This is a genomic window from Paenibacillus sp. USHLN196 (assembly GCF_037144955.1).
In the GTDB taxonomy this organism is placed as follows: domain Bacteria; phylum Bacillota; class Bacilli; order Paenibacillales; family Paenibacillaceae; genus Paenibacillus; species Paenibacillus xylanexedens_C.
In genome coordinates, this window is record NZ_JBBCYH010000004.1 from 403,701 (window position 1) to 461,371 (window position 57,671).

Consider the following 57,671-nt stretch of genomic DNA (forward strand, 5'->3'; position numbering starts at 1 on the left):
CCCGGAATCACTACGGACATGTTGACGTTATTATTAATAATGCTGGTGTTATGCCTCTATCCCCTCTCGGAGCACTAAAGATTGACGAATGGAATCGCATGATTGATGTCAATATTCGTGGTGTGCTTCACGGTATTGCAGCTGGCCTTCCCATCATGAAACAGCAGGGTTTCGGCCAATTTATCAATATCGCCTCTATCGGTGCCTATGTTGTATCACCAACAGCCGCGGTGTACTGTGCAACGAAATATGCTGTCCGTGCAATTTCGGAGGGTCTTCGTCAGGAAGTGGGTGGAGATATTCGGGTAACACTCGTTTCTCCTGGTGTGACCGAATCGGAACTAGCGGACACGATCTCCGATGAAGAAGCGAGGGATTTGATGAAAGAGTATCGCAACATCTCCATTCCTGCCTCGGCAATTGCGCAAAGTATCCTATACGCCATCAACCAGCCTGCAGAGGTCGACGTGAATGAGATTGTAGTGAGACCTACAGCGAGTATAGCTTAAGTTCAGAGTCTCTTTTGGTATATAATAGGTACAATGATATCGAAAAGAGGAATTCAACCTTGACCTTACAGCAATTAAAATATGTGATTGAAGTTGCCACACGTGGCTCGATGAATGAAGCGGCCAAACGGCTGTTTATCTCGCAACCCAGCCTTTCGAATGCCATTCGGGATCTGGAGCAGGAGCTGCGCATTACCATTTTTGAACGTACCAATAAGGGCATATCGCTGTCCAAAGAAGGCGTGGAGTTCCTGAGTTATGCACGGCAGGTGGTGGAGCAGGCCGAACTGCTGGAGAATCGTTATCTGAACGCCAAGCCATCCCCGCAGCATTTCTCCGTATCGACGCAGCATTATGCGTTTGCGGTGAATGCCTTTGTTCGTCTGGTACAGCAGTATGGTCAGGATGAATATGAGTTGGCGCTTCGAGAGACAAAGACCTATGAGATAATTCAGGATGTGAAAAGCCTGCGAAGTGAAATTGGCATCCTGTATTTGAATGAATTCAATGCCAAAGTAATTAACAAATTGTTAAAAGATGCGGGTCTGGTCTTTACAAGCCTGTTTACGGCCAAGCCCCATATATTTATCAGTGTGAACAACCCGCTGGCGAAGCAGGAGTCGGTTGCAATCGAGCAACTGCAAGATTATCCGTACCTGTCTTTTGACCAGGGAGAGTACAATTCCTTTCATTTTTCTGAAGAGATCCTGAGTACGTTATCTCACCCCAAAAGCATACAGGTCAATGACCGCGCAACATTGTTTAATCTGTTGATTGGTCTGAATGGTTATACCATCTCTACGGGAGTGCTTAGCGCCGATCTGAATGGAAACGAGATTATTCCTGTTCCGCTGGAATGTGAGGAAACCATTAATGTAGGCTGGATAAGTCACAAGAGTACTTCTCTCTCCAATCTGGGCGTGGAATATGTCCAGGCTCTGCATGAGGCGATAGGCTCTTAATAATGTTGAAAGCTTCATAAAAAGGCTGTTTCCGTATGATCGGAAACAGTCTTTTTTTGTTCTACTACAATCATTCAAGTATAGGGTGGAATGTTGTCATCCCGTGTAATAGAATGAAGATATATGTCGAATAAGTATAAGAGTACGAAGGGAGAACGGTTCGTGAGAGTTCTGTATCGAAATAAAAGTGAACAGCATGAGCTGACGGTATATGATACAAAAAGGCTTTATGGAGAAAAGGGACGGTTTCGTGTATTGGAATTCTCCAACGCAGCTGTGCAGGGAGCCATGGATCTGGATGAGCCTGCACGGATGGTGCTGGAGTATCCCCGAGCGATCGTGCATCTAATGGAACGAAATGACCCTGCATTTGATAAAGTGTTTGTGGTAGGACATGGTATTGGCACGTTGCCAACCTACTTGTCCGATCGCGAGGTAAAGGTGGCTGAGCTGGACGCAGAGGTCGCTGAGTTGAGCCGAACCTTTTTTGGATATCAAGGAAATTCTGTGCTCATTGGGGATGGTCGTGAATTATTAGGGCATGAACCCGCTGAGACATATGATTATATTATTATTGATGCTTTTACGGCAACGGGTACACCTAAGCAGTTTATATCCAGTGATTTTTTTGCCATGGTCAAGGACAAGCTGGACTCGGATGGAGCTGTGATCCTTAATGTGTTCGGACGTGCGGGCAATGATCGGCTTGTCAATGCGATCTATACCACACTTCAGGGACGGTTTGCCTATACACGTGCATTCGCATTACCTGCAGAAACTGCAGATGAGGTCCAAAATCGTATTTTGATGGGCAGTCATCATCCGATTGATTTTCAGCTTCGTCACATGGCGGGGTTTGTTGAACAGGAGCCAGAAGAAGGATATATCATTGTCGATTCAGGTTGATCCTGAACATTAATTCTGCCAGGAAAAGTAAAATGTCATTAAATCGTCAATCTTACGATGTAATTGTTAAGACTTCACAAACTCTTCATTCGATCTTAACAACTTTCGTATAAGATAGAAGGAATATGCTTTTTCATGAAAATCCGGGGGAAGTAATAAAATGATTGCACCAAACAGGATATCCAGATTACGAAAAAAACTAAAAAATATCAAGAAGATTAGCCTTACGGCCTTGCTTGGCGGGTTGGTCACCATTTCAGTGTTAATGACATTGACCATCATGGTTATCTCATCTTATACATCTCAGAAACAATCACTCATTGATAACACCCTGTCGCTAAATTATGCAAGCGCTGTGCAAATGAGCCAAACGCTGGATTCACTTTTTTATTCCATGCAGGAGAGTTTGAAATATGCAACCAAATATTTCCCGGATATGGATCAATCCAATACAAAAGAATTGAATTCCAGATTGGATTTGGTTCGCAATAGCAGTAATTTTTTCAATTCCGTTTCTTTGGTAGATAAAGCGGGAGTAGTCAGGTCTACCTCACCTTACTCACAGGCTAGCGTAGGTCACCATGTTAGTTCCAATGCAGCAAAAGAAGCGGTTAAATTGAGGGCTTCGTATATCTCCGAAGCGTACCAGACACCCAGAACCAAACGCAGAATTGTATTTGTAAGTGAACCGATCTTTGATTCGGCAGGGGAGTACCAAGGAACAATCGGTGGAAATATCTTTTTACAGGAAAATAATATATTGAGTCTGTCTTTTGGCAGTCAGCTCAAGACAAGTAATGGTTCCTACTTTTTTATTGTGGATAAGAAGGGCACTTTGTTATTTCACCCAAACACCAACCGAATTGGTGAAAATGTCAGTAAAAATGAAGTGGTGCAAAAGCTGTTAGCAAACGAGCACGGTAAAGAACAATACAAAAACCTGGCAGGTGTGGATTCGCTTGCAGGTTATTACAAAGTGCCATCAACAGACTGGGGCGTCGTAATCGTGTCTCCAACGCAAACGGTGTACGATCAGTTGAATCATCATATCCGTATGTTGTTACTGTACACTTCAGTGCCTTTCCTGATCCTGACCCTTATTGTGGTTCGGGTTGCACGCAAGCTGGCCAGTCCTTTTGCTATGCTGGCTGATTTGGTGAATCAGGTCGATAAGGGACAAGTGGATCTACCGGTGATGAAGCCTCACTGGAATAGAGAGGCAGACCTACTCACACGAACGGTTGTCGGTGCATTGGCGAACTTTAGGAAACAGACGAACCAGCTTGTCTATGATGCCAGAACAGATGTTTTAACAGGCATGAACAATCGCAGAACCTTCGAAGAAGTCATCCAGGAATGGATTCAGGATGAGGTGCCGTTCTCCATTATTGTTCTGGATATTGACCGCTTCAAATCCATTAATGATACATTCGGGCATCATGCTGGGGATGAAGTATTGAAACACATTGCCAATATCATTCAATTGTCTGTTCGACCAGAAGATGTCTGCGCCCGGTTTGGTGGAGAGGAATTTGTAGTCTTGTTAAGAAATTCCGAGTCTAACGAGGCTTTTGAGATTGCTGAACGTATCCGAATAACGGTCGAAGAAAGCATATTGCCTATAGATCGTTCCGTCACCATCTCGGCTGGAATTGCTGAATATCCGAAGCACTCCACAACATCCACAGAACTGTTTCACTTGGCGGATAATGCATTGTATCAAGCGAAGGAAGAGGGGCGTAACCGTACGGTTACGATCCAGACGGTTATCAAATAAGTAAAGAAGCTGACCCCTAAGAACAAGGGACAGCTTCTTTTGTGTTTTATACCTCTTGTGAGGATCTGGCCAGAACCTCATTTGTATACGTTTCTCCCCAATCTCGCATGCTGAAGATAATTGGCCGTAACGTTTCACCAAATGGTGTGAGGGAATACTCCACTTTAGGTGGGATCTGGGGGTATATTTCACGATGAACAATTCCGCTGCCTTCCAACTCTCGAAGTTGCAGGGTGAGCATACGCTGGGTGATGTCAGGAAACAATTTTCGGATCTCGTTAAATCTCAAAGGACCGGAGAATAAATGATACAAAATGGCACCTTTCCATTTGCCTCCGATCACACTGAGGGTAACTTCCACGGAACAGCCGTATGGCGCGGGACATAGCTTGGTTGCGTCCTTTTTCATTATAAGACACCTCCACTTTCCGGTGATTTTCTCTATAGTATCTATTTGGGTGGTTATATTACATAAAGTACGTATAGTTCATGGAAGAGCATATCACTTATTATGCAGATTATAAACCATTATAAACCCTAATTCTAGGCGAAGGCAGATGTGTTGATGTATATAAGATAAAAAAAGAGCCCCGGTTTCAGGCTCTTCTCTGGATGTATAAAATGTGATCGTAAGCGTATATACGCTACTTCAGTGACGATAGAATGGAGTCACATAGAGCCATTGTTCCAATATTATCCTTGGCGCTGGAATGTGGGACGGTCTGATTCTGGCAACACTCGATAAAGTGCGCCATTTCACCAACAAACCCGCGTAGATAAAGGTCCCGATAAGCTCCTGACATGGGAGATCCGGAAGGCGTATATACAGTATCTTGCTCCTCGAGAGATTTCCAGGGAAGGCTGGTCGAGCTTCGGGATTGATGAACAGTAAGTGTGTTGATCTCTTCAGCTGACGCAAATCCGTTGTCAAAGGTGACGAGTACACTTTCACTCTCTCGTGACCATGCACTCATGCCGGTGAAATAGGCACTACCCACGACGTTATTCTCAAATACAAGGGAGATGCTCTGGTTGATATGTTCCCCATCTTTCACAGTTGTGCCTGTAACCCGTACGGCTTCTCCGAACAGGAAACGCATCAGATCAACCATATGAATGGCAGCGAGCTTCATGAATTGTTCCTCATCCTTGCAAAATGGTGTACTGTCTACCGCGAACTTCATCTGGAACGAACGCACCTTACCTAGCGAACCGCCATCAATGAGTTCCTTGAGTTTCACATATATGGGAGCATAACGTTTCATGAAACCGACCATGACGACGACCCCAGCCTGTTCGGCAGCTTCTGCTACAGTGGCGGCTTCGGCTGCGTTCCATCCAAGTGGTTTATCCACGTATACATTCTTGCCAGCCCGAATACATTCAAGGACAAGAGTGGTCTGATCTACAGGCTGGGCGACGACAACGACTCCGTCACAGGTTTCCCGCTGTAACATAAGCTGAGCGTTGTCATACGCGTTTCCTTTGCTGCCAAATCGCAGCAGAGCTGCTTCAGAGCGTTCGATATTGCGAGTGGCAATGGCCTGGATCTGCCCTCCAGCCTCAACAACAGAAGGATATATATTCGTGGATGCATGAAACCCGGCACCGATAAAACAAAGATTGCTTGTTTTCAAAGTGAATCTCTCCTTCATTTTTCAGTTGCATGGTTGGTATATTTGCTTAATGTTACGATAGGATGTTTGAATTTGATATAAAAGGACATATGTCCTTTTCCTGAATGAAATAAAAAAGAAGTTGCATTTTAATTTTGAACCATGTATACTCTGAATTACGGTAAAACAAGGAATTGCTTCACCGGACGCTTTTCATCGATGGATGAGGAGATACATATTATGCGGTCGTGGCGGAATTGGCAGACGCGCACGGTTCAGGTCCGTGTGGGCTAACCCCCCGTGGAGGTTCGAGTCCTCTCGACCGCATCAAACAAAAGAAAGGTTCATGAGTTGCTCCAGAGCAATTCATGAACCTTTCTTTATTTTTTGTAGAATTAGTGTGAATATGCCATTTTGGGCCGACATTCTAATGCTGCCGCTGCCGCAAAATGATTGCCATGATGATTCCCGCAATGGCTCCTGCGATACCGAACAGCGTAACACTGGCAATAACTTCAACGGACTGGAGACGAAACAAAAAAGCGATACCGCTACCAAAGGTGGTTCCGGCGAGAAATCCGAGCGAAACCCCTAATTCTTTCGTTAATTTCATCGATTCACCTACTTGGAAATATGAGATATGGATTTGCAAATGTTGGGTACAGGAAGTAAAGTGTGATCAGGAAAATCATCACATTTTATTTCCTTATTTCATTTTGTGGTTTTAACCTGTTAATTATGCATGATATCTCATATGGGAGGGTAAGAGCGAATGAATATGAACGAACGAATTGCAGCATGGAATGAGGAAGCGCAGCAGTGTGCTTGTGGACATGAACATCGATTGGTGGATATGTTGATTCATCTGGAAGCTGGGGCCATTCAGAGGTTGCCGGGTTATTTGTCTGAGCGAGGGTACAATCATGTGACGGTTGTTTATGATCGTCATACGTTTCTGGCCGCTGGGTCTGATGTACTGAGCAGTATTCGGGAAGCGGAAATTCATGTGGATGAGATCGCTCTACCGGAGAATCACACGGGTGATATCGTTGCCGACGAAGCCGCTATTGTACAAGTCATGTTGGGTGTGAACCTGGCTAGTGAGGCAGTCATCGCCGTGGGTTCAGGTACCATCCATGATCTGGTGCGATTTGTCTGTTCCAAAATGAACAAGCCATTTCTGTCCATACCGACAGCGGCTTCAGTAGATGGGTTTACCTCTGCAGGTGCACCCTTAATTGTAAGCGGAGTCAAACAGACATTTCAGGCTGTGCCGCCTGAGGCTATCTTTGCCGATCTGGATATTCTGGAGCAAGCCCCCCAAGTGATGACTGCTGCCGGATTCGGAGATATGCTTGGGAAGTATACTTCGCTTGCAGACTGGATTGTTTCTCGTGAGCTGGGCGGAGAACCGTTCTGTCCGGTCGCTTATCGGATGACAGAAGAAGCGCTGAACACCTGTATAGATCATGTACAAGCTATTGCGGAGGGACGAGCTGAAGGGGTGGCTGTATTAATGGATGCGTTAATTGTATCCGGCATCTCCATGCTGATTATTGATCATTCCCGTCCGGCGTCCGGAGGAGAACACCACCTGTCTCATATCTGGGAGATGGACCTGATGCAAGCGGGAGAGAGACCGGTTCTGCATGGTGCCAAAGTTGGCGTAGCTTGTGCATTGCTTACTGTAAAATATAAAGAACTCGCACAGATATCGGGTGAACCCGTGTTTGGCATATACGACCATTTGCCGGAGGCTGCTCAGCTCACCGCTTGGTTGGAGCAAGTAGGCGGACCTGTAACTATTGAACAACTGGGTGTAACCCCGGAAATGGTAGAGCATGCATTCACCACAGCACACACGCTTCGTCCTCGATATACCGGTTTGAAATATATTAATGAAGTGTTGAACACGAGGTGAGGATGGTCTTTTAGAGAGATCAGTCATGCTGAAATGCATAAACTAGCTTGTGGAGGGCTGTGATGGCTCTCCTTGGAAGCAAAAGGCGAAGAAGGGTAGATTATCTGACATTTCCGATGAAATAGCCAGAAGACTGCTTCAAGTCCGGGAGAGAAGGCATACGTTTTATGTTAAAAAAGGCTCTGACCTCCCTAGGGGAGAGCAGAGCCTTTTGGCTGTTCGCTTATTTAGTTGTTGCGACGATCTTTCAAGATGACATCTGCGAACAAAATAGTTTTCGGGATGCGGAAAAATTGCTCCGCTTGTTCCTGAAACGCAGCAGAAGGCAGCGTTCCCTGATGCAGCCATTTGCGGAAAGTGCCGGGATGAACCCCGATCCAGTGGCTGACATCTGTCACCGACAAATCATGGACCATACACAAGCCTGTCAGAATACGGTTACTAACCGGAGAACGGGTCACCGTACGTTTCATGAAGCGAGATGCCTCGGGTTGACATATCACAGGGCTATTACGCACAACTTCTTCATTAAAGAGAATGTGGCGCGGGTAACCGAGTAATTGGCATGTCTTGTCCAAATTGGTACTGCCGGGTATCCGTCCTTCATACACCCACGCACTGACACTGCGTGATGAGATGGAGAGGTCCTCTGCGAGCTGGGACAGCTTGATATCATTGGCCATCAGCACGGCAAGAAGAACACGATTGCGGATTTGACAGCGTGTCGGTTTTCGGAATCGTTTAACACGGACGCCTTTTCCCAAGTATTTACGGTTGATCAGAGACCACGCCTGGATGGAATGTTGTTCTGGTTGATTAGGCATATTTCCTCCGATTTTTTTTAACCAAATACTACAATAAACAACGGGGTACTTTCAAGTGCCGGGTTTACCGGTTACAAATGCATCAATGCGTCAATTCACGATAAAGAGGGAACTACGAACTAGACCATGCGCAATTGACATCCTAGTATATTCCTAGATTACAATGTTTCACTAAAAATGACGGGTCAAATTGAACGGGAATAAAAATAATATAGTTCCAATTAACTACTAATAGGTCTAAAGAACTTTTATCTAATTTTTGTTGATATGATGCGGTTTATTTCCCTGATTTCCCCAAAAACCTCCTCTTTTCTTCATCCGCTTGAAAAAAGGATGTGCACAAATCTGAAATGATAATTCCGCAAGTTCAGCATGACATGTGACCTGTCAAATCTCTCACTTTTACATATATTGTAGGGTACTCAAGTGTAAGGGAGAGGTGAGGAACGTGAGTCTATCTGTGAATACCTTTGCTGCTGTCTCGGGAGCGATTGTTACGTTTGCTTTTGGCGGATGGGATCAACTGCTGAGCCTGCTCGCGGTCGCGATGGCTGTGGATTATATAACAGGTTTGGCGGCGGCTGTGAGGACGGGAACCGGATTGAATAGTAACATTGGATTCTGGGGGCTAGCTCGCAAAGGGCTGATGCTGACCGTTGTCTTGCTTGCCCACCGAATTGACCTGCTCATGGGAACCGATATTATCAAAGGTGGTGCTATTTATTTCTACCTGGTCAATGAACTGATCTCAATTACGGAAAATTATGCAAAAATCGGACTTCCCTTGCCTGGGAAGCTCAGACAGGCTATAGCCGTGTTGAAGAAACAGGAAGGTCAGGAGTATCTTATGGATCGGGAATGGCCCCAACCGCAGCAAAGCCCGGTCAGTATGAAGCAGCAGACCGAAACAGGACAAACTTCGCAGAATGAATCCGCAAAACAGACGGATGATGGATCTCAAGAGAAATCCGAACCGAAAGGAAACGGTTCGGATTAGTTTTTCTTCTCAAGAGAACGTTTCCACGTATCCTTTCGTAATAGAGAACGTTATGATATATTTTGAATACACGAAAATTCATTCATTTCTACTATTATACCAAACGAGGTGCTTGCTCAGATGATTAAACATATTGTCCTGTTCAAAATGAAAGATCGTTCAGCAGAAAGTATTGAAGCCGCTGCCCAGGTGCTTCGCAACCTGGAGGGCAAAATTGATGTTCTGATTTCACTTGAAGTAGGCATTGATGTGCTTCGCTCGGACAGATCATTCGACATTTCACTCACAGCAGAATTTGCTTCACTGGAGGACCTTCAGGCGTATCAGGTTCACCCGCTTCATCAGGAAGTAATCAAGTACATGAACGAAGTCAGAGAACAGTCGATCGCCGTGGACTATGAAATCTGATCTGTCATTCACACGACTTTGAAATAAAGGGGACTCTGCATGAGCGATTTAAGAGACGTTATGGAATTTCTATATATTTTTGTTGTGTTTCTAATCGCTTGTCCTGTGATGATATTCTGGCTTAAGCGAAGAGGGAAACGGAACCGATAACTCACTGAACGGGAAGTGAACGAATGTATTATGTGAACAGAGAACAGATTGCCCGCCGGCTAGCTGCTGTACCGGAGGTAGCCGAAGGGCTTCGCCGGGCAGCCCAGGCCTGGGATGGCAGTCTCATGCTGGGGATGGTACAGGAACGTTGTCTTCACCTGGCGATCGAAATTGTTACTGATGTGGGAAGTTATCTGATAGATGGCTTCATCATGAGAGATGCGAGCAGCTATGATGATATTATTCAGATTAATTATGAAGAAAAGGTTTTTGACAACGATACCTATGAGATATTGCGTCAGCTTGTTACGTTACGTAAGCCGTTGGTGCAGGATTATTATAGTTGGGAGCGGTCTGAGCTTCATCCGCTTAGCGTAGAGTTGCCAGGCGTACTTGAACATTTTGCCATCCGGGTTAGCGACTACGTGGAAAAAGAACTTGGTCCTTTCAATACGGCACAAGCCGAGGGACAGCGTAAGGAATGAGGGAAATCGCATGACGAATGAATCAAAAGAATTCAATGAAGTAAATACTGAAAGCAAAGATACAAATGAAATACCTTCTGGATTCCATCCGGTATATATGGTTGAACTTTTGTTCCGGGAACGTCCGGAGGTAGATCGCCTGCGATTGCAGGAAGCTCTGATTCGTCACACAGGACAAGTCCGGCTGGATGTGAAACAAGGGGATGGAGAGCAAGCGCATGAGATGCTGGTCTTCTATCATCTGGACCACAAGGTATCCTTTCAGGAAGGGGATATCCCTGCCCAGACCTGCATGCTTCCTGTCAATGAGATAGTGGATCGTGCACGTTTTGGCGGGGCTTTGCAGCAAGCATGGCACTGGCCTGAAGCAGGACAAGTTGTAGAAGCTGCACGGTACTCCATCCGATTACATGACATGTTCACCGCAGCCATGCCTCGCAAACAGCGTCTGGAGTTGTTCCAGAAGACTGTACTGGCAATCATGGAAAGCCTGACCTGTGATGCGCTGTATTGGTACGGCAGTGATAAGCTGGTTGAACCGGAAGCATATACGCAAGCTCAGGAACGTGAGGAACATCTGTATGCAGCCATGAACGTTCGGATGTATCAGGCGGGAGGTACGGAAGAACAACGCGAGTTGGTTATGGATACGGTAGGGTTGTCGGCACTGGGTGTACCTGATGTACAGTGTCACTTCGTCGGTCTTGATCCGGATACGGTTGCCCAGACCTTACTGGGTGCGGCGTATTACATATTTGATCAGGGAGATGTTCTGCAGGATGGACAGACGTTGGGTTCTTCCGGCGGACGTCGCTGGCGTTGTGAGCATCAGGCGGCACTGATCGCACCAGGGCGATATGTCATTGATTTGGACCCGGGAGATGAGCATGCGGCGGCTGATCTGGAGCCTGCTCGTCAGACCTGATTAAGCGTTGATAAAAGCTGAAAAGAGAACTGTTCAGATTTTTTTTGTTATCTGGAGTGTCAAGTCAAGCCTGTGCTGCTTATAATGCATCAACAGAGTAGGCATTCGCCCGGATGGGTGAGCGACAGGCCGTTGCTTCTGATCCGGTACTTAAACGAAAGTAAAGGGAGAGATGTGACGTGAAGGATTCTAACAAAAGTTTGTTGTGGGGAGCTCTTATCGGCTCCGTAGTGGGTTCGGTAACAGCGTTACTGCTGGCACCAAAATCAGGACGCGAACTTCGTCAGGATATTACGGAAGGTGCTCGTCAGGTATCGGAGAAAGGTCAGGAACTCGCAGGCAAGGTTGGAGAACAAAGTTCACAGATCGTATCCAAGGTCAAAGAGACCGCAGATGTTGTGATTCAGGATATTCAATCCTGGCGTAACTGCGCTGAAGGCAAGGAGATTCGCATATCGGCAGTCATCACAGAACCCGATACGGACAACAAAGCAGCAGATGAGTCCGGAATCGACATTGTAGCGAAGCTTCCTGCGGATGAGTCCAAGGACGACAACTAAGCAAAGTTTGGGATAAAGCAGGCTTTCCTCGGGTTTAGAGGAGAGCCTGCTTTGTTGTGTGTCCACACGGTGTGGACACAGCACGCGGGATTTTATTTGAACCCTGTTATAAAATCGGGTAAGATGTAGGTACCTTTTTGCCGGAATGTTCATACGGTAGGAAGAAAGCTTTGTGGAACAATCATTATGAGAACCAATTCAATGAAGAAGGAAGCGGTGTGTTCGTGCAGCAAGCAATCGCTATATTAGACTCCGGTGTGGGAGGATTGACCGTCGCCAAGGAAGTGATGCGTCAGCTTCCGCGGGAAAAGATCATTTATTTTGGGGATACTGCCCGAACACCGTACGGACCCCGTTCGTCCGAACAAGTGAAACAATTTACGGAACAAATCGTTGATTTCTTGATCCAGTTCGATCCGAAGGTTATCGTTATCGCCTGTAACACAGCGACAGCAGCTGCGCTGGAGTATATCCGTGCCAAGGTGAATGTGCCTGTCATTGGTGTTATACATCCGGGAGCGCGGGCAGCAATCACAGCGACACGTACAGGACGCATTGGTGTGATCGGTACTGTGGGTACCATTGGCAGTGGGGCGTATACATTGGCGCTCAAGCAGTTGTCCCCCTATATCGATGTGGTCAGTCAGGCTTGTCCGGCGCTCGTGCCGTTGGTGGAACAAGGTGAATTTCGTTCCGAGCACACGACACATACGGTGGAGCAATCATTGGGTGAGATCAAACAACAGCCGATCGATTGTCTTATTCTGGGTTGTACACACTATCCTTTCCTTATGGACACCATTCAGGAGGTTATGGGACAGGAAGTGAAGTTAATCAGTTCGGCAGATGAAACGGCGCGGGAAATCAGTACGATTTTATATGATAAACGGAAACTGGCCAGCGGGGATGAGACCCCGGTGCATCAATTTTTCTGCACTGGTGACCCGCGCATGTTCCAGAATATCACCCGTCGATGGTTGGGAGAGCAGATCTCCAAGACCCCTGTGGTCTGGCAGGTTACGCAATTACCATAGTTATATGCAAAAGTATGTATGAATAGGACTTATAATTAAAGTATATTGCCTGTGACAATATCCCGGAACTGTGATGTTCCGGGTTTTTTTGTCATGTTTCTGCATCGACAGGTGATGGAACATGATTGATGTCACATGACGGACAACCGGGGATGCATATATATGTTATAGTCACGAAATTGGGAGAACCCGACAGGAGGCCTGCCTTTTCCTGTGGAAAGGAGAACAACATGGAACTGCAGTGGATCATTGTTCAGCGGGGAGATACAATGCCGCGAATTGCGTCAGCACACCATATGACCAAAGAGTTACTTGCTGCTCTGAATCCGGAAGCTGCCTCCCAGCCTTACCTGCTTGCAGGTCAGATGCTGCGTATTGTCCCTGGGACAGGTCGCAGGTATGCTGTCCCACCTGGAGAGAGCGTAGGGGGGATTGCAGGGCGCTTTGGTTTGGATGAAGAGGACTTGCGCCTGGCCAATCCTGAAATTGCCAATATAGCTGACTGGGTTGGTCGCTGTATTCATATTCCGGCTTCCAATGGAAAAACTATTGTCAAGATTCAGGGAGAGTATGGTTATCGAGAATTAATCAGGGATATAGACCGGCTGGAGAAGCTTTACCCGTTTGTTGAGACGGGCTCGATTGGAACAAGTGTCATGGGGAAGTCACTGCCTTATTTGCGTATCGGGCAAGGGCAGAGACATATTCATGTTAACGCTTCCGTTCATGCCAATGAGTGGCTGACAACAGTAGTTCTAATGAAATTTATCGAAGAATATGCCCAGGCGTATAGCACGCATAAGACATGGCATCAATTCCAGACAGAACGCTGGATGCAAGAGACGACACTCTGGGCAGTGCCGATGGTTAATCCGGACGGGGTTGAGCTGGTTCAGGAAGGTGTGGTCAATCAGCACCCGCATGCACAGCAATTGTTAGCCTGGAATGCCGGCAGATCGAATTTTACCCACTGGAAGGCCAACATTAGGGGGGTGGATCTGAATGATCAATTTCCCGCCCATTGGGATGAAGAAGCAGCGAGAAGGGGTGTGTCCTCGCCTGGTCCCCGGGATTACGCAGGCACAGCGCCTTTGACAGAACCGGAGGCGCAGGCGCTAGCACAATGGACCCAGCAGCACGCATTCGCTGCGGTCGTATCCCTGCATAGTCAGGGTCAGGAGATCTATTGGAACTATCGTGATCTGGAACCGAGAGAAAGTGCGCCGCTGTCGCGCAGGCTTGCCAAAGCTTCCGGCTACAAAGCAGTGAAGCTCGGCGGAAGTGATGCCGGATACAAAGACTGGTTTATTCAAGATTTCGGTAGACCGGGCTTCACGGTGGAAGTTGGATTGGGTGTTAATCCGCTTCCGGTAGAACAGTTTGATGATATCTGTATAGAAGTGGGAATGTTGCTGGCTGAACTGTTATCCAATGGACAATGAGGCAAGGTCCCTGATTATGAAGGTGTGAAACTTAACGGTGGATTATTCGTATAACAGGAACGGACGCTGTGAGCGACGTTCCGTTTTTTATTTTTTAATTCACATCTTACATCATTCGTTCTGAATGGTTCTTGAAGGGGTAATGATGTGCGTGTCGTTATGGCGACCTATATAATGTTACGGAGGGATTCAAATGAAGTGGAGAAGACTGCTGTCGTTCAAACGATGGACACAAGTTTTCAAAAGGCTCCCCCGGTTGCTCCGGGCTCCGCAGATTCCTTTGGGAGAAAAGCTGTTGTTTATTATTCCAGCCCTGTTGTACTGGGTACTTCCGGACGTAATTCCGTTTATGCCCATAGATGATATCGGGGTCACTTTGATTCTGATGAACTGGTTTGTAAGCCGTGCAGAACGCAAATATCCCGTGCTTCAGGAGGGCGCACCTTCTTGATTGTGATCAAATGGATAGGTTTAACATTGAATTCGCGTCAATGTTATTGCGAAGAGCGGTAACTTTCTTTACAATAGATGCTGTAGTTTAAGAATGCTGAAATTGTTGAAACCAGCAATTACAATATAGGAGATGAAGAGAATGAACTGCAAAATTACGCGTAATGCGGCTAAAGTATTGAAGCTTGAATTGGACAAGCCGGAGAACGAAGGAAAAAAACTGCGCGTTGTCATCACACATGCACATGGTGACCATGCTCACTACGGTCTTGATATCGACACACCAAAAGAAAATGATACGGTTGTATCTACCGATAAAGAGATTGATGTCATTCTCGCGAATGATCAGCCTCTGTTGAACGGTGTTAAAATTGACTATCTCTACTTCCCGGAAGAGGGATTCGTCATTACGAATCCGTCCCAAGGCAATCACGGCGACCACTAAGGGCGCGAAGAAGGGGAACTCATGGCTAACGATATCCGCGTATGCGAAAAGTGTAATCATGTCCGACTAAAATCGATTGTGCCCAAGCTGCAAAAAATGGCTCCAGATACGGAGATCAAGATTGGGTGCAAATCCTATTGCGGTCCTTGCGCGAAACGTGCGTTTGTCTTTATCAACGGTCGGTACATTAGTGCTCCGACAGAAGAAGAAGTGCTCGCCAAAGTCGCAAAGTTCGTCAAGTAACAGGATATAACAAGGTAAGTGGGGAAAACTGTCCACAGACCGGAAAGGAGGGGCTGCGAGCCTCTCCTTTTTTGCGTTTGGGTAGCGTGAAAGAATGTGTTACTCCATAGCACCTTTGACCATTTCAGTAATTTGGAAGGAATCTTCTTGAATTTCAATGGCAATGACGGTAGTATCCTTTTTCAGGAAATGTACATTTCCAAGTCGTTCTTCCTCCAATTCTACCCAACCTGTATCCGCTAACTTCTGAAAATAATCCATTGGCGGGTATAGTCCTTGCTCACCGCCAATATGTTTCAGCTCATACTTAACACCTTCTTTAAGAGTGGGATGATCGGAATAAGCTATGCCTTCAATAAGCTTGGCGTTGCTTGGAACTGGAATGTCTGGGTTAATGTATGATCCCGTATAACCTGTTATCTCGTATGTTGCAGGAGTGCAGCCTTGTACCCAAATGAGCAAGGGCAACATGCAGAGTGTCAGTAATATTTTCTTCAAATGAATTCCTCCTGATTCGGCATGATTATCTAATAAACGTAGCCAAATCAACTAAAGTTACAATAAAACACAACAGAGGAATAAGGAAGGCTTGTGTTATCCATCCTAAAGGGGTAACAGGAACATGATAATCCCAAGGAGGAATACTCATGCCGAAGCGTTATGATTCCAGTTTGCAGGCCGATACCACCGTATCTCAGGCGCAAAATGCGGTGAACAAGCTTCATTATGCTGTATCTCAGGCGATGTCTCATCCGACGGCACAGACCATTGCACAGGCGGAACGACGTTTGGCACATACGGAGCAGGCGATGCATCAAGCAGAGCTTTCGCTCGGAGGACAAGGCGTTGAGCTCGCAGAAGAGATGTTCATCGAGGAGAAGAGAAGATTGAATTCAATCCAGAGTCAGCACGGTCAAGGGAATCAATAACGTTCCTGTTCACACCAGAACCCGCAGGCAGCAATGCTTTGCGGGTTCTTCATGTCTTTTGCAAAGACTCCTGATCCATGGGTCTTCTTCGAGAAGTATGTCGAATGGTCGCTTAAAATTCTGTGAGAAGGTTAATAGAACAAGAGCAGGCAAAATTCCATACGGGAGGTACAGAATGACAAAACACATAACAGATTGTACGATTCTGAACAACGGAGTAACGATGCCATGGCTGGGATTTGGAACATATAAAGCAAAAGGCAAGGAAGTGCAACAGGCAGTCGAGACGGCTTTGGAGGTTGGATATCGCAGTATTGATACCGCGTCCATCTATGGCAATGAGGAAGAAGTGGGACAAGCGATCGCAAGCAGTGGCGTTGCCCGTAACGAACTGTTTGTGACAACTAAGCTCTGGAATGAGGATCAGGGTTTTGATTCAACGTTGAGAGCATTTGAAGCCAGTCAGAAGGCACTTGGACTGAATGTGATTGATCTTTATTTAATTCACTGGCCTGGCAGAGACCAGTACAAAGAGACGTGGAGAGCATTCGAACGTCTATATAGCGAAGGAAGCATCCGTGCAATTGGTGTGAGTAATTTTCAGGTTCACCATCTGCGCGAAATCATAAATGAAGGCGGTACGGTGCCTGCGGTGAATCAGGTAGAATTGCATCCGGGTCTGATTCAACAGGAATTGCAGGATTTCTGTGGGGAGCAGGGGATTCAACTGGAAGCTTGGAGCCCGATTATGAAAGGCAAGCTGAACCAAGAGTCGACGCTTAAGGCGCTGGCCCAGAAATATGGGAAAACACCGGCACAGATTATTCTGCGTTGGGACATTCAGAATCAGATTGTGACGATTCCGAAATCGGTTACCCCGGAGCGTATTCGTGAGAATGCGGACATCTTTGACTTTGAATTAACACCAGATGAGTTGAAATTGATTGATGCGCTGGATTCGGATAAGCGGACTGGACCACATCCCGATCAACTGTTTTGGGATTGAGTGGTAGGCGCTAATTGGATATAAGTGTTTGATGATAAGTTAGTGGGGGTTCCGGTTACTGAATCGTTCTTTCGATCGCTGTTGTCTCCAAATTTTTTTGATTCCTCGTTTCAGAGGATAAAATTCGGAGACAGCTTATGCTTCCGATGCAGCTTTCTTGCAGAAAGCTTTCAGGCGAACGCTTCGCTTCTTCAGAATCGATTCCGTCCCCTCCACAGTAACTGTTCATTAGACAAACTAATTACAATGAGCTGGAGTCGTAAGTATATAAAAAAAGCAGCAGGATCGGGAAATATTCCCTGATCCTGCTGCTTTTTGTGTGTGAGTTGGTTTAATTTTTATTCGGCACTGCGCAGCCGTCATCTGTGCAGACGCCGCTGCCGTCAGTGTCTGTTGTATTGGATTCAACCATAGTGAAAGGGGAGCGCTCATCCCATGCTTTCTGAATCGCGTCCAGGAACACCTCGTCCGGCTGTGCGCCCGATACGGCGAACTTGCGGTCGAATACGAAGAACGGTACGCCACGGATGCCCAGTTGCTCGCCTTCTGCTTGATCAGCGCGGACATTGTCGGTGAATTGATCACTGGACAGCACTGCCACAGCTGCATCGCGATCCAAGCCTACTTCCTCTGCCAATTGAGCTAACACTTCAGGGTCGCCAGAGTGTTTGCCTTCAATGAACACAGCTTGGAATATCCGCTCGCTCAGTTCAAGGGCTTTGCCTTGTGTGTCCGCCCAGTGCGTCAATCGGTGAGCTGAGAAAGAATTGGTAGGGATCATGGCATCGATATTGTATTCCAGTCCTGCCGTGCGAGCATTGGCATTCATCTGAGCATTCATGCCTTGGGCCTGCTCTGCGCTAATATTATATTTGGAAGCCAGGTATTCCGTATTGGTTTTGCCTGGGTTCAATGCAGCGTTCGGATCAAGCTCGAAGCTTTTGAATTGCAGCTTCACTTCATCACGGTGTGGAAACTGTTCCAATACATTCTCCAGGCGGCGTTTGCCGATATAACAGAATGGGCACAGAAAATCAGACCATATCTCGATATTCATATTGTTAAAACCTCCATCATCCATATAGTTGAAACTAATATAGTTACAATTATAAAGCCACTTTCTATAATTCGCAAGGAGATTGCTATTTATCCCGATATGCCTTGGACCAATGGTAAGGTTGAATCTCATCCAATCTTTTAAAAATCAACTGACCAGCAGGATCGTATACGGCAGCCTTGACTTTTTCACCCCAATAAAACAATCGTTCCTGGCATACACCGCAAGGTGTAAGGACTTTGAATTCCGAATGCTCGTCATTACGAGCGATACAGAGAGAGTGGGTGACGCGTTCATTCAATTTGTGGGCTTCCAGATACGCCCCTGTTTCCATACACAGATGCGTGGCGTCGTTGATAACCTCTGGTGCCACGCTAATTAGCAGGGAACCGGCTTCGGTATAGACTGCACCCGCCCCGCCCCATCCCTTGGGATAACGCTGCTGCACGAAGCTTGCGGCTGCATCGAACAGTTGCTGTTCAATATTGAATGTTTCTGTGTGTGAAGTCATGTAATGTAAGTTTCCCTTCTTTAATGCAATTCATTTTATTTCGTGTAATTGTTCATCTCGGTTATTGGGATGTTGCCGCTGAACTGTCATCCTCTCGAAAACGCTGAATTAAATCATAGGTAATCACCGTGTCCGAGACATGTAATCGCTTGGTTGCTTCATCACGAGCGGGACGGCAAGCATTGATATCTGTTTTGTCACGTGTGGACAAGTCATAACAAGCGCCGCTCTCGTAGATATAATCATCCGATGGAATATAGAATACAGAACCATCCGAGAATGCACCATTCCGCAACACAACTGTACGTGCAGACCCGTCATATACGTCGTTGCCCATATGATAATAGGACTGGTCGGATACGCCGAGCAGATGCAGCACGGATGGCGTGATGTCCAGTTGTCCCGAAGGTTCGTCGATGGTTCCTGCAGCTGCTCCGTCCGGTAAATGCACGAGTAGAGGTACCTCGTTCATGATCTGTGCCATATCGAGTTCGTTCAATGAACGTCCCAGAAATTGCTCGTATTGTGATTGTTCCTTAATCGAGTTGTCGTGATCCCCGTAGAACATAAAGATGGTATTTTCCCATAAGCCCCGATTTTTCAGATCTTCGATCATCTTACCCAGTGCCGAATCCACGTAATGAACGGATTGCAGGTAGTCACCGAACATCGTTCCCTGGAACTCGCCAACATCCAGTTGCTGCTTCTCTTTTGGCAAGGCATACGGATGGTGACTGCTGAGTGTAATGAGGAAGGAATAGAACGGTTCGGTCACCTCACTGCTCATTTTCTCAACGGATTGGCGGAAAAAGGATTCGTCAGACAGGGACCAGCCAAGCGGGTCATCCTGTGCAAAATCATTTTTACTATAAAACTTGTCATACTTCATGTTCTGATACATCGTGTACCGATTCCAGAAGCCACTCTCATATGCGTGAAATACGTTGGTGCTGTACCCGTTATCCTTCAAAATGGAAGGAAGGGAATCATACGTATGGTCTGCATAACGTACAAACGCGGATCCGACCGGAAGCGGGTGCAGTGAGATGTTTGCTCCAAAATCGGCATCCGACGTTCTGCCCTGACCTGTCTGGTGGTAAAAGTGACTATAATACTGACTTTCCTTCATCAGTTCATTAAAATGGGGTGTGATCTCCTGACCGCCAATGCTCTGGCCAATCATGAAGTTCATAAAGGCCTCACCCTGGACAATAATGACATTGCTGTCCTTATATTTACCGAACAAGGCATCGTTTTGCGGTTCAGCTCCCTGCCTTTCAGCGAAGAATGCCTTTGCTTGTTCAACATCAGCGGGTTCAGCCTGCGGCCCGGAGCCGATATGGTCTTTGGCAAAGTTGTACAGATCATAACCGTGAAAAGCGAGAAGTCCGGTCACATTGTACATGGATACATTCCACCAGTTGTTATCGAACAGGCCCTTAGCCCATGTTTTGCTATAAAAATAAATCGGGCCGACGGCGAGGCCAAGTCCCAGCACAAGGGCAATGCTGCCAGCAGTGAGACGGCGGCGCAGCCGTGTCTTGCCATCGTTATACGAATAACTCCCATAGCCATGTGCCGACGCACTGAAGTGCTTCGAACGGTAACGTCTGCTGAACAGTAAGATAGCTGCGAACGGAATGACGACAAGCCAGTCGGCAAAGAACCAGAGATCACTTGTGTAGATCAGTGTAGCGATGCTGTCACCCAATGCATCAACTTGTCTGGCCTGCAACAATACCGGGATGGTCAAGAAATCCTGGAAATAACGATAATACACCATATCGGCATAGATTAGTGCGGTAAGCAGCAGGTTAAGCACTGCGAGAGACACGATCATGCCTCTGCGAGGCAGCCACCAAGTCCAGAAGGAGAGGAGCAGTAGTGATCCAATGGCAATGACTTTATCCAGCAGCCCCATCGTAATGTTATAGGCGTGCAGATTGTGATGGAGCCACATGAGTTTGAGCAGCATGAGCACAAGAAAAATAAGATATAACGTTAGTGGATGATTTAGAAGCCCGCGTGGTATGGAACTGCGCGTAGGCCGAGTAACAACCATATGTATGTCCCCCTTGCTTTCATTGTTTTGTAATCGGAATGTAAAATAGGGCTCCATCCATTATAGCGTGGCCTCATGTGTTTTCAACTATGCTTCAGGCAGTTCAATTCCTGTGGAAGCGAACTGCGATAACGGTGAATTCATATGATCTGAATAGCACGCAAAAAAAGTGCCCAAGCCATGAATGGCGAGGAGCACTCTGTATGTGCAATACGTTAAGAAGATTGGGGTGCTTTATTGCGTGGGGGCAGTGGTCCCAGATACTGATAGTATTGTGTTTCAATTCGTCCGTTGAACAATTTGCGACGCTTGTCTGCCTTGTGGCCGAAGTATTCTTCAAAAGCTTTGGTCGACGTGATTGCAAAAAAGGACCATGTCGGCATGTCGAGGTAACTGCGCCCTAATGAGCGGAGTAACTTCTGAACTTCTTTCTCTTCACTCAAACGTTCACCATATGGGGGATTGGTAATGATGACACCATATTCACCCTGTGGTCTTGCGCGATGAGCGGGCAGGACGCTGACTTCAATGTCATTGGCGAAGCCGGCACTTTTGATCGCTGCCATAGCAACTTCAATTGCTTCAGGATCAATATCGCTACCTGAAATCTGTAACGGGACATCGTCACGTACAGCATCGAATGCTTCTTCGCGCGCCTGTTCCCATAATTCTTCAGGAATAACAGCCCAGTCCTCGGAGTTGAAGGTCCGACGAAGTCCTGGTGCAATGTTCCAGCCGATCATAGCGGCTTCAATCAGCATTGTGCCTGATCCACAGCATGGATCATAGAATGGACGAGATACATTCCAGCGGCTGAGCTGAATAAGAGCTGCAGCAAGTGTTTCTTTGAGTGGCGCTTCGGTGACGAGTTTACGATAACCCCGTTTATGCAGACCTGGTCCCGTCGTATCTAAAGTAAGCAGGGCGCGATCGTTCAGCAGAATGACCTCAATCACATAACGAGACCCATCCTCTGGGAACCACTCCGTGTCATAAGTCAGCTTCAGTTTCTCTACGATTGCTTTTTTCACGATCCCTTGTGATGCAGGCACACTGCTTAACTGGGATTTTTGAGAACGACCCTCTACAGGGAATTCGCCGTCGGCTGGAATCCACTCTTCCCAAGGAAGTGCTTTGGTGCCTTCAAACAATTCGTCGAATGTTGTAGCAGGGAATTCACCCATTTTGACCAATACGCGATCCGAACTTCTCAGCCACAGATTACACCGGCAAATATCAATATAATCCCCAGTGAAGAAAACCCGTCCATTGTCGATCGTAACATCCTCATACCCCAGTTGCTTCAGTTCCCGGGCAACAACAGCCTCGAGTCCCATCGCCGAGGTCGCAATCAATTGCAATTGAGCCATGTGATTCATTTCAACTCCATTTCAAGCTGGAGAAGGGATATCCTTCTCTCTGCTGTATAGTAACGGTGCGGCCTTGCCGCTTTCCGTGAAAAAACTTACAATGAGAAATGCGGTGAACGTATGCATTCCTCTCTCGAGGCAATTGCACCAGTCGACCGCCTGTGTTGATAACAAACATTTATTATAGAACATTGGCATCCATATGGAAAGCAGTCCAAGTGTCCAAGGAGGATTTTAGTGGTGAATCTGACCCCTGATGAATATGTAAATCAATTATTTCAAGAGGATGATCTTTTGCTGAAAGTGAAAGAGGCCATCCGTTCGAACGGTATGCCGGAAGTTTCCGTTGCGGCTGCGTATGGACGATTACTCACGTTTCTAGCCAAAACATCCAAAGCGGAAGCTGCGCTCGAAATTGGCGTGCTGGGCGGTTACAGTGGGATCTGCATTGCTCGCGGGTTGAGTGAAGGTGGAACCCTGACGTCGCTGGAACTGAAAGAGGAATATGCGGCAATGGCGCGTGGTCATCTGGAAGAAGGCGGTTTTGGTGAAAAGATCGAGTATCGGATTGGCCCGGCGGCAGATAGCCTGAAGCAACTGGGGCAGGAAGGTCGCACATTCGATTTCTTCTTTATTGACGCAGACAAGGAAAATTATCCGGTATATCTCGACTATGCCATTAAGCTGGCTCGGCCAGGTGCGGTCATTGTGGGTGACAACTGTTTCCTGCGTGGTCGTACGCTGAATCCGGACAAGCAGGGCCCGGCAGTGCTTGCTGTTCGCCGGTTCAATGAACAGATGGCGAGTGACCCGCGTCTGGTAACGACCATGTTGCCGGACTACGATGGGCTCGTACTTGCTTGGGTGAAGTGAAAGTGGATATTTCCTAAAGATAAAACTCCGATGGAACACGATCACCCTCACGCTCTTATGCTTGTGAGGGTAATCGTGTTTCTGTACGGAGTTTTTTTAGTGATAATATTATAAGTAAGAAAGAAGTTATAAATTTCTATATATGGAGGTTTTAAATTGAGACCTTTATTCATTTTTCTTTCTTTGCTTCTGATCTCAGGTTTCGTATTTCATTTTCTTAACGTATATACGCCGTTTTTAATACTGCCAGTTTATATTTTACTTATTGCAATCCTAGTTTTCTTGGTTTTTTATCTGTTAAGGTTTTATTTAACTAAAAAAAATAATCATAAAATTTGAAAAACACAAAAGAAGAGACGACACACCTTGAATCACAGGAGTGTCGTCTCTTCTTTTTGTCCAGATTTATAAAGGATGAGTGCTTTCTTATACTTCCGGTGTTCCGTACGTTTCGAACCATTTTTTGATGGTGTCAAAATCATCACTGAAGGATAATCCCAGCATCAATAATACACGAGCTTGTTGAGGACTCAGGTTGTCGCCGGCAATAATGCCTTTGCCGCCGCCGTATACACTTCCCGAACCCGTCCGAGTGGTGGTTACGAAGAGTACACCTTCTTCAATGGCTTTGGTACGGGCTTGTCCCATAGCTCTGGAGATGCCGCCAGCTCCTGTACCGGAGGTTACGATTCCTTGCGCACCATTGCTGACGAATCCTTCGATGGCTCCGCCTCCAGCTTCTTGATACGAGATCGCAATCTCTACTTTAGCGAGGTCTGCCTTTGTGATTTTACTCAGATCGAATACGGGCTTCGCTGTGCCTTCAGGTTTCAAGGCGCGTGCAGGAGCGCGGTAGATTCGAATGTTTTCTTCATCAATATATCCTACGGCACCGAGCATCGGTGTTTCAAACGTATCTGTCCGATAATCATTTGTTTTGCTTACACCGCGTGCGAGTTGAATGGTGTCATTCAGCATCAGTACAGTTCCGAATGAAGTGGTACGACCACTACCTGCAAGTTTGATTGCGTTATACAGGTTGGCTTGAGCGTCAGAGCCGATGACAGTCCATGGACGCATGGAACCTGTGATCACGACTGGTTTGTCACTCTGAACCGTCATGTCGAGGAAGTAGGCAATTTCCTCCATGGTATCTGTACCCGTGGTAACAACAACACTGTCATATAGTGCAAGAGCTTTGTCCACCGTTTGCGACAAGTCATAGAGATCAGCCATGCTATAGGATCCCGAGCCTGAATTTCCGAATTGGAGTGTGCTAACATCTGCAATCTTCTGCTTATCCGGTAAGGCGTCTACCATCTCTGCAATGGGAAGCGTACCTGCCTTGTAGTTCTGGAAGCTGGTCGCATCCTCGGATTGACCGGCAATCGTTCCACCGGTTCCGATCACCAATACATTGGGGAGTGCAGATTGCTTGGAGGAGTCTGGTACGGCAGGGATAGAGGTATTGCGAGCTGGAGTAGTCGGTGTTGTCTGGACAGTACCTGTTGTGCCTTTCACCTCTACCGTAGCTGCGTGAGCAGCATAGGTTCCGATGGGGGACAACGAGATCGTTAATGCTGTTAAAGCTGCGGTACTCCATACGGCCCAGGGACGAAGATTGGATGTTTTACTCATGAATTGCACTCTCCTTCAAGTAAGTGTGATGTTAAGTTTGTTAAGAAGAATATGTATACCATTTCAAAATGATTGTATTTCATGTTAAATAATATGACAACAATAGATAATGGTAGAGTAACCGGTTACATTTATAGATAATGGGAGTAAAATGATTGTTTATAAGGAATAATGGAAGAATATTCACTCTGATAGAGCGAGAGGAGTTGATAGATTTAATAGTTTTAGATATTAAACAGCTAGTTACATGTTAGTTAATATTACGTATCGAGGCTTTATCCTGATAAACGAAGCTTTTAAAAAAAGGAATGTTGAATAGAGATTCATGCTGGGGGATACCCATGATCAGAAGATTATACTGTCATCAGAGTACCAAGAGTAGATATCCTTTAGTTCTATTTACATAAAGCACGAGAGGAAGTTGGTAGCGGTTAGTAGGTAATGGGTCTCAATTACGTTCCATAGATTGGTTTCGTTATGAAGTTGTGTTTATAATAGGGGTGAACAACATATGTAAATAAATATATAATATTGATTGGAGGAGAAACGATGAAACAGGCACCCAGAAAGTATGCAAATTACATTCCGATTCGGGAACTGGAGACTTTGGAACAGCGGCTGTCTCCCTTCCAGGTGTACGCAGAGCTTCGTGACAACACTCCAGTCCGATATGATGAGCATCGAGAATGCTGGGATGTTTTCGGTTATGAAGATGTGAAGTACGTATTGAAAAACCCGAAACTGTTCTCTTCCGCACGTGATCGTGCCAATACGAGCATGTTGACGACAGACCCGCCCAAGCACAAACAGCTGCGTGATCTGGTGAATCAGGCGTTTACACCCAAGGCCATTGAAGCATTGGCTCCGCGTATTCAGGAAATCACAGATGAGTTAATTGCTCCACACCTGTCAGAAGGACATATGGAACTTGTTGATGACCTTGCTATGCCATTGCCTGTCATTGTAATTGCTGAATTGATCGGAGTCCCTGCAACGGATCGTCAAAAGTTCAAGGACTGGTCTGATGTATTGGTGAAGGGTGCACGTGATGATAGTGAGCAGGCTTTTCAGGAGTTGTTGGAGGAGAAAAAAAGAAATATACAGGAACTGCATATCTATTTCACTGGCATCATGGAAGAACGTCGGTTGCAGCCACAGGATGATCTGATTTCGTTACTGCTTGCTGCGGAGATTGATGGTCAGAAGCTGACTGCAGAGGAAGTTGTAGGCTTCTGTATTCTCTTGCTGGCTGCTGGGAATGAAACAACAACCAACCTGATTACCAATGCGATTCGTATACTGTCTGAACAACCTGAACTACAAGAGGAGTTACGCGAACATCCTGAACGGATTACTTCTGCGGTGGAAGAGACCCTGCGATATTATCCGCCAATTGTTGCGATTGGGCGGGTCGCCAAGGAAACCGTAGAGTTGAATGGACAGACGATACAAGCGGGAGATCAGGTGATTTCCTGGGTTGGATCAGCGAATCGGGACGGTGTGCAATTCGAGCGTCCGGAAGATTTTATATCTGATCGCAAGCCGAACAGACATATGGGATTTGGATTTGGCATTCATTTTTGTTTGGGTGCACCACTCGCTCGTTTGGAGGCAAGGGTAGTTCTGCATACGTTGCTTCAGCACATGGAGTGCATTCAGCTTGTGCCGGGGACGGTCCTGCAGCCGATACAAAGTGCTTTTGTATTTGGTGTGAAACATTATCCGATACAATTCAATACATGATTGATATATGAATGACAAAAGCCGCTCCCAGGCCATTAGGCACTGGAAGCGGCTTTTTCTGAAGAACGTTGATATGGATTGGTTATATAGACGGGAAATCAGGATTCCCGCGGCAATGCCGGTTTGTTGTACAATTTGAATCTGACCCAAACCATATTGAGCAGTAGCAGTCCACCAGAGACGATAAAGAGACCTTCAATTCCGATGAATCCTGCCATAAAGCCTCCGATGACCGCCCCAAGCATGTTGCCCAGCGCCAGAGTGCTCGTATTAAAACTGAATGCACGGCTAATCATGCTATCTGATGTGTAGGAACGGATCAAGGCGTTAACGCTTGGAAGCAGGCCACCCATAAACACACCCATCATGAAACGGACAAGTATGAGCTGCCACACCGTCTGAACAAATGCCTGCGGAATAAGCATGAGTCCTGTTCCGATGAGTGAGAAGGTAAGGACTTTGTGTGGGCCGATCCGGTCACTCAGCTTCCCTAGAATCGGAGACATCGCCATATTGGATAGTCCCGTAACTGCACCGACAAGTCCTGCCCAGAAGGCCACATTTACATCCGAAGCATGCAATTTTTGTACATACAGCGGCAAGAGTGACATGGGGCTTATCATCGCAAATTGCAACAGGAACGTCACTGCAAAAAGTGCGGGCAGTTGAGGTGATTTGTTCAACTCCTTCAGACCGGACAATACGGATTGTGCCGGCAGTTTGGCTGCTTCTTTGCGGTCGAATTTCTCTCTCACCAAGAACATGGCGAGCATGGAAGCGACGAAGATCAGTCCGCCTGTAATGTAGAAAATGGGACGGAAGCCTACCGCATCAGCTAGCAAGCCACCAATGAGCGGACCCAGAATCGTGCCGGCAACCTGCCCGGACTGACTGATTCCCATGGCGAAACCCATTCGGTCCTTCGGAGTGGTACCCGATATCAGCGCAACAGCAGCAGGATTGAAACCGGAAATTGTACCGTTAAGCAAACGCAATAAGAGAAGCTGCCAGGGATTCTGTGCCAGACCCATAAGGGCGATCACGATGGCCATTCCGAATCCTGAGCGCAGCAACATAACTTTTCGACCATACTTGTCAGATAATTTGCCCCAGAGCGGTTGGAACAAAAATGAGGTCAGGAAATTGGCTGCAAATATAAATCCGGCCCAAATGCCAATTTCATGTTCGCCAACAACGCCAAGATCTCTTGCGAGATACAGGGACAAAAATGGGGTAATCATGGTCATGCCCGAATTGACCAAAAATTGTCCGAACCAAAGCACAATGAGGTTTACTTTCCACGTTTTCAAAGTGCTTTCACTTCCTTTCAAAGATATTTCTGTAATTCTCAAAAAAACACCATTCTTTCATTATAACATAATTGGCATATGGAGGAGGGGTGTAAGGAATGTCATAGTATTGTCACGTAGAACGCATCTGCATGTGGTTGTTACGGCTGTTTAAAAAGGGCATAATGGTAATTATGAGTCCAAAAACTATTGGAGGCTTCTTACATGAGCTATAATGATCGACTGATTCGGGCAAGTTTCAAGCAACAGGTCGACCGTGTTCCGGTATGGTACATGCGTCAGGCTGGACGTTACGATCCTGAATATCGCAAGATTAAAGAAAAGTACTCCTTACTAGAAATCTGCCAACAACCCGAGCTGGCGGCTGAAGTTACACTCATGCCCGTACGCAAGCTTGGTGTAGATGCGGCTATTTTGTATTCCGATATTATGAATCCGGTTGCCTCACTGGGCATTGATTTTGACATTGTAAAAAATATTGGTCCAGTTATCGATAATCCTATTCGATCCGCTGCAGATGTGGATCGTTTGCGTCCCATTGACGTCGAAGGAGATCTGTCACATATTCTGGAGACCATTCGAATTCTGGATAAGGAACTTAACGTGCCTCTGATTACGTTTGCGGGCGCACCTTTCACGATTGCGAGTTATCTGATCGAAGGACAACCTTCGAAAGGTTACATCCGCACCAAAACGATGATGTACAGCGAGCCTGAAGTGTGGCACAAGCTGATGCAGAAGCTTGGTGATATGGTAATTACATATATCCGTGCGCATATTGCGAATGGCGGTAAGGCATTCCAGTTGTTTGACAGCTGGGTTGGAGCACTTTCTCCCAAAGACTTCAGAACATATGTGTTGCCTACGATTACCCGTATCTTTACCGAATTATCGGATTTGAATGTACCGAAGATTTATTTCCCTGGTGTCGCTTCGGGCGAATTGTTGCCAACGCTGCATAATCTGCAAGCCAATGTGATTGGATTGGACTGGAGAGTATCGATTGCGGAAGGGCGCCAACGACTAGGTGGTAAATTTGCAGTCCAGGGTAATCTGGACCCTTATGTGCTGACAGCACCGATGGAACTGATCAAGGAACAAGCCAAAGTGATTATCGACGAAGGAATCAAGGAGCCGGGGTATATATTCAACCTGGGTCACGGACTATTTCCTGAGGCATCTCTTGATAAGCTCAGAGAACTAACGGCATATATTCATGAATATTCTGCGGAAGCATTGAAGACTGGGGTGACGATAACTAATGACTAAAACTGTAGGTGTACTGGTGATGTCATATGGCACACCAGAAAATATGGAAAGTGTTGAAGCGTATTACACACATATCCGCAGAGGGCGTCCGCCTGAACCGGAGCAATTGAAGGAACTGACGGATCGATATGAAGCCATTGTTGGCGGTGTGTTTCCACTTCGGGAGAACACGGACAATCAGGTCAAGGCTCTTCAGGAGACGTTAAACCGCGATGAGCGTGGGAGTGACGTGGAATTCCGTTGTTATCAAGGACTGAAGCATGCCTATCCGTTTATTGAGGATGGTGTGGAACAGATGGCGAAGGATGGAATTCAGACAGCAATTGGTATTGTGCTGGCTCCCCATTTCTCAACGATGAGTGTAGGCAGTTATATCAAGCGAGCGCGGGAAAAAGCAGAAGAACTGGGCGTTCATATGTCCTTTATCGAGAGCTATCATCTGCATCCGAAGTTAATTCAGGCCTTGTCCACACGTGTCAGTGCCAAGTTGGATGCGTTCGAGGAAGCCGGAGCAAAACGCGGAGATGTGAAAGTGTTGTTTAGTGCCCACAGCTTGCCAGCACGTATTGTGGAGATGGGTGATCCATACCCGCAACAATTGCTGGAGACTTCGGAAGTGATTGCCTCACGTGTAGGCATTACCAATTGGCAATTCACTTGGCAAAGTGCCGGAAGAACAGCTGAACCATGGCTTGGGCCAGATATCCTCGATACGTTACAGGAACTTTCCCGTGAGCAAGTAGAGGATGTTCTTGTGGCACCGATCGGGTTCGTTTCGGATCATCTCGAAGTGCTCTATGATCTCGATATTGAGGCCAAATCGATTGCCAAAGAGATCGATATGCGCCTGATGCGTATTGATTCTCTCAATAGCGATCCTCTATATATGGAGACGTTAAGCGACGTTATTATAAGCCAATGGCAGCAAGGGTCGGATGAGTAATGGATGACAAGAAACGCCGCGTTGTTGTTGTCGGCGGTGGCCTCACCGGCCTTAGCGCGGCATTTTATATCCGCAAGCATTACCGGGAAGCAGGAGTTGAACCTGTGATTACCTTGGTCGAGAAAAGCTCGTCCATGGGAGGCATGATTGAGACGCTGCACCGGGATGGATTTGTGATTGAAAAAGGGCCGGATTCTTTCCTGGCTCGCAAAACAGCAATGATTGATCTGGCCAAAGAATTGGAGATCGATCATGAGCTGGTAAGTCAGAATCCGGAATCAAAGAAAACGTATATCATGCAGCGTGGCAAGCTTCATCCTATGCCAGCAGGACTCGTTCTCGGTATTCCGACAGAATTAAGACCATTCTTGAGAAGTGGTCTGGTCTCTCCGGCTGGTAAACTGCGGGCGTTGATGGACTTTGTCATCCCGCCGCGTCGCACAACAGAGGATGAATCGCTCGGTTATATGATTGAGCGACGTCTTGGAGCAGAAGTGCTGGAGAACTTGACCGAACCGCTGCTTGCAGGAATCTATGCAGGGGATATGCGGCGATTGAGTCTCCAGGCTACTTTCCCGCAATTCGGAGAAGTAGAGCGCGATTACGGCAGCTTGATCCGGGGCATGATGACTGGTCGCAAACCTGCCGAGACGCATACTGGAACAAAACGAAGTGCCTTTTTGAATTTCCGGCAGGGGCTTCAAAGTCTTGTTCATGCCCTCGTCCATGAGTTGCAGGATGTGGATCAACGTCTGAATACCGCGGTGAAGTCGCTGCAACCTATTGATGGGGCGCAGACCCGATACCGTGTTGAACTGGGTAATGGCGAAATGCTTGAAGCCGATGATGTAGTGGTTACCGTGCCGACGTATGTCGCGTCGGAGCTGTTGAAGCCACACGTGGATACAGCGGCTCTGGACGCAATTAACTACGTGTCTGTAGCTAATGTGGTGCTCGCTTTTGAGAAAAAAGAGGTGGAGCATGTATTCGACGGATCAGGTTTCCTCGTTCCGCGAAAAGAGGGCCGGAATATTACGGCTTGCACGTGGACATCGACGAAATGGCTGCATACCAGCCCGGACGATAAAGTCTTGCTCCGTTGTTATGTTGGTCGCTCTGGGGATGAACAGAACGTAGAGCTTCCGGATGAAGCACTGACCGATCTGGTTCTCAAGGATCTGAGAGAGACCATGGGCATCGAAGCGGTACCGATCTTCTCTGAGATTACAAGGCTTCGCAAATCAATGCCACAGTATCCCGTGGGACACCTCCAACATATTGCCGCTCTTCGTGAGGAGTTAGGCAGTAAATTACCGGGTGTGTACATTGCAGGTGCAGGTTATGAAGGCGTAGGTTTGCCAGATTGCATCAGACAAGCGAAGGAAATGTCTGTCCAGGCTACAAAAGAGTTTGCGGTAGAATAAGTGCAGCAAGAGAGCTGTCTCAAACGTAGAATTATCTACAGGAGAGACGGCTTTTTTTACATGAAGATCTGAAAGTTAACCGAGTTCATACCCTTCCAATCGATACAGTTCCAAGGAATGATGGAAATCCAGAATATGCCTGATATAATGGTATGTATGGCTGTGAAGAAGAAGAGGAGCTGCTTATGTATCCCCCAAGATCAGAGCGAAGTGTACAGAAGAAAAAAGGTAAACGTACCCGCAATACAGTTATCTGGACAGTTAATATTGTATTGATCATGGCAATTGGTCTAGTCGGCATTTTTTATGTCATCCATTCACGTCAGCAACAGGCAGACCAGCCGGTGCAACAAGAAATTGTCGATCAGAATCAGCCTTCCATTGGAGACGATGCCAAAGGCGGCGATCAAGTAAGTTCACCGGACTCGGAGTCCGATGAGACTTCGGAAGAAGACCCCGGAGCTGCGGATGAAGAGACATCAGAGGATGCAGAAAAAACATCCGGCATAGCGACACCTGACACTTCAGGCAACACCAATAGTGGGAAGACGGAGTCCGGAACGAAAAAACCTGCGGCGGTTTCGACACCATCCAGCACCAAGGGAAATGCAGGTGTGGATAAGGGATCTGAGACGTCAAAACCCTCCAACTCAGCGGAGGATGTTACGATTAACTTTGTTGGGGATATTCAATTCTCGGGCAAAGTTGCTGAACTGTTGGATAGGAACGGTTATGATTATCCCTTTGCCAAGCTCGGCAGATTATTCAAGGACGATGATCTTACTATCGGTAACCTGGAGACACCCATAACTCTGGGGGGTACTGGTGCAGCTGACAAAACATATGTATATAAATCTTCGCCCAAAGCTTTGGCGGCAATGGCCTCTGCTGGTTTTGATGCTGTGAATTTGGCTAACAATCATATCCTGGATCAAGGTGTAGAGGGCTTGGTGGATACGCTAACCTATCTCAAGGAGTATGGCATAGCCCACACCGGGGCTGGCATGAACAGGGATGAGGCCTATGCACCAGCGTATCTGGAACGCAAAGGCATGAAGATCGCATTGCTTGGGTTCTCCCGAGTTGTACCGGAAACGAGTTGGAAGGCTGAGGGTAATCGGGCTGGCGTGGCTGAAGCCTATGATTTCACAGGAGCAGTTACTGCGATCCAGGAGGCCCGTAAGAAGGCGGATCTGGTCATTGTGGTTGCACACTGGGGAGAGGAACGGGTAAGTACTCCGAATAGTGACCAGACCCGATTGGCTCATGAGTTTGTAGATGCTGGTGCGGATCTGGTCATAGGTGGACATCCCCATGTATTGCAAGGGTTGGAGTACTACAAAGGGAAGTGGATTGCATACAGTACGGGGAATTTTATTTTCTCCAGATCCACAACCGAAGAAACGTGGAAAACGGCTGTGTTTCAGGCACGCTGTAGTCGCGAAGCTGCTTGCAGCATGAAAGTTATTCCTTATGAGGCGGGGCTTGGTCAGGCCATCCCGATGATTGATGAGGCGAACAGACTTCTGCTGCAGCAGATGGCACAGCTATCCCCAGGCATTCGATATGATGCGAATGGAGTGGCTTCGCCAAATTGAGAACCATTGTTGAGGAGGACATCAAATGAACAACCTTTGTGTAGCGCACCGTGGATTTTCTTCCATTGCACCAGAGAATACGATGGCTGCATTCTTAATGGCTATGGAACGGCCTGAAGTTCAGTGGATGGAGCTGGATGTGCAGTTATCACGTGATGGTGTACCAGTGATCATTCATGATTTTACAGTGGATCGCACGACGAATGGCAAGGGACTGGTTCGGGAAACCGATTGGGCTGATCTGCAACGACTGGATGCCGGATCATGGAAAAATAAGTCTTACAAAGGCGAACGGATTCCGGCTCTAAGTGAATTGTTAGATCGTTCGTGCGGGAAAGTGCGTTTGAACATCGAACTGAAAACGCAGGGTGATATGTACCCTGGTTTACCGGCAGCGGTGGTATATGAACTAAGAAAACGACATATGCAGAATGATGTAGTGATCACTTCGTTTGAACCAGCCGCTCTGATTGAAGTGAAAAAACTTGCACCGGAGATTCAGACGGGGCTAATTATTGATGCGCGACCGGGTGATCTGTTAACCGCATTGCGACAAATGAATTGCACGTTCCTCTCGATTGGATATACCAATGTAGACAAATCCTTAATGAACGAAATGCGGAGTGCAGGCATTCGTGTGATGGCTTGGACAGTGGATGACAAGAACATTATGAAGAGACTAGCGGCAGTAGATCCAGAGCTCATGTTGTGTACAAACCGGCCTGACGTATGGGAACATGCATTTCAGGAGACGAGCAGCCGATTCTTCAGACCGTAATTTACTCTATTTACACTAATGAAGGTGGTTATATTCCCATGTTGACTAACATTCGCAATGTATACTGTGTAGGACGCAATTATAAACTTCACGCGGAAGAATTGGGCAACGCGGTTCCGGATGAGCCGATGATTTTTATGAAACCATCTCACGCAGTCGTACCCCTGAATGGAGCTACTCTTGAATTGCCTGCTACCAAGGGTGAAGTTCACTATGAAGCTGAACTGGTGGTACATATCGGCCGGAGTTATGAGCCAGGTATGGCGGTAGATGAGCTGGTGGATGCATATGCGTTTGGTATTGATTTTACGTTACGGGATGTACAGACCGTGATTAAGAAAAAGGGACACCCTTGGACAGCGGCAAAAGGGTTCAAAAATTCCGCTCCGGTTACTGCATTTCAGGCATTTCCAGGTGCGGCAGCATTACTGGAGAAAGACTTTACATTGTCCAAAAATGGTGAGGAAGTCCAGCGTGGCAACATTCGTAACATGATCTTCAGTTTACAGGATATTGTGGATTATGTAGGTAACCATTACGGCCTGGGGCCGGGCGATGTCATTTTTACAGGAACACCCGAGGGTGTTGGACCAACACAAGCAGGAGATGTGCTCGAACTGGCATGGGACGGCGAATCCTTGGGTGCATGTACGATTGGGGCAGCACAATAAGGATTACACATCACACCTGCTTGGGATGGATAGGGTACAAGAAAGGGGCGTGCATACGCTCCTTTTTGTCGTGAAATAAGAAAGATCTTCAAAATTTCTATCGTACGGATTCGACGCTAATTACGCTAAGTTGTATGCAGTATTCGCACTCTGTGTGAGCAACTCTTCCAGTTCAGCTTGTTGTGCAGCATATTGCTCCGAACGGATACTTCCACTTGCGAGACGTTCATCCAACTGTTCCTTGAGCTGCCTAACCTGTATAGCAATGACCTCATTCAAGTTTCCGTTGTTTTCTTCCGTGATCGTCCTCAGTGATTTGCTGCTATACAATTCCTCGTACAAATCCGCTTCTGAAGGCTGATTCAGAGCGCTGAGCAGCTCGTCGCCGCTTCCCTCACGAGTATCCAGGTCAACGATGGACCATTTAGCAGTAGGTATAGGGGAGATGGCAGATTGACCCCATGCTGTTCCGGCGAAGGACATAGTGACAATCATTGTGCCTATAATAATGACTCTTTTCATGTTCATAGGGATAATCCTCATTTCTGTAGTTGAGTACGAACTGAATCGTAGCTTGTCGTTGATGTTTTGACCTAAGAATAGTGTAAACGGGAAACCTGAATTGAAACTTAAAACAGGATAAGTAATTTCAAATCAGCGGGCAATAAACGTGAAAGTAAAATTACTAACATAATTCATATTTGACAGGTTGGGTTAGTTGGTTATATGATGATCTCAATTATTTTAATACTCATTAAATGAACAGTGAAATAATTTGAACTGAAAACGGAACTGAGCTGATTGGACCACCAAAGGCTCCCGGGACTACTCCACTATGGAATGTCCACGGGGGCCTTTTTTCGTATGCTATTGAGGCTTCAGACGAACAAGGAGGATATGGAATGAGCGATAGAGATTGGGAAGCGTTGGAGCGGACGGATTGGTTATTTCGCAAAATGGTCAGGCGATTTGTCAAAGAGCGGGATCGCATCTCTGTAGAAGGCATTAGCCTGCCGGGCATGCTCATCCTGCACAAGATCATTCGTGAGGGAGAACAACGGCTTGGGGATTTGGCAGAACAATTGGACTTCACATCAGGTGCCATTACAGCGCTAACCGATAAGCTGGAGAAAAAGGGACTCACCATCCGCAGGCGAAAGGAAGACGATCGCCGGACGGTTTTACTGGACATCACATCCAGCGGGCGAGAGATGTATGCAAGAAACAGCAACATCGGTGCCCGATGTATCACGCTTCTGTTTGAGGGGTTTACCACGGAGGAACTGGAGCAACAAAGTCAATTCTATGAGCGGGTGGTAGCGAATCTGGAGGGGTTCTCAGACACGGTGCTGGAGTTGGCGGAGAATAACGGGATACAGGAACATGAGCAGTCCTCTACAAGTGACCTTGAGCAGAAGCAGCGGGACAATACCGGGAAGGGGAACTATCTCAGTTATTGAGGTTGAATCAAGTAGTGATATTCGACATTCCACAAACATTCTAGGGGAGAGATGATCAATGGGACACTCAACAATATATCCAACTGGAGCAACGTTATACAATCCGGATAAGGCTTGGGACGGATATACCGTCTATCAGGCAGGTGAGGAAGGCGTAGTGTTGATCGATATGAATGGCAAGGAGGTTCACCTGTGGAAAGGGCTGTTAGGGTTTCCGGCCAAAATATTGCCTGGCGGCTACGTGCTGGGCAGCACGGGTCGGAGAGATCCGAAGTTCGGTATTCAGGACAATGTCGATCTGGTGCAAGTGGATTGGGACGGCAACATTGTATGGAAATACAATAGCTACGAACATATTGAAGATCCGGGGTATGAGCCACTATGGTATGCCCGCCAGCATCATGATTATCAGCGTGAGGGTAATCCGGTAGGTTACTATGCACCTGGCCTTGCGCCGAAGACGAAGAGTGGTAAAACGCTCATCCTGGCACACAAAAATGTGAGTAATCCTCAAATTTCAGATAAGCCATTGCTTGATGATGCCATTATCGAAGTGGATTGGGAGGGGAACGTAATCTGGGAGTGGCTGCCTAACGAGCACTTTGAAGAATTAGGTTTTGATGAAGCTGCTCGAAATGTCCTGTTCCGTGATCCGAATACACGTTCTTTCGGTCATCTGGGCGGTGGAGTCGGTGACTGGTTACATATTAATTCTGCTTCTTATGTTGGACCCAACCGTTTCTATGATGATGGAGACGAACGGTTTCACCCCGACAATATTATCTGGGATGCCAGAGAGGCCAACATTATCGCCATTACAGACAGACAGAGCGGAAAGATCGTGTGGAGACTAGGGCCAGACTATACTTCACCTGAAGCGAAGCACATCGGCACGATTATCGGGCAGCATCATGCACATATCATTCCCCAAGGTCTACCGGGAGAAGGGAACTTGCTCGTATTCGACAATGGCGGCTGGGCAGGTTACGGCCTTCCGAATCCGGCTTCCCCATTTGGATTGAAACATGCGATTCGGGATCACTCCCGTGTGTTGGAGATTAACCCGGTCACCCTGGAAATTGTTTGGCAGTATACATCGGCAGAGGCTGGGTTTTCCGTCCCAACGGACTCCTATAAATTTTATAGCCCATACATCAGTTCTGCCCAGCGTTTACCTAACGGTAACACCCTGATAACCGAAGGTTCCAATGGCAGATTGTTCGAAGTCACAGCGGAGCATGAGCTGGTCTGGGAGTATGTCTCCCCTTACACCGATCGGCGCAATACCAATATGGTCTATCGCTCGTATCGCGTTCCTTATCAGTGGGTTCCGCAGTTGGAGAAGCCGCAGGAAGTTGCCATTGAAGCAATTGATGTCTCCAACTACAGGGTGCCGGGAGCAGCACCCAAAGGTTCTGCATCCATCGTGAGCGTGGAGACAACTCTTCCATTTGTGGAGGGTGCAGCCTGTGTGGCAACGTCGGATGAAGGCAAGTCAGGCGGTTAAGCGTCAAGAATTATGACTAGATCGAATGGGGTGTATATTGTGAGAAAACCATCCATAATTACCGGCGTATTGATATTATTCCTGGCCACGACACTCATATTATCCGGATGCAGTTCAAATGCAGTAGGATCTGGAGCAAAAGACGCTACCGGCAAAAATGCCGATAATGTAAAAATTCGAATTGCAGATACAAGTACCAATCCAACGTTCAGGGTAGCCATTGCCAAAGGTTTCTTTGAAAAACGGGGCATTGATGCAGAGAGTATTACGTTTGGCTCACCGGCTGAAGGTGTAAATGCACTATTTATTAAACAGGTAGATATTGCGTACGGGGCAGACTTCCCTGTATTAAATGCGCTGGCTAAAGGGGAATATTCGGTCATCGCTTCCGCAGGTCAGGCTACGGATGAAGCGGCAGCCGCCTGGAAGCTGTATGCAAAAGAGGATATTCAGAGTGGAGCGGATTTGAAGGGCAAGAAAGTGAGCTTCATTCGAGGCACATTCATTCCGTATCTATGGGATGAATATTTGAAAGATCAGGGATTGGCGCTAAGTGATGTGACACAGATTGGTCAGGGGGCTTTTGATGAGTCCTACATCGCGCTGAAACAGGGAGACCTTGATGCAACTTGGGTCATAGGTTCCGCATTAACCGATAAATTCGATGCCCTCGAAGGGGTACATCAGCTGACTGATATGTCCCAGACGCCTATACGCCTTGGTATGGGACTGGTATCGAGTAATGAATTCATCCAGGCAAACCCCGAAAAGATAAGTGATTTTCTTGCGGCGCTTGATGAGGCGTCCACGTATGCCCAAGCGCATCCTGAAGAGGTTGCGGATCTGATGTATAAAGAGACCAAACAACCTAAAGATGCCACGTTAAAAGACCTTCCGATCAATCCATGGAACGTTGGATTTACGCAGGCCGCTTATGATAGTTTGGCAGGTCAGAAACAATATATGGTGGACACCGGAATCATTGAACAGGATTTTGATCTCGACACCAAACTCAATCTGACCTCTCTCCAACAGGCTCTGCCGGAAAAAGTGGCATACCGTAAATAATTCATATTGAAATGGGAGGTGTCCGTTATGTCCTTACCTGCAACTCAGCATACCATTCATATTGAACAGCTTCGAAAAACATATCATGCCGCGACCAATGGGGATGTGCATTATATCATTAAGGATGTCGATCTGGTAATCAAAGGAGGAGAATTCTTTGTCCTGCTTGGACCCAGTGGATGCGGGAAGTCAACGCTGCTGAACATGATCGCGGGTTTTATCTCCAAGTCGGGTGGACAGCTCAAGGTAGACAACAAGGAGATCGACAGGCCGGGCAGGGATCGGGCAATGGTGTTCCAGCAGGCGGATTCTTCTCTCTTTCCATGGCTAACGGTGAGGGACAATGTTGAATTCGGGCTTCGAATGTCCAAGGTGCCTAAGACACAACGGCGTGAGATCTCTGATCGTTACATCCAGCTTGTTGGACTGAGTGCTCATGAGGGGAAATTTCCGAAAGAACTTTCGGGTGGCATGAAGCAGCGGGTTCAATTGGCTCGGGTACTTGCGAATGACTCAGCGATCTTGTTGATGGATGAGCCATTCGGTGCGCTGGACGCGATGACGAGACGAACCATGCAGAAGGAACTGGTGAATATTTGGAAAGAAACACATAAAACCGTTATCTTTGTCACACACGATATTCAGGAAGCGTTATTGCTTGGTGAGCGCATAGGCATTATGTCCGTAGGTCCATCATCAAATATAACGGATATTTACCACAACACTTTACCTTACCCTAGGAACATCGCCTCGTCTGAGTTCAACACCCTGTATGACCGAATTCAAGGCCACTTTGAAGAATAACTGAGGTGATATGTAAGATGAAATGGTTGGAGAAAAAATGGGTATCTATCCCGCTTCTATGGGTAACGGTCGTCTTGATCTGGCAGCTTGGTGCCCTCATCTATGGGCCTGACGTAATCCCTGGTCCGTGGCACACGATCCTAGGAGCACGTGAATTGATTGCTGACGGTACGCTGATGCAGTATATCGGAATCAGTTTCACTCGTGTGCTGGCGGGCTGGGTACTCGGAAGTATCATTGCTATTCCGGTAGGACTGATTATTGGCAAGGTGCATATCATCCGGCTGTTCGCCGAGCCATTCCTTAACTTTATACGCTTTATCCCGCCGATTGCTTTTATTACCTTATTTCTGGTGTGGTTCGGAATTGGAGAGCAATCCAAGATCGCGCTCATCATGTACGCTACCTTCTTCATTGTTGTGCTGAATACACTGACAGGTGTACTCTCCGTTGAAGAAGACAAAATCCGTTCGGCCCGCAGTATGGGAGCCAATGAACGGCAGATTCTGCTGCATGTGATTGTTCCGGCGACAACCGCGTATATCTTCACGGGTGTACGACTGGCGATGGGAACTTCTTATATGGCCATAATCGGTGCTGAGATGATTGCCTCGAATGAGGGAGTCGGTTACTTGATCTGGAATTCCAGACTCTTTTTCCGGACGGATTGGATCTTTGTCGGGCTAATTTCCCTGGGTTTTATGGGCTTCCTGACGGATCGATTGTTCAACTGGTTTGGTCGCAGAGTACTCTACCGATATGGGGTCATTGGCGGAGCGAAGCGGGTCTGAATGAAAAGATAGGATCACTGAATAACAGACGTTACGCAAAAGGGAATTTATCTTGTTTTAACGTATTATCAATAACCTGTTTTGGCACTTCTAAACGAGGCCGAAACAGGTTTTTTGCGTGCTGGCCTCTGGAGTTTCGGCATTGACATCAAACCGTGGTATAATTGAGTTTCAAAAATACAATAAACGTCATGCGGGTTGTGTATACGCTGCATGCAGGAGACATTATGGATTGGATTATTGGCGCCGTATGCGCTTCTATGGTGGCAGGTGCTGCCTATGCGAAAAAGTCGCTAACCCTGTCTGGCTGCCTGGCAGCAATTATGATGGGAACGATATATTACGGAGCAGGCAACCTGTTCTGGTTTGGCACGTTATTGTTGTTTTTCATCACTTCAACGTTGCTCTCCAGGTTTCGTAAAGATCGGAAGCAGGAGCTGGAGAAATCCTATGCCAAGTCAGGAAATCGGGATGCCGGACAAGTGATGGCTAATGGTGGGATGGGCATGTTCCTCTGTCTCGGATACTGGATATTTCCACATCCGGCATGGATATATGCTTTCATTGGCGTAATGGCTACCGTTACATCGGATACATGGGCAACCGAACTCGGGAGTCTTAGTCGCAAGCCGCCGCGCTCTGTTCTCACGTGGAAAGTACTTACTCCAGGTGCCTCAGGAGGCGTTTCACTTCTCGGTACCCTGGCTGCAGCTGTAGGCGGGGCTCTGATTGGTGCAGGAGCATTTTTCTTTTCCTGGATCGCCGGGGTAGAAGGGCTTGGTCTGCTTAGTTGGATTTTTGTCGGCCTTGTAGGCGGATTGGCAGGGGCTTTTGCCGATTCCTATCTGGGCGCAACGGTGCAGATGATGTATCGTTGTACCGTGTGTGGTCGTGAAGTTGAGGTGCATGAACATTGCGGGCATCCAACGGTTCGGGCTCGTGGCTGGTCATGGATGAGTAACGACCTGGTGAACGTGCTTAGCTCGGTCATTGGCGGATGTGTGGCGATTGGATTGGGTAACATTTTGGCGTTGTAGGAGGGAGTAACATTTGAACACTGTACATGGAGACAAATCGGAGGCTATTTTGGATGCAGCCTATGGTATTTTTGGCTCGAAGGGTTTTTATGAGACGAAGATGTCTGATATTGCAGACGAAGCTGGCATCGCAAAAGGCACCATTTATTTATATTTCAAAAGTAAGGAACAATTATTCGTAGCAGTATCCAAGCGTGACTGTAACAGTTTTATCAGTCGTCTTGAATATGCTTTGAACTCGCATGAGAACACAGGTGATAAACTTGGCGCAATAGCCAAGACCCACCTTACGTATTATTATGAGCGTCGCAATCATACCAAGCTCTTTTTTATGGCACCTAATAATGATCCGGATCTGATGCAATTTATGAAAGAATTTATGAATCAATATATGAGCATGGTGTGCGAGGTGCTGGAAAGTGCAAGTGTACCTGAGCCAGTCTTATTAGCCAAATCGTACATTGGGATTCTGGATCGTCTGAAGATGGATATTATGCTTAATCCAGAGTTCAACGAAGAAGATCTGAACAAACGAATTGCCTTCTCGGCAGCATTATTTCTGGACGGGTGTCGGTCCTTTTTGAAAACGTAAGTGCTTGTGTGGGTACGAGTAATATTGAATTCTATTTTACAGAGAAGTGGGTACGCGCAATGAACATAATGACGGTAGAACAAATTGCAAAAAGTTATGGCGAGAAAATATTGTTCAAGGACGCTTCATTTGGTATGGCTGATCAGGACAAGATTGGTGTCGTTGGGGTAAATGGAACCGGAAAATCCACATTTCTGCGTGTGATTTCTGGTATGGAACCTGCAGATGAGGGACAGATCTCCATTGGTAATGATGTACGCATTCAGTTTCTGGCGCAAAATCCGGACTTCAATCCGGATAATACGGTACTGCAACAAGTATTCGAAGGTGACAGCATGGAAATGAAAACCGTGCGTGAATATACGGAAACGATGGAGTTATTGGAGCTCCAGTCATCTGATCCAGCGTTGCAAGAGCGACTATTACGTTTGAATCAGCAAATGGAGCAGCTTCAACTCTGGCAGATGGAGAGTGAAGCGAAGAGTATTTTGTCCAAATTGGGTATTCGTCAATTCGATGCACTGATGGGCACATTGTCGGGTGGACAACGCAAAAGGGTAGCGCTAGCGGCTGCGCTGATTCATCCTTGTGAACTGCTTATTCTGGATGAGCCGACGAACCATATTGATAATGATTCGGTAGTATGGCTTGAGCAGTACTTGCAGAAGCGCCGCGGCGCACTGCTTATGATTACGCATGATCGGTATTTCCTGGATCGTGTGGCGAATGTCATGCTCGAATTGGATCATGGTCGTTTGTTCCGATATGAAGCCAACTATACACGTTTCCTGGAACTGAAGGCGGAGCGGGAAGAACGTGAAGCTTCTTCTGAACAGAAGCGCAAGAACCTGCTTCGGACGGAGCTTGCGTGGATTCGTCGCGGTGCCAAGGCGCGGACGACGAAACAAAAAGCGAGAATTGATCGCTTCGAACAACTCAAAGACCAACAAGGTATTCAGCGCTCGGGCTCATTGGAAGTATCGGTCGGTTCCACTCGTTTGGGTAAAAAGATACTGGAGATCGAGCATCTTACCAAATCCGTCGGTGGTCGCATACTGATCGAAGATCTGAGTTATATTGCCGTACCTGGTGATCGGGTTGGCATTGTCGGACCGAATGGTAGTGGTAAGTCCACGCTGTTACAGATGATATCTGGCAAGTTGGAACCCGATGCTGGAGTGGTTGACGTCGGCCCTACAGTCAATCTGGGTTATTTCACACAGGAACATCAAGAGATGGATGAATCACTTCGTGTGATTGAGTACATCAAGGAAGTGGCCGAGAATGTGAAAACGGCCGATGGCTCTCTGATTACAGCATCCCAGATGCTGGAGCGCTTCCTGTTTACCCCGGCTTCCCAATGGACGCCAATCTCCCGCCTGTCTGGTGGAGAGAAGCGTCGTCTGTATCTGCTGCGTGTTCTGATGGCTGCTCCGAATGTATTGCTGCTGGATGAGCCGACAAATGATCTGGATATCCAGACACTCGCTGTACTTGAAGACTATCTGGATGATTTTCCGGGTGTTGTTTTTGTTGTATCCCATGACCGTTATTTCCTTGATCGTACTGTGGATAAAGTGCTGTCTTTTGAGGGTAACGGTGCTGTACGTGTGCACGTCGGCGACTACAGTGAGTATGCGGAATGGATGCTGAAAAATGCACCTGGGACTACCCAAGATAGTGACACGGGCGCAGCGAAGGTGAAACAGTCATCGGAGAAACCGACTCCTGCTGTCTCAGCCGCTAAACCGAAGTTGAAATTCAGCTTCAAAGAGCAGCGCGAATACGACCAGATTGATGAAAATATTGAGAAGGCTGAAGCCAATCTCGTCCGGATTAACAAAGAGATGGAAGAGTCATTTAGTGATTCTGCCCGTCTGCAGGAATTGATGGCAGAGCAAGCTGAGGCTGAGCGCCATCTGGACGAATTGATGGAACGCTGGACTGTTCTGAATGAACTTGCAGAGCAAATTGAGCAGAGTAAGTCTTGATTTATAATTAATAGATCGCCCTTTCTCCTATAGTGACTTTAAGTCGTATTAGGAGGAGAGGGCGATTTTTTGTCTGAATACTTGAACTCAAATGTGAAACGTTCTGTATGTTCATTACGTTGTATAAGTAAAGAATTCCATAGAAGGGAGAGAACACCACATTTATGTATAAAGAAATGAATGAACAGTTGGCAGTGCTCAAGGAAAAGGGGAGAATTTACGAGAAATGGACCAAGCGCTTGGAGAAGCTTCAAACGGAGGAAACCGAATGGGAAGCAAAGGTAAAACGTCGTCTGGAGCATCTCCAGAAGGAGCAGAAGGATGTTGATCAACTGAACAGTATGACATTGTCAGCATTTTTCTATCAACTGATTGGCAAGAAGACGGAACGTCTGGAAAAGGAAGAACTTGAACTGATGGAAAGCAAGGCTGCTTACGACACTGCTTGTCGCATGCTACAAGACGTGCAGGAGCAACGAATCCATGTGGAGCAGGAGTTGGAGGGCCAACGGCAATATCAGTACTGGCAGAGTGACTACAACGCTCTGTGGGGGAAGAAGGAAGGTCGTCTGCTGGACCAGGATGCAGAATTACAGCATATGGCGGAGAATCGGGAGCATCTTGCCAGTGAACTTCAGGAACTGGATGAAGCATTCCGGGAGGGAGAATATCTGGTTCATGCTCTTGAACGTGCGGAGGAGGCTTTGGCTTCGGCAGGTAATTGGGGTGTGTATGACATGATGGGCGGTGGGGTCATCTCCACACATATCAAGCGAGGACGAATGGATGACGCTCAGGTCGCCATTATGGATGCAGGTAAGCGTCTACGACGTTTTCAGAAGGAGTTGGAGGATGTAGAGATGGCAGTACACGCGGATCTGCATCTCGGAGGTCTGCTTTCATTTGCAGACTATTTCTTCGATAACCTCTTCGTGGACTGGATGGTTCAGGACAAAATTCGCAAAGCCGAACGACAGGTGAAGGATGGACTGAGCGCGGTTCAAAAGACTATGCATGTGTTGAGAACTGAAATGCGTGATCATAAGGCAGAGTTAGAGATATTGGATCGTCAATATCATGCATATGTGGAACAGGCGGATTAATAAATATGATTTAACAAAGGACACTTCCGATCGCACACCGAATTGCTGTGCTTTGGAAGTGTCCTTTGTTGTTATGGAAGACAATGCATGTCTCTATGATAATTTTGTAGATAAATGATGCTGTTTTACTTGGTTGTAATGTAGGCAGCGAGCAATCGTGCCGTATTCAGGACAGCGTCTTTATGCGTACGTTCCATGGAATGAGATGCATGAACTCCCGGACCGATCAGTGCTGCTCGGATATTGTTTCCTCCGCGTAGTGCTGCACTACCATCTGAGCCGTATTGGGGATATATGTCGACGACGTAATCCAACCCATCTTGTTTGGCCAGCTCGATGAGACGGCTAGTCATATCATAGTCATAAGGACCAGAAGAGTCTTTGGCACATATGGACACGTCAGTTTCTTTGCAACTGAGATCGTCACCCATGGCTCCCATATCTACAGCGATCATTTCACTGATTTCCGCAGGGATATACGATGCGCCATGGCCAACTTCTTCATAGTTCGAGATGAGTAGGGAGACGTTATGTAATGGTTTCCAGCCTTCGCGATGTGCAGACTCCAGGATACCGAAGAGGGCAGCCACACTGGCTTTGTCGTCCAGATGACGTGATTTGATATAACCACTCGGCGTGATGACGGCGCGAGCATCGAAGGAGATAAAGTCGCCCACAGAGATCCCGAGCTTCAATACATCCTCCTTGGAAGAGACGACTTCGTCAATTCGAACTTCCATATGGCTTTCGGTCCGTTCAAAGGTGCGTGCATCCGGATAGACGTGTACAGACGGATGAAGGGAGAGAATAGTGCCTGTGTATGTCTTTCCATCCCGAGTATGGATGCTGCAATATTCGTTTTCGATACTTTGCATGGAAAATCCACCGACAGAGGTCAGCTTCAATGTGCCATAGGATGTAATCGAGCGTACCATGGCCCCTAGCGTATCCACGTGAGCGCTTAAAGCAATTGTCTTGGACGAATCCTGTCCGGGCAATGTAAGCATTGCACCGCCCTTGTTGTTCAGCTCACAAGCGATGTCCAGTGCTGCTGCTTCCTTGCGGATCATCTCGATAATATGATGTGTGTAACCACTTGGGCTTGGTGTATCCAGCAATTTTTTCAGAAAAGACAGAACGTATGATTCATCAATTGTAAAACTCATTGTGTAATTTCCTCCTCGGATCGTGGGTATGGTGTTAAACAAAATACAGCCTGTCTGGGGGAGAGAATGTGATACTACCATTCCTGACTCGCCAGCAGGCTGTCTCTGATTGGTTACAGTGTTCCCGTAGGGTTTCCTTTGCGCTGACTCTGGATCGAATCATTCTTCAACAGGCTGTCCGGTTCATTTGAGTCAAGTGAATCCATCGTTTTGAAAGAATCCAACGTAGATTTGCTTGTCGCGGAAGTTTCCAATTCAGATACGCGCAGTTTCAATTGTTTGTTCTCGCGTTGCAGTCTGTATTGGCGATAGATGCCATATGACCCTACAATAATTCCACCGATCAGGGTACAGCCGAGAATCAGCAAGATCAGCGGGATTTGTACTGTGTTAAATAACAGGTTGACTTGTACGGAATCCACATTAATGACCGCAAAGATTCCCGTGAGCAGTGCAAAAACAAGACCTGCTATGAGTGCCCATTGCATTTTCATGGTGTTGCCTCCTTGTTGAACAATTGAGAACTAGATATGCATTACCCATATTCGGGTATGTTGCATCTTGCAATGATGATAAAATCCCTTGCCCAAACGGGCAAGGGATGGAGGTCACATGGGAAGACAACCTTATTTGGTTAGTTGCTCCATCTGTTCAATCAATTCCTTGAACACACTCATCGCTTCACGAATTGGCTGTGGTGTAGACATATCCACACCGGCTTTTTTCAGAATGTTGATGGAGTAATCACTGCCACCGCTCTTCAGGAAACCAAGATAACGGTCAACAGCCGGTTGACCTTCTTCCAGGATTTGCTTGGAGAAGCTGGTGGCTGCGGAGAAGCCTGTAGCATACTTGTAAACGTAGAAGCTGTTATAGAAGTGGGGAATACGAGCCCATTCCATCTCAATATCTTTGTCGACAGCCATGCCTTCTCCGTGATATTTCACGTTCAGATCATAATAGATCTCGGATAACAATTGTGGTGTTAATGCGTCACCTTGTTCTGCACGCTCATGAATAATTTTCTCGAATTCAGCAAACATGGTTTGACGGAATACGGTAGTACGGAATTGATCGGCATAATAGGTCAACAGATACAATTTTTCCTTTGGATCTGTTGATTTGTTAAGCAGATAATCCATCAGCAATGCTTCGTTGGTTGTGGATGCAACCTCAGCCAGGAAGATGGTGTACTGTGCATCACGATAAGGAAGTGTTGTATCCGAATAATGTGAATGCAGAGCGTGACCCATTTCATGTGCCAGTGTGAACATACTGTTCAGGTTGTCTTTGTGATTCAATAAGACATATGGGTGAGTACCGTAAGCGCCCCACGCGTATGCACCTGAACGTTTATTTTCGTTCTCATATATATCGATCCAGCGGTTATCATATCCTGTCTGCAATGCGTCCGCATAGTCTTTGCCGAGAGGCTTCAGGCCTTCTTTGACCGTTTGTTTGGCTTCTTCATAAGTAATATCCATTTTATATTCATCTACGAGTGGAGCGAACAGGTCATACATATGCAATTGATCCACACCAAGCAACTTTTTGCGCAGGTCCATATAACGATGTAACAACGGAAGGCTCTCGTGAATGGTATCAACCAGATTCGTATACACGTCCGTTGGAATGTTATCTCCATAGAGAGACATCTCCATCACGGAAGGGTATTTACGAACATTAGCATAGAACATATTTTTGGTTACATTTGCATTCAGTGCAGCCGCAATTGTGTTCTTCTGTTTGGCATAGGTTTCGTATACGGCTTTGAAGGCACGTTCGCGAACTTCACGATTAGGGTTCTCCAGGAACTGTATGTAGCTACCATGTGTCAGCTCGACTTCGTTCCCGTGTTCATCCTTGATTCGAGGGAACTTGAGATCAGCGTTATTCAGCATGCTAAAGATCGTCTGTGGTGCTTGTGAAAGGTTGCCAACTTGTGCAAGCAGAGCTTCTTCCGTTTGGCTAAGAACATGGGCTTTTTCCCGCTTCATCTCTTCCAGCGTAAATGTATAAGCAGAGAGTTTTTCATCAGCAATGAATGCATCCAACTCGTCATCTGGCAGGGAGAGAATCTCTGGTGTGACAAAAGAAAGTGCTTCACCAACCCGTACGCCTAATTTCTGGGCTTTTTGAGATAGATTTTGATATGTAGGATTAGCTGTGTCTTCATCTTGATGCATACGTGCGTATACAAAGAGGCGTTCTATTTTGAGGCTGATCTCATCTTCGAATTCGAAGCAAGATTTGAGTACATCAGGTTGACCCAGTTTGCCTTGAAATTCGGAGGCCTTCTTGGTCAAAGACGATACTTCTTCATATTCTTGATCCCAGGCTTTCTGATCGGCAAATAAATCTTCCAGTTTCCAGCTATGCTCGGCTGGCACCTCGGAACGTTTCAATAATTGACTCATGGAAATCCTCCTTTGATTATCTGATGAATGTATGGACGAAGCTGCCTTCGTCGTGCTCGCCTGTGCGGAGAGAGACGAAGGAATCAGACTAAGTACCAGGATAACAGATAGCGATTTCTGATATTTCAACGGCCTTCCTCCTTACGATACGAATAATCTCGTATAGTATGACCTCAGGCACGTTGAAATATTTGAGCACTTGGGTCCCCGAGATTAGGTTCCCATGTTATACAGAAAATAAACGATCAGGAAAAAGGCAAAACAAATGAGCAAGGTAGCAATAAGCGCCATTCCCCGTCTTAGGCGATCCGGGATGGAGTTGCGTCCCAGAATAAGCACAATACCAAGGGAAAAGGCGAGGATAATAAAGATGACGACATTGCTTGAGTCAAGCTGCATGGGTTAGACCCCTTTGAAGGCAGCCATCAATTGACGCCATTCATCCTCACGGTTCTCAAAATCTGCTTTTGGGAAACGGCGTTCTGCCCAGTGCATTAACGCAGGGCGGCTAAGGAAAGTATGGCATTCTTCGCCCCACTCTTCCGAAATTTCTCGCAGTACGAGATATTTGCCCTGAACTTCTACGGTCATCATATTCCACTTGTCTGTTTTGTATATTTCATGTTTTTTTATCATAGGTAGTCTCCAAACTAACGGTTTTGGTAAAATGATACCGTACCCTACGATTCAAAGCAAATTTTTTCGACATTTATGGAAAGATAAATTGCAAAATGGAAGCCCATACAGTATAATAAGGGTATTCGCCATAGATGGCGATATTTTTAGGAGGTTTTTCATTTGAAAGGTACAGTTAAATGGTTTAACGCAGAAAAAGGCTATGGCTTTATTTCAGTTGAAGGCGGCGAGGACGTATTCGTACATTTCTCCGCAATCCAAGGAGACGGCTTCAAAACATTGGAAGAAGGTCAAGCGGTAGAATTCGAAATCACTGATGGAAACCGTGGTCCTCAAGCAGCTAACGTAAACAAACTGTAAGAATTGTTCCGGTCAACGGATTTCTTATACATGATAAATTTATAGCTGAATATTAAGAACCTAAGCACAGTCCCCCAAGGGAGGCTGTGCTTTTTTTGATTCTAAAATTTTCAGTGTAAATAACGGTTGAATACGGTGTATGTTTCCCTGTGTGTTCAAGATACACGATTGATCATACTGGACCATAACTTCAATCCAAAACCGATTAGGGCAGCCAGGGAGAAAGCCATCGCGGTGAGATAGAAGGTTTGTCTGCCTGCATGTTCCAGGAGCAGACCGCCCAACGTACCACTAAGCAGCCCTGAAGCACTGGACCAGACGATGGTGAACAAAGCCATACCCGTAGCTCTGTAACTGTCTGGAACAAGGCGAATGATATAACGGACTGCCGTAACGTAGAAAATACCGAAGGTAACACTGTGCATCGTCTGAATCGCAACGACGGCTGCAGGTGTATCGGATATGGACATGAGAAGCAAGCGAACCGTATACATGAGTGCAGCAAAAGCAATTAGCGGTAATTCTTTATAACGGTTTCCATACTTGCTAAGCAGCAGGAAAATGGGAATTTCACTTACAGAAGAAATCAGCAAAGACCAGCCAATCAGCCCCTCACTGGCACCCAGCTCTTTCAGTGTGATGGTAAGAAACGCTTCGTTCATCCGATGTCCCATGGCAAGCAAAAATACACAACCGAAAAAGGTGAGTACATCTCTGCGTTTCAAAATAGCCCATAGCCCTGATAGATCCATTTTGCTACTACTCCCAGAAGGCTGATCTTTTAATTGAAAACTGATCAATAATGTAGTAGCAGCAAGACCGACGCAAAGCCATATCGTCCATCCTGGACCGAAAGATCCAAGGAAATACCCGATACTTAAAGCGAAGAAGGCATACCCGATCGATCCGAAGACTCGAATGGAAGTGAAATTTCGGCCGTACTTGCTGGCCGTTGTAATGGCCATCGTATCAGAGAGCGGATAGACCGGATAATAGAAAAAGTAAAACAGGGTCACGAGTACAAATACCTGACCGAAAGTCGTTGCATTGGCGAGCATGATACCTGTGATCAATTGACCCCCAAGCAGAATGATCATCACTTTGCGTACCGTCTGGTAGCGGTCGCTGGCCATGCTCCAGAACATATTGGAGAACACGGAGATGAGGGGGCCGATCCCGTAAAGGTAACCGATCTCCGCCCGGCTAAAGCCAAGATGACTAAAGTAAAGCTGGAAGTAGGATACCACCAGAACGGTGGAACCGAAGATGGTGAACATGAGAGCCCGCAGCCAGTTCTGATCCGGGCGGGCGTTTTGACTTAATTTCATGATGAATACTCCAATCTTGTATAACAGTTCAGTGAATTTATTACCCTTTCAGGGATGATGATTTACCGGCTTTCGGTACGGACATCGTAGGTTCTTGCTGCGTACGCCGGATGACGAGCCAGACAATGACGAGTTCGGCGAGCAGACCGAGGGATTGGGCTACAGCTCCGATCATGCCGTTCCACGCAGGGAAAATACTAACGAGTATAAGCAGAACAATTACCGTGCAGATTGCATTCGCGGTTTGCGAACGAAACATCGTTTTCGTCTGCCCACGAAGAAGAATAAGGCCGTTGCTGAAATCCAGAAAAGGGAAGATCAACGGAAATAAGACGAACGCACGCAGTGTCCAGAGACTTTGTTCCAACAGTTCGCCCTGAACGCTCATGACATTCTCGAATACCCATGGTCCTAAGGGAGTATAGGCAATAGACACCGTCATCGCAAACGGAATAAATCCGGTGACAAGCGCGAATTTTCGTACCAGTTTGGCGTCCACAAGGTAGAAATTAAGCACGATCTGATGGATGTATGTAAAGAAGCTTAGCATCAACTGCATCAGACTGCTTGCTATGGCAAAAGAAGAAATGGCTAGTGCGATCCCGGTCGTTTTGCCAAGAACGATGTTGATGACCGGTCCTATAAACAGCGCTACAAAGCTGGATAACAGCAGCGGCTTATAAAAGCGAAATACGTCTCCCTTGCTCTCGACGGGATGATGTTCAAGTTTGGCTGGCATCTTGCGTTTGATGCTATTTCCTTCCAAAAAGCTGACCAGCGCTTCAATCATCATGCCCGCAGCAAAAATGATAGCGCCTACACGTCCACTGTCAATGCTGTCTGTATATATGAAATACAGGGATAGTCCATACATGCCGGCTAGACGGAATACCATACCGATGGTTAACCACTTGGTTCGGTTATTCGTAATAATGATCCCCTGATAGATGTTGCGAATCACTGAAAAGATACTTACATACATGAGAATTTCATATACGTCGATAACTTTGTTCAACAGATCCGGACTTACGCCAAACAGGTATTTGAATACCCCGGTACCCACGGGAGAATATACGATGAGAAAACCGATGAGAAGTACACAGGCAAGAAATATTTTGGTCACAAACGTGAGGGCCTGAAAGGAAAGGCGATCGCGAACCAGTGCAGAGCAGGTTTGCCGCAGCAGGGTGGAGGGACGCTCCGTGAGGGTTAACAAGCTACCTGCGATGGCATAGCTGGCAATAACCGTCTCGGGATGAGCGGAGCGTGCTAATGTGCTGTTTATAATGACGTGAGAGATGGTAACGAGAGAGGCGGAAATGCCAAGTGGCACAAAAAAAGAAAATAACCGTCTCCACGAAAGTGATTCACTTGACGACATGTCAACGACTCCTTTGATGGATGAAATATGCCTAGTATATCACAAAGCTTTGGCCGCGGATGCGATTTTTTGTGCGGAATATGCGGCAGATTATTTGTACAATTAAGGGGATCATATTATAATAGGAATGGTTAAAAATCGCTCTAATACGTATTCAACCAAGTGGAGGCACATTTATTTTGAGCCAATCAAATCGAAAACGTCATCAGTATCCGCGTGGACCGCTGGCATTGATGAGAGGGGTGTACAAATACACCATTCCGGAAACACGGAAGGCGCTGAGTGGATGGCGTGCACAAGCTGAGGCGATTCCAAATGAGGAATTGCGTACGCAAGCACTTGCCAGTCTGAGGGATAAGCAGTTTCACTGTGAAGGCGGAACCGTCTACGCTTTAGCTGATTTGCCCAACAGGCACATTCTGATTCCTCTGATCGTTTCATATCAAACTATTAGTGATTATTTGGACAATCTGTGTGACCGCAGCACCTCGATGGACCCGAATGACTTTCGTCTTCTCCATCAATCTATGCTTGATGCGGTAGATCCCGAAGCAACTCCCGTCAATTATTATGCCCTCCGTGAGGAGCAGGATGACGGTGGATATCTGCGGAATCTGGTGACCACATGTCAGGAACTGACCCGTCAGTTACCAGGCTATGCGTCCGCCAAGCCCCAAATTCAGGATCTGGCAGGCCTATACACGGACCTGCAGGTATATAAGCATATCAAGCCGGAACTGAGAGAAACGGCACTGCTCGAATGGTGGTCGGAGCATCGTCATCGCACACCTCAGTTTCGTTGGAACGAATTCGCTGCTGCAACTGGCTCTACACTGGGCGTTTTCATGCTGTTTCTGGCTGCGAGTGACGATCAGTTGACTGAAGAGCAAGCGGCCTCGATCCACACGGCCTATTTCCCACATGTATGCGCATTGCACATTATGCTCGATTATTTAATTGATCAGGATGAGGACCGCATCGGGGGAGATCTCAACTTCTGCAACTATTATGAGAATGTAGAGACAATGCTGGACCGAATTGCTTTTATTGTGGAGATGGCACGCAGTGATGTGCAGAAGATCCCGGGAAGCTCCTTTCACCGGATGATCATCGAAGGACTGATTGCCATTTACCTGTCTGATCCCAAAGTCAGCGAACAGCAGGAAGTTCGCGTAGTATCCAAACGTCTGATGAAGAATAGTCCGATGACAAGAATATTTTTCTTCATTTTCAGTCGCTGGATACGGAAGAATATGTAAGTCAGGTGTATGATTGCGGAGCCTGAAGTGAAACTAGAGGAGGAAGAAACATCATGACAGCAGTAAAGAAAATCGCAGTATTAACGAGCGGTGGTGATTCACAGGGGATGAACGCGGCTGTTCGTGCGGTTGTTCGCAGCGGACTGTTTCACGGTCTCGAAGTATACGGAGTTCAACGTGGATACCAAGGTCTTTTGAATAATGACATTTTCCCAATGGATTTGCGGAGTGTAGGGGATATCATCCAACGTGGGGGAACTGTTCTTCAATCGGCACGTTGTAAGGAGTTCTACACTGCTGAGGGTCAGCAAAAGGGTGCGGACATTCTGCGTGCACGTGGCATTGACGGTCTGGTTGTTATCGGTGGGGATGGTTCATACAACGGAGCGAACAAACTGAGCAAACTCGGCATTAACACCATGGGTCTGCCTGGAACGATTGATAACGACGTTTCGTTCACCGATTACACCATCGGATTCGATACAGCTGTAAGTGTAGTGGTGGATGCCGTGAACAAATTGCGTGACACGATGTCTTCACACGAACGTTCTTCCATCGTTGAGGTTATGGGTCGCCACTGTGGGGATATCGCCCTGCATGCCGGACTTGCTTCAGGTGCTGAGACGATTCTTGTGCCGGAAGTTCCGTTTGACATGGACGAAGTGGCAGATCGTATGAAAGCTAACTTTGCACACGGCAAACGTCACAGTATTATCATTGTTGCTGAAGGTGTGGGCAAGGGTGAGGATGTAGCAAAAGAACTGATGGAACGTTGCCCGACGTATGAGCCGCGTGTAACCGTTCTGGGTCACATTCAGCGTGGGGGTACGCCTACACCTTTCGACCGTAACCTGGCAAGTCGTCTGGGCGACTTTGCTGTTCGCAGTCTGATTGCAGGCGAAACAGACAAAGGTTGTGGCATTATCAAGGGTGAACTTACCCTGACAGATATTGATAAAGTGGTTAATACGAAAAAAGATTTTGATATGGAAACGTACCAGCTTGCACAACGTTTGTCCCAATAATTCGATTCAAAAACAAAGAGCACAATTCCGCATGAACGAGGATTGTGCTCTTTTTGTTGTTTTCCAAAGTAAGTGAGTGTTCCGATGCTATGCCTTACGGAGTGCCGCTTGTTTTTGTACCAGAAAGAGTCTCCAGAGAAGTGCAGTTGCTCCTACAGCAAGGCCGGCAATAAGTCCGATCCAATATCCAAAGGCGCCAAGTGAAGTATACGTAGCTGTTAGGTAACCTACAGGCAGACCAATGATCCAGTAAGCTACAAACGTAATGATCAATGCCGGATTAACATCTTTGTAGCCACGTAATGCTCCTTGAGTCGGTGTGGCAATCGCATCCGAGATCTGAAAGAAAATGGCGTAGATCAGGAAATGTTGCGTAAGTGCAATGACCTCTCGATCGTTAGAGTATACGCCTGCAATCTGTTCGCCGAACACAATCAACACGATCGCTGTCAGTAGTGATAGCCCAATGGCACCACCAATCCCGAGCAGGCTGTATTGTTTGGCGTCTCTCAGACGTCCTGCACCTGCCTCATAGCCCACAAGGATGGTAAGAGCCATACATATGCTCACAGGTAACATGTAGAGCGTAGAAGCGAAATTCAGCGCCGCCTGATGGGCAGCAATTGTTGTGGTATCGAAACGGCTCATCATTAAAGTCACAGCAGCGAAGATGGACGTTTCGAAAAAAGTCGCGAATCCAATCGGAACCCCGATTTTGAGTAACTCTTTCCATTTGGACAATGATACACGGGTCCATTGACGGAAAATGCCATATTGGGCGAAAGGTTCGACCCGATGGACAAAAAAGAGACTAATAAGAAAGATCAGCCAGTATGTACATGCTGTAGCAACACCAGCGCCAACACCGCCCAATTGGGGGAAACCCCAGCGGCCGAATATCAGCAGATAATTCAGTAAGATGTTAACGGGCAGGGAAACCAATGTAATGAACATCGTAGTCCGCGTCTGGCCAAGTGCATCCATGAAGCTGCGCAGCACCGTATATCCGAAGAGTGGGATAATGCCAAAAGCAAGTGCACACAAAAAATAGAAGGCAACTTGGGCAACCAGGGGTTCCAGAGGCATTCCATTCAGTATAGGGCCAAGTAACAACGCCCCGGCTCCAATAACGACGAGACTGACCGCAATCCCGAGATACAACGCCTGGATAACGTTATACCCGATCTGATCATTACGTTTGGAACCTAACAGATGGGACACGACTGGCGTAATACCGATCAGAATCCCGCTTAGTCCAGTTTGGACTGGCATCCACAGACTTGTACCGATCGCGACTCCTGCAAGGTCGGCCGGGGAAAACTTGCCTGACATATTGGTGTCGAAGAACGACATGGCAGAGAGGGCAATTTGAGTGGTGAAAATGGGCAAAAATATAATCAGGAATTGCTTCACCTTTTGTGAAAAGCTTGTTGTGTTCATGTTCACTGGCAGTGCCTCGCTATTCTAAAGAGATGTCATCCAAGTGTCATATATGGACAGCTATACATTGTAGTGGATTTTGTCCGTTTTGGATAGGGACAGATACAGAGGAGAGGCGCACCGAGAAAAATGAGCACCAAAAAACCTCGCTCCGCTTCAGGCAGAACGAGGTTGGATGAATTCAAAATATGCAAGAGTGCGGATTACTTATATTGTACACCTGAGGTATATCGGTTGGAGGCATTCCAGAGCAGATATTCATGTACATCCATGTCCTTCATCGCTCTGATCTGGTCTTCGACTTGTTTCTTTCCATACTTGATATAATGTCCACTACCCAGCCAGCTTGCTGTGAAATCCTGGATCCACGGGCGTATGACGGGTTTAAGCTCCTTAGTGGGGTCCAGTTTCTTATGCGTGTCTTCCATCGAACCCTTAATGGTCGTGTAAGGATCTTTGTCAGGGTCCTTGACCCCATACCACCCAGTTGAATAGTGACTAGGGTATACCATCGGTGAGATGACATCCACATTTTCGGATATTTTAACAAAATCCTGTCCAATGCCTTCAGCCGCAGGTACGGAAGCTGCATAACCGAAAATATCAACGGAGACACGCACACCTAACGGTGCCAGCTCTTTGCGCGCATATTGCACGAATTCAGCTACAACATCGACCCGGGACTTGTCAGATTTGGTGTATTTGAGTACATCAGCACGAGTTTCGAAACCTTCCGGGAAACGAACATAGTCAAATTGAATCTCTTTGAATCCAAGTTTGGCCGCTTCCTTGGCGATTTCGATATTATAGTCCCATACTTCCTTGCTGTACGGATTCACGAAGCTGTCGCCTTTGCCATTCGCCCAAACCGATCCATCCTTGTTGCGGAAAGAAAGCTCCGGATTCTTCTTCGCAAGAATTGTGTCTTTGAATACAACGACACGTGCAATCGGGTAGACCTCGTGTTTTTGCAATCGTTTCATCAAGGCATCAATATCCCGAATAAAAGGTTGGGACTTGCCCATTTTCTGCAGTGCTTTGTTTTCTGTGGGATAAGTTATGTATCCAAGATCGTCTTTGATATCAATAACCATGGCATTCAATTCCGTATTATCCGTCAGATCAAGTAATTCTTTCATTCGTGCGCCGCCGGCACTGTAGGCCGTTACATAGATACCTTTGACCACGGGGGCATCAGGTTGTGGGTCGATTTTAGCAGGTGGTTTATCGGCATCGATAACAACCTGATCTTTTTGAGATTGGATAATTGCGGTGTTAAAACTGTTGGTTAACGATTGGAATTGAGGATTTTCCTGATCTGCCACTGCCGGGGCAACACCAAAGCCTCCAAAGGCCATAGCCAGTAAAGCCCAAAACATGTTCATTCATTTCCACTCCCTTATGTGCATTCCATGTATGAATTATACATTAAAGCCTCTGGGCTTTTAACCATATTAATCAAGTAATGAA

Annotated in this window: 57 protein-coding genes, 1 tRNA gene and 1 pseudogene (1 of these 59 only partly in view); 38 read left to right on the top strand and 21 right to left on the bottom strand. The window is 46.8% G+C overall.

The annotated features are described in order from the left end of the window. The 4 genes from WFI24_RS11755 to WFI24_RS11770 form a co-directional block, all read left to right on the top strand. Positions 1–509, top strand: the 3' portion of a protein-coding gene (locus WFI24_RS11755) for an SDR family oxidoreductase (protein WP_336760904.1). Its footprint begins 229 nt before the window's first position; the window shows 509 of its 738 coding nt (coding positions 230–738); its start codon lies off the left edge, out of view; it ends in the stop codon at positions 507–509. A gap of 59 nt (positions 510–568) precedes the next feature. After that, positions 569–1,471, top strand: a complete 903-nt coding sequence (locus tag WFI24_RS11760) for a LysR family transcriptional regulator (RefSeq protein WP_336760906.1) — start codon at positions 569–571, stop codon at positions 1,469–1,471. A gap of 162 nt (positions 1,472–1,633) precedes the next feature. Then, the gene (locus tag WFI24_RS11765; RefSeq protein ID WP_336760908.1) at positions 1,634–2,377 is read left to right on the top strand and encodes a spermidine synthase; all 744 of its coding nucleotides are present in this window, start codon (positions 1,634–1,636) and stop codon (positions 2,375–2,377) included. Positions 2,378–2,537: 160 nt separating this feature from the next. After that, positions 2,538–4,154, top strand: coding sequence for a sensor domain-containing diguanylate cyclase (locus WFI24_RS11770; protein ID WP_336760910.1), 1,617 nt, complete (start codon positions 2,538–2,540; stop codon positions 4,152–4,154). A gap of 46 nt (positions 4,155–4,200) precedes the next feature. On the opposite strand, the gene WFI24_RS11775 is transcribed toward WFI24_RS11770, so the two are convergent. Next, positions 4,201–4,563, bottom strand: a complete 363-nt coding sequence (locus WFI24_RS11775; RefSeq protein ID WP_017689435.1) for a winged helix-turn-helix transcriptional regulator — start codon at positions 4,561–4,563, stop codon at positions 4,201–4,203. Between the two features lie 235 nt (positions 4,564–4,798). Further along, positions 4,799–5,791, bottom strand: a complete 993-nt coding sequence (locus WFI24_RS11780; RefSeq protein ID WP_336760913.1) for a Gfo/Idh/MocA family protein — start codon at positions 5,789–5,791, stop codon at positions 4,799–4,801. Positions 5,792–6,012: 221 nt separating this feature from the next. On the opposite strand from WFI24_RS11780, the gene WFI24_RS11785 reads away from it, so the two are divergent. Further along, a tRNA-Leu gene (locus tag WFI24_RS11785) sits at positions 6,013–6,097 on the top strand. A gap of 100 nt (positions 6,098–6,197) precedes the next feature. Here WFI24_RS11785 and WFI24_RS11790 read toward each other — a convergent pair. Then, positions 6,198–6,383, bottom strand: a complete 186-nt coding sequence (locus WFI24_RS11790) for a hypothetical protein (RefSeq protein WP_145319427.1) — start codon at positions 6,381–6,383, stop codon at positions 6,198–6,200. Between the two features lie 159 nt (positions 6,384–6,542). Between WFI24_RS11790 and WFI24_RS11795 the strand changes: the two genes are divergently transcribed. Next, positions 6,543–7,691, top strand: coding sequence for a sn-glycerol-1-phosphate dehydrogenase (locus tag WFI24_RS11795; protein WP_336760917.1), 1,149 nt, complete (start codon positions 6,543–6,545; stop codon positions 7,689–7,691). A gap of 227 nt (positions 7,692–7,918) precedes the next feature. On the opposite strand, the gene WFI24_RS11800 is transcribed toward WFI24_RS11795, so the two are convergent. Beyond that, positions 7,919–8,515, bottom strand: a complete 597-nt coding sequence (locus WFI24_RS11800) for a helix-turn-helix domain-containing protein (protein ID WP_145319421.1) — start codon at positions 8,513–8,515, stop codon at positions 7,919–7,921. A gap of 439 nt (positions 8,516–8,954) precedes the next feature. Here WFI24_RS11800 and WFI24_RS11805 point away from each other — a divergent pair. From WFI24_RS11805 to WFI24_RS11850, 10 genes and pseudogenes are all read left to right on the top strand, one after another. Continuing rightward, positions 8,955–9,347, top strand: a pseudogene (locus WFI24_RS11805) (phage holin family protein); the annotation flags it as partial. Between the two features lie 285 nt (positions 9,348–9,632). Further along, positions 9,633–9,920, top strand: a complete 288-nt coding sequence (locus WFI24_RS11810; RefSeq protein ID WP_145319417.1) for a Dabb family protein — start codon at positions 9,633–9,635, stop codon at positions 9,918–9,920. A 173-nt stretch (positions 9,921–10,093) separates the two neighbouring features. Next, a complete protein-coding gene (locus tag WFI24_RS11815) occupies positions 10,094–10,555 on the top strand; it encodes a DUF86 domain-containing protein (protein WP_336760920.1) in 462 nt (153 codons plus the stop codon). A 10-nt stretch (positions 10,556–10,565) separates the two neighbouring features. Next, on the top strand, positions 10,566–11,480 hold the full coding sequence (locus WFI24_RS11820; protein ID WP_336760922.1) for a DUF4261 domain-containing protein: 915 nt from the start codon (positions 10,566–10,568) through the stop codon (positions 11,478–11,480). Between the two features lie 179 nt (positions 11,481–11,659). Further along, complete coding sequence (locus WFI24_RS11825; protein WP_145319407.1) at positions 11,660–12,040, top strand: YtxH domain-containing protein; 381 nt, start codon at positions 11,660–11,662, stop codon at positions 12,038–12,040. 224 nt (positions 12,041–12,264) lie between these two features. Further along, the gene (gene racE, locus WFI24_RS11830) at positions 12,265–13,074 is read left to right on the top strand and encodes a glutamate racemase (RefSeq protein ID WP_336761254.1); all 810 of its coding nucleotides are present in this window, start codon (positions 12,265–12,267) and stop codon (positions 13,072–13,074) included. A 230-nt stretch (positions 13,075–13,304) separates the two neighbouring features. Then, positions 13,305–14,516, top strand: coding sequence for a M14 family zinc carboxypeptidase (locus WFI24_RS11835; RefSeq protein WP_442956217.1), 1,212 nt, complete (start codon positions 13,305–13,307; stop codon positions 14,514–14,516). A gap of 193 nt (positions 14,517–14,709) precedes the next feature. Continuing rightward, positions 14,710–14,967: a hypothetical protein gene (locus WFI24_RS11840; protein WP_336760924.1), complete on the top strand. Its 258-nt coding sequence runs from the start codon at positions 14,710–14,712 to the stop codon at positions 14,965–14,967. A gap of 141 nt (positions 14,968–15,108) precedes the next feature. Continuing rightward, positions 15,109–15,411, top strand: coding sequence for a heme biosynthesis protein HemY (locus WFI24_RS11845; protein ID WP_036609727.1), 303 nt, complete (start codon positions 15,109–15,111; stop codon positions 15,409–15,411). 21 nt (positions 15,412–15,432) lie between these two features. Next, a complete protein-coding gene (locus WFI24_RS11850) occupies positions 15,433–15,654 on the top strand; it encodes a DUF1450 domain-containing protein (protein ID WP_017689421.1) in 222 nt (73 codons plus the stop codon). A gap of 99 nt (positions 15,655–15,753) precedes the next feature. On the opposite strand, the gene WFI24_RS11855 is transcribed toward WFI24_RS11850, so the two are convergent. Next, positions 15,754–16,152 carry a hypothetical protein gene (locus WFI24_RS11855; protein ID WP_336760928.1) on the bottom strand — a complete coding sequence of 133 codons (399 nt, stop codon included), beginning with the start codon at positions 16,150–16,152 and terminating at the stop codon, positions 15,754–15,756. Between the two features lie 149 nt (positions 16,153–16,301). Between WFI24_RS11855 and WFI24_RS11860 the strand changes: the two genes are divergently transcribed. Beyond that, the gene (locus WFI24_RS11860; protein WP_145319402.1) at positions 16,302–16,583 is read left to right on the top strand and encodes a hypothetical protein; all 282 of its coding nucleotides are present in this window, start codon (positions 16,302–16,304) and stop codon (positions 16,581–16,583) included. 175 nt (positions 16,584–16,758) lie between these two features. Beyond that, a complete protein-coding gene (locus WFI24_RS11865; protein ID WP_336760931.1) occupies positions 16,759–17,589 on the top strand; it encodes an aldo/keto reductase in 831 nt (276 codons plus the stop codon). 331 nt (positions 17,590–17,920) lie between these two features. On the opposite strand, the gene WFI24_RS11870 is transcribed toward WFI24_RS11865, so the two are convergent. The 4 genes from WFI24_RS11870 to WFI24_RS11885 all read right to left on the bottom strand — a co-directional run bounded on the left by WFI24_RS11870 (position 17,921) and on the right by WFI24_RS11885 (position 22,589). Next, positions 17,921–18,646 carry a DsbA family oxidoreductase gene (locus WFI24_RS11870; protein WP_336760932.1) on the bottom strand — a complete coding sequence of 242 codons (726 nt, stop codon included), beginning with the start codon at positions 18,644–18,646 and terminating at the stop codon, positions 17,921–17,923. Positions 18,647–18,731: 85 nt separating this feature from the next. Then, positions 18,732–19,157 carry a cytidine deaminase gene (locus tag WFI24_RS11875; protein WP_336760933.1) on the bottom strand — a complete coding sequence of 142 codons (426 nt, stop codon included), beginning with the start codon at positions 19,155–19,157 and terminating at the stop codon, positions 18,732–18,734. A 61-nt stretch (positions 19,158–19,218) separates the two neighbouring features. After that, positions 19,219–21,219 (bottom strand): LTA synthase family protein, encoded by a 2,001-nt coding sequence (locus tag WFI24_RS11880; RefSeq protein ID WP_336760935.1) that lies wholly within the window; start codon positions 21,217–21,219, stop codon positions 19,219–19,221. 215 nt (positions 21,220–21,434) lie between these two features. Beyond that, a complete protein-coding gene (locus tag WFI24_RS11885; protein ID WP_336761256.1) occupies positions 21,435–22,589 on the bottom strand; it encodes a THUMP domain-containing class I SAM-dependent RNA methyltransferase in 1,155 nt (384 codons plus the stop codon). A gap of 240 nt (positions 22,590–22,829) precedes the next feature. Here WFI24_RS11885 and WFI24_RS11890 point away from each other — a divergent pair, with 240 nt between their 5' ends. Continuing rightward, positions 22,830–23,462: an O-methyltransferase gene (locus WFI24_RS11890; RefSeq protein WP_336760937.1), complete on the top strand. Its 633-nt coding sequence runs from the start codon at positions 22,830–22,832 to the stop codon at positions 23,460–23,462. Positions 23,463–23,888: 426 nt separating this feature from the next. Here WFI24_RS11890 and WFI24_RS11895 read toward each other — a convergent pair whose 3' ends face one another. Beyond that, entirely contained in the window at positions 23,889–25,100 is a 1,212-nt protein-coding gene (locus WFI24_RS11895; RefSeq protein ID WP_336760939.1) for an asparaginase, read from the bottom strand. Between the two features lie 549 nt (positions 25,101–25,649). On the opposite strand from WFI24_RS11895, the gene WFI24_RS11900 reads away from it, so the two are divergent. After that, positions 25,650–26,843: a cytochrome P450 gene (locus WFI24_RS11900; RefSeq protein WP_336760941.1), complete on the top strand. Its 1,194-nt coding sequence runs from the start codon at positions 25,650–25,652 to the stop codon at positions 26,841–26,843. Between the two features lie 98 nt (positions 26,844–26,941). On the opposite strand, the gene WFI24_RS11905 is transcribed toward WFI24_RS11900, so the two are convergent. Next, a complete protein-coding gene (locus tag WFI24_RS11905) occupies positions 26,942–28,153 on the bottom strand; it encodes an MFS transporter (protein ID WP_145319381.1) in 1,212 nt (403 codons plus the stop codon). A gap of 204 nt (positions 28,154–28,357) precedes the next feature. Here WFI24_RS11905 and hemE point away from each other — a divergent pair, with 204 nt between their 5' ends. The 6 genes from hemE to WFI24_RS11935 all read left to right on the top strand — a co-directional run bounded on the left by hemE (position 28,358) and on the right by WFI24_RS11935 (position 34,836). After that, positions 28,358–29,422: a uroporphyrinogen decarboxylase gene (gene hemE, locus WFI24_RS11910; RefSeq protein ID WP_336760944.1), complete on the top strand. Its 1,065-nt coding sequence runs from the start codon at positions 28,358–28,360 to the stop codon at positions 29,420–29,422. Continuing rightward, on the top strand, positions 29,415–30,365 hold the full coding sequence (hemH, locus tag WFI24_RS11915) for a ferrochelatase (RefSeq protein WP_145319375.1): 951 nt from the start codon (positions 29,415–29,417) through the stop codon (positions 30,363–30,365). Before hemE ends, hemH begins: the two co-directional genes overlap by 8 nt. Continuing rightward, positions 30,365–31,789, top strand: coding sequence for a protoporphyrinogen oxidase (gene hemY, locus WFI24_RS11920; protein WP_336760947.1), 1,425 nt, complete (start codon positions 30,365–30,367; stop codon positions 31,787–31,789). Before hemH ends, hemY begins: the two co-directional genes overlap by 1 nt. Positions 31,790–31,974: 185 nt before the next feature. Continuing rightward, positions 31,975–33,387 (top strand): CapA family protein, encoded by a 1,413-nt coding sequence (locus tag WFI24_RS11925; RefSeq protein WP_336760949.1) that lies wholly within the window; start codon positions 31,975–31,977, stop codon positions 33,385–33,387. Positions 33,388–33,412: 25 nt separating this feature from the next. After that, positions 33,413–34,165 (top strand): glycerophosphodiester phosphodiesterase, encoded by a 753-nt coding sequence (locus WFI24_RS11930; protein ID WP_336760951.1) that lies wholly within the window; start codon positions 33,413–33,415, stop codon positions 34,163–34,165. Between the two features lie 38 nt (positions 34,166–34,203). Further along, entirely contained in the window at positions 34,204–34,836 is a 633-nt protein-coding gene (locus WFI24_RS11935) for a fumarylacetoacetate hydrolase family protein (protein WP_336760953.1), read from the top strand. Positions 34,837–34,956: 120 nt separating this feature from the next. Here WFI24_RS11935 and WFI24_RS11940 read toward each other — a convergent pair whose 3' ends face one another. Beyond that, entirely contained in the window at positions 34,957–35,364 is a 408-nt protein-coding gene (locus tag WFI24_RS11940) for a hypothetical protein (protein WP_336760955.1), read from the bottom strand. Between the two features lie 374 nt (positions 35,365–35,738). Here WFI24_RS11940 and WFI24_RS11945 point away from each other — a divergent pair, with 374 nt between their 5' ends. The 9 genes from WFI24_RS11945 (at position 35,739) to WFI24_RS11985 (ending at position 45,189) form a co-directional block, all read left to right on the top strand. After that, positions 35,739–36,296 (top strand): MarR family winged helix-turn-helix transcriptional regulator, encoded by a 558-nt coding sequence (locus WFI24_RS11945; RefSeq protein ID WP_336760957.1) that lies wholly within the window; start codon positions 35,739–35,741, stop codon positions 36,294–36,296. Positions 36,297–36,354: 58 nt separating this feature from the next. Next, positions 36,355–37,803: an aryl-sulfate sulfotransferase gene (locus tag WFI24_RS11950; protein WP_336760959.1), complete on the top strand. Its 1,449-nt coding sequence runs from the start codon at positions 36,355–36,357 to the stop codon at positions 37,801–37,803. A 39-nt stretch (positions 37,804–37,842) separates the two neighbouring features. Beyond that, positions 37,843–38,871, top strand: a complete 1,029-nt coding sequence (locus WFI24_RS11955; protein WP_336760961.1) for an ABC transporter substrate-binding protein — start codon at positions 37,843–37,845, stop codon at positions 38,869–38,871. A 27-nt stretch (positions 38,872–38,898) separates the two neighbouring features. Then, the gene (locus tag WFI24_RS11960; RefSeq protein ID WP_336760963.1) at positions 38,899–39,675 is read left to right on the top strand and encodes an ABC transporter ATP-binding protein; all 777 of its coding nucleotides are present in this window, start codon (positions 38,899–38,901) and stop codon (positions 39,673–39,675) included. Positions 39,676–39,692: 17 nt separating this feature from the next. Then, entirely contained in the window at positions 39,693–40,466 is a 774-nt protein-coding gene (locus WFI24_RS11965) for an ABC transporter permease (RefSeq protein WP_336760965.1), read from the top strand. Positions 40,467–40,693: 227 nt separating this feature from the next. Next, positions 40,694–41,503 carry a DUF92 domain-containing protein gene (locus WFI24_RS11970; RefSeq protein ID WP_336760967.1) on the top strand — a complete coding sequence of 270 codons (810 nt, stop codon included), beginning with the start codon at positions 40,694–40,696 and terminating at the stop codon, positions 41,501–41,503. 13 nt (positions 41,504–41,516) lie between these two features. Continuing rightward, positions 41,517–42,095, top strand: a complete 579-nt coding sequence (locus tag WFI24_RS11975) for a TetR/AcrR family transcriptional regulator (protein ID WP_221823344.1) — start codon at positions 41,517–41,519, stop codon at positions 42,093–42,095. 59 nt (positions 42,096–42,154) lie between these two features. Further along, positions 42,155–44,086 (top strand): ABC-F family ATP-binding cassette domain-containing protein, encoded by a 1,932-nt coding sequence (locus WFI24_RS11980; protein ID WP_336760972.1) that lies wholly within the window; start codon positions 42,155–42,157, stop codon positions 44,084–44,086. 164 nt (positions 44,087–44,250) lie between these two features. After that, complete coding sequence (locus WFI24_RS11985) at positions 44,251–45,189, top strand: hypothetical protein (RefSeq protein WP_336760974.1); 939 nt, start codon at positions 44,251–44,253, stop codon at positions 45,187–45,189. A 125-nt stretch (positions 45,190–45,314) separates the two neighbouring features. On the opposite strand, the gene WFI24_RS11990 is transcribed toward WFI24_RS11985, so the two are convergent. The 5 genes from WFI24_RS11990 to WFI24_RS12010 form a co-directional block, all read right to left on the bottom strand. Next, entirely contained in the window at positions 45,315–46,355 is a 1,041-nt protein-coding gene (locus WFI24_RS11990) for a M42 family metallopeptidase (RefSeq protein WP_145319334.1), read from the bottom strand. A 113-nt stretch (positions 46,356–46,468) separates the two neighbouring features. Then, positions 46,469–46,849 (bottom strand): LapA family protein, encoded by a 381-nt coding sequence (locus tag WFI24_RS11995; RefSeq protein ID WP_336760977.1) that lies wholly within the window; start codon positions 46,847–46,849, stop codon positions 46,469–46,471. Between the two features lie 132 nt (positions 46,850–46,981). Beyond that, positions 46,982–48,772, bottom strand: coding sequence for an oligoendopeptidase F (gene pepF / locus WFI24_RS12000; protein ID WP_336760979.1), 1,791 nt, complete (start codon positions 48,770–48,772; stop codon positions 46,982–46,984). 213 nt (positions 48,773–48,985) lie between these two features. Next, the gene (locus WFI24_RS12005; RefSeq protein ID WP_047842378.1) at positions 48,986–49,171 is read right to left on the bottom strand and encodes a hypothetical protein; all 186 of its coding nucleotides are present in this window, start codon (positions 49,169–49,171) and stop codon (positions 48,986–48,988) included. A 3-nt stretch (positions 49,172–49,174) separates the two neighbouring features. Beyond that, entirely contained in the window at positions 49,175–49,408 is a 234-nt protein-coding gene (locus WFI24_RS12010; protein ID WP_017689395.1) for a hypothetical protein, read from the bottom strand. Positions 49,409–49,570: 162 nt separating this feature from the next. On the opposite strand from WFI24_RS12010, the gene WFI24_RS12015 reads away from it, so the two are divergent. Continuing rightward, positions 49,571–49,768 (top strand): cold shock domain-containing protein, encoded by a 198-nt coding sequence (locus WFI24_RS12015; protein WP_017689394.1) that lies wholly within the window; start codon positions 49,571–49,573, stop codon positions 49,766–49,768. Between the two features lie 155 nt (positions 49,769–49,923). Here WFI24_RS12015 and WFI24_RS12020 read toward each other — a convergent pair whose 3' ends face one another. Then, the gene (locus tag WFI24_RS12020) at positions 49,924–51,096 is read right to left on the bottom strand and encodes an MFS transporter (RefSeq protein ID WP_336760989.1); all 1,173 of its coding nucleotides are present in this window, start codon (positions 51,094–51,096) and stop codon (positions 49,924–49,926) included. Between the two features lie 40 nt (positions 51,097–51,136). Continuing rightward, complete coding sequence (locus WFI24_RS12025; RefSeq protein WP_336760991.1) at positions 51,137–52,477, bottom strand: multi antimicrobial extrusion protein MatE; 1,341 nt, start codon at positions 52,475–52,477, stop codon at positions 51,137–51,139. 179 nt (positions 52,478–52,656) lie between these two features. Here WFI24_RS12025 and WFI24_RS12030 point away from each other — a divergent pair, with 179 nt between their 5' ends. Together WFI24_RS12030 and pfkA are read left to right on the top strand one after the other, a co-directional pair. Then, positions 52,657–53,736 carry a tetraprenyl-beta-curcumene synthase family protein gene (locus WFI24_RS12030; RefSeq protein WP_186327712.1) on the top strand — a complete coding sequence of 360 codons (1,080 nt, stop codon included), beginning with the start codon at positions 52,657–52,659 and terminating at the stop codon, positions 53,734–53,736. A gap of 53 nt (positions 53,737–53,789) precedes the next feature. Then, positions 53,790–54,761, top strand: coding sequence for a 6-phosphofructokinase (gene pfkA / locus WFI24_RS12035; protein ID WP_076292040.1), 972 nt, complete (start codon positions 53,790–53,792; stop codon positions 54,759–54,761). A gap of 87 nt (positions 54,762–54,848) precedes the next feature. Here pfkA and WFI24_RS12040 read toward each other — a convergent pair whose 3' ends face one another. Further along, positions 54,849–56,201, bottom strand: a complete 1,353-nt coding sequence (locus tag WFI24_RS12040; protein ID WP_336761258.1) for an MATE family efflux transporter — start codon at positions 56,199–56,201, stop codon at positions 54,849–54,851. Between the two features lie 203 nt (positions 56,202–56,404). After that, positions 56,405–57,586 (bottom strand): putative glycoside hydrolase, encoded by a 1,182-nt coding sequence (locus tag WFI24_RS12045; RefSeq protein ID WP_336760996.1) that lies wholly within the window; start codon positions 57,584–57,586, stop codon positions 56,405–56,407. Positions 57,587–57,671 lie beyond the last annotated feature (85 nt).

What these genes read in the sequence shown, in the direction of transcription:
- WFI24_RS11770 (WP_336760910.1), top strand. Translation starts at nt 2,538, where the DNA reads ATGATTGCACCAAACAGGATATCCAGATTACGAAAAAAACTAAAAAAT.
- WFI24_RS11775 (WP_017689435.1), bottom strand. Translation starts at nt 4,563, where the DNA reads ATGAAAAAGGACGCAACCAAGCTATGTCCCGCGCCATACGGCTGTTCC.
- WFI24_RS11790 (WP_145319427.1), bottom strand. Translation starts at nt 6,383, where the DNA reads ATGAAATTAACGAAAGAATTAGGGGTTTCGCTCGGATTTCTCGCCGGA.
- WFI24_RS11795 (WP_336760917.1), top strand. Translation starts at nt 6,543, where the DNA reads ATGAATATGAACGAACGAATTGCAGCATGGAATGAGGAAGCGCAGCAG.
- WFI24_RS11800 (WP_145319421.1), bottom strand. Translation starts at nt 8,515, where the DNA reads ATGCCTAATCAACCAGAACAACATTCCATCCAGGCGTGGTCTCTGATC.
- WFI24_RS11810 (WP_145319417.1), top strand. Translation starts at nt 9,633, where the DNA reads ATGATTAAACATATTGTCCTGTTCAAAATGAAAGATCGTTCAGCAGAA.
- WFI24_RS11815 (WP_336760920.1), top strand. Translation starts at nt 10,094, where the DNA reads ATGTATTATGTGAACAGAGAACAGATTGCCCGCCGGCTAGCTGCTGTA.
- WFI24_RS11820 (WP_336760922.1), top strand. Translation starts at nt 10,566, where the DNA reads ATGACGAATGAATCAAAAGAATTCAATGAAGTAAATACTGAAAGCAAA.
- WFI24_RS11835 (WP_442956217.1), top strand. Translation starts at nt 13,305, where the DNA reads ATGGAACTGCAGTGGATCATTGTTCAGCGGGGAGATACAATGCCGCGA.
- WFI24_RS11840 (WP_336760924.1), top strand. Translation starts at nt 14,710, where the DNA reads ATGAAGTGGAGAAGACTGCTGTCGTTCAAACGATGGACACAAGTTTTC.
- WFI24_RS11845 (WP_036609727.1), top strand. Translation starts at nt 15,109, where the DNA reads ATGAACTGCAAAATTACGCGTAATGCGGCTAAAGTATTGAAGCTTGAA.
- WFI24_RS11850 (WP_017689421.1), top strand. Translation starts at nt 15,433, where the DNA reads ATGGCTAACGATATCCGCGTATGCGAAAAGTGTAATCATGTCCGACTA.
- WFI24_RS11860 (WP_145319402.1), top strand. Translation starts at nt 16,302, where the DNA reads ATGCCGAAGCGTTATGATTCCAGTTTGCAGGCCGATACCACCGTATCT.
- WFI24_RS11865 (WP_336760931.1), top strand. Translation starts at nt 16,759, where the DNA reads ATGACAAAACACATAACAGATTGTACGATTCTGAACAACGGAGTAACG.
- WFI24_RS11870 (WP_336760932.1), bottom strand. Translation starts at nt 18,646, where the DNA reads ATGAATATCGAGATATGGTCTGATTTTCTGTGCCCATTCTGTTATATC.
- WFI24_RS11875 (WP_336760933.1), bottom strand. Translation starts at nt 19,157, where the DNA reads ATGACTTCACACACAGAAACATTCAATATTGAACAGCAACTGTTCGAT.
- WFI24_RS11880 (WP_336760935.1), bottom strand. Translation starts at nt 21,219, where the DNA reads ATGGTTGTTACTCGGCCTACGCGCAGTTCCATACCACGCGGGCTTCTA.
- WFI24_RS11885 (WP_336761256.1), bottom strand. Translation starts at nt 22,589, where the DNA reads ATGGCTCAATTGCAATTGATTGCGACCTCGGCGATGGGACTCGAGGCT.
- WFI24_RS11895 (WP_336760939.1), bottom strand. Translation starts at nt 25,100, where the DNA reads ATGAGTAAAACATCCAATCTTCGTCCCTGGGCCGTATGGAGTACCGCA.
- WFI24_RS11900 (WP_336760941.1), top strand. Translation starts at nt 25,650, where the DNA reads ATGAAACAGGCACCCAGAAAGTATGCAAATTACATTCCGATTCGGGAA.
- hemE (WP_336760944.1), top strand. Translation starts at nt 28,358, where the DNA reads ATGAGCTATAATGATCGACTGATTCGGGCAAGTTTCAAGCAACAGGTC.
- hemH (WP_145319375.1), top strand. Translation starts at nt 29,415, where the DNA reads ATGACTAAAACTGTAGGTGTACTGGTGATGTCATATGGCACACCAGAA.
- hemY (WP_336760947.1), top strand. Translation starts at nt 30,365, where the DNA reads ATGGATGACAAGAAACGCCGCGTTGTTGTTGTCGGCGGTGGCCTCACC.
- WFI24_RS11925 (WP_336760949.1), top strand. Translation starts at nt 31,975, where the DNA reads ATGTATCCCCCAAGATCAGAGCGAAGTGTACAGAAGAAAAAAGGTAAA.
- WFI24_RS11930 (WP_336760951.1), top strand. Translation starts at nt 33,413, where the DNA reads ATGAACAACCTTTGTGTAGCGCACCGTGGATTTTCTTCCATTGCACCA.
- WFI24_RS11935 (WP_336760953.1), top strand. Translation starts at nt 34,204, where the DNA reads ATGTTGACTAACATTCGCAATGTATACTGTGTAGGACGCAATTATAAA.
- WFI24_RS11940 (WP_336760955.1), bottom strand. Translation starts at nt 35,364, where the DNA reads ATGAACATGAAAAGAGTCATTATTATAGGCACAATGATTGTCACTATG.
- WFI24_RS11945 (WP_336760957.1), top strand. Translation starts at nt 35,739, where the DNA reads ATGAGCGATAGAGATTGGGAAGCGTTGGAGCGGACGGATTGGTTATTT.
- WFI24_RS11950 (WP_336760959.1), top strand. Translation starts at nt 36,355, where the DNA reads ATGGGACACTCAACAATATATCCAACTGGAGCAACGTTATACAATCCG.
- WFI24_RS11960 (WP_336760963.1), top strand. Translation starts at nt 38,899, where the DNA reads ATGTCCTTACCTGCAACTCAGCATACCATTCATATTGAACAGCTTCGA.
- WFI24_RS11965 (WP_336760965.1), top strand. Translation starts at nt 39,693, where the DNA reads ATGAAATGGTTGGAGAAAAAATGGGTATCTATCCCGCTTCTATGGGTA.
- WFI24_RS11970 (WP_336760967.1), top strand. Translation starts at nt 40,694, where the DNA reads ATGGATTGGATTATTGGCGCCGTATGCGCTTCTATGGTGGCAGGTGCT.
- WFI24_RS11980 (WP_336760972.1), top strand. Translation starts at nt 42,155, where the DNA reads ATGAACATAATGACGGTAGAACAAATTGCAAAAAGTTATGGCGAGAAA.
- WFI24_RS11985 (WP_336760974.1), top strand. Translation starts at nt 44,251, where the DNA reads ATGTATAAAGAAATGAATGAACAGTTGGCAGTGCTCAAGGAAAAGGGG.
- WFI24_RS11990 (WP_145319334.1), bottom strand. Translation starts at nt 46,355, where the DNA reads ATGAGTTTTACAATTGATGAATCATACGTTCTGTCTTTTCTGAAAAAA.
- WFI24_RS11995 (WP_336760977.1), bottom strand. Translation starts at nt 46,849, where the DNA reads ATGAAAATGCAATGGGCACTCATAGCAGGTCTTGTTTTTGCACTGCTC.
- pepF (WP_336760979.1), bottom strand. Translation starts at nt 48,772, where the DNA reads ATGAGTCAATTATTGAAACGTTCCGAGGTGCCAGCCGAGCATAGCTGG.
- WFI24_RS12005 (WP_047842378.1), bottom strand. Translation starts at nt 49,171, where the DNA reads ATGCAGCTTGACTCAAGCAATGTCGTCATCTTTATTATCCTCGCCTTT.
- WFI24_RS12010 (WP_017689395.1), bottom strand. Translation starts at nt 49,408, where the DNA reads ATGATAAAAAAACATGAAATATACAAAACAGACAAGTGGAATATGATG.
- WFI24_RS12020 (WP_336760989.1), bottom strand. Translation starts at nt 51,096, where the DNA reads ATGAAATTAAGTCAAAACGCCCGCCCGGATCAGAACTGGCTGCGGGCT.
- WFI24_RS12025 (WP_336760991.1), bottom strand. Translation starts at nt 52,477, where the DNA reads ATGTCGTCAAGTGAATCACTTTCGTGGAGACGGTTATTTTCTTTTTTT.
- pfkA (WP_076292040.1), top strand. Translation starts at nt 53,790, where the DNA reads ATGACAGCAGTAAAGAAAATCGCAGTATTAACGAGCGGTGGTGATTCA.
- WFI24_RS12040 (WP_336761258.1), bottom strand. Translation starts at nt 56,201, where the DNA reads ATGAACACAACAAGCTTTTCACAAAAGGTGAAGCAATTCCTGATTATA.
- WFI24_RS12045 (WP_336760996.1), bottom strand. Translation starts at nt 57,586, where the DNA reads ATGAACATGTTTTGGGCTTTACTGGCTATGGCCTTTGGAGGCTTTGGT.